The sequence below is a fragment of the Pseudomonas sp. GW821-FHT09C08 genome, from assembly GCF_059418125.1.
Genome location: NZ_JBWKPG010000004.1, coordinates 485,506 through 543,176 on the forward strand (window position 1 = coordinate 485,506; position 57,671 = coordinate 543,176).

General features: G+C 63.6%; 46 protein-coding genes (2 of these 46 only partly in view). 31 read left to right on the forward strand and 15 right to left on the reverse strand.

Features of this window, described 5'->3' with window-relative positions; translation table 11 throughout:
* The 20 genes from fliP to yegS all read left to right on the forward strand — a co-directional run.
* Positions 1 to 599, forward strand: partial view of a flagellar type III secretion system pore protein FliP gene (gene fliP / locus AC07OJ_RS16890; protein WP_016976565.1) — the 3' portion only. It extends 145 nt beyond the left edge of the window; 599 of the gene's 744 nt are visible here — the last part of the coding sequence; the start codon falls outside the window, past its left edge; it ends in the stop codon at positions 597 to 599.
* 4 nt (positions 600 to 603) lie between these two features.
* Positions 604 to 873 (forward strand): flagellar biosynthesis protein FliQ, encoded by a 270-nt coding sequence (gene fliQ / locus AC07OJ_RS16895; protein ID WP_003214552.1) that lies wholly within the window; start codon positions 604 to 606, stop codon positions 871 to 873.
* Positions 874 to 877: 4 nt separating this feature from the next.
* Positions 878 to 1,663, forward strand: a complete 786-nt coding sequence (gene fliR, locus AC07OJ_RS16900; protein ID WP_065909822.1) for a flagellar biosynthetic protein FliR — start codon at positions 878 to 880, stop codon at positions 1,661 to 1,663.
* Positions 1,664 to 1,666: 3 nt separating this feature from the next.
* Positions 1,667 to 2,803, forward strand: a complete 1,137-nt coding sequence (gene flhB / locus AC07OJ_RS16905; RefSeq protein WP_065909824.1) for a flagellar biosynthesis protein FlhB — start codon at positions 1,667 to 1,669, stop codon at positions 2,801 to 2,803.
* Between the two features lie 398 nt (positions 2,804 to 3,201).
* On the forward strand, positions 3,202 to 3,390 hold the full coding sequence (locus tag AC07OJ_RS16910) for a S1 domain-containing protein (protein WP_495006218.1): 189 nt from the start codon (positions 3,202 to 3,204) through the stop codon (positions 3,388 to 3,390).
* 271 nt (positions 3,391 to 3,661) lie between these two features.
* Positions 3,662 to 5,776, forward strand: a complete 2,115-nt coding sequence (gene flhA, locus AC07OJ_RS16915; protein ID WP_216864328.1) for a flagellar biosynthesis protein FlhA — start codon at positions 3,662 to 3,664, stop codon at positions 5,774 to 5,776.
* A 12-nt stretch (positions 5,777 to 5,788) separates the two neighbouring features.
* Positions 5,789 to 7,105 (forward strand): flagellar biosynthesis GTPase FlhF, encoded by a 1,317-nt coding sequence (flhF, locus tag AC07OJ_RS16920; protein WP_065909827.1) that lies wholly within the window; start codon positions 5,789 to 5,791, stop codon positions 7,103 to 7,105.
* A gap of 106 nt (positions 7,106 to 7,211) precedes the next feature.
* Positions 7,212 to 8,045, forward strand: a complete 834-nt coding sequence (gene fleN, locus AC07OJ_RS16925; protein WP_003192912.1) for a flagellar synthesis regulator FleN — start codon at positions 7,212 to 7,214, stop codon at positions 8,043 to 8,045.
* Positions 8,042 to 8,782, forward strand: coding sequence for an RNA polymerase sigma factor FliA (gene fliA, locus AC07OJ_RS16930; RefSeq protein ID WP_065909829.1), 741 nt, complete (start codon positions 8,042 to 8,044; stop codon positions 8,780 to 8,782). Before fleN ends, fliA begins: the two co-directional genes overlap by 4 nt.
* Positions 8,783 to 8,952: 170 nt before the next feature.
* Positions 8,953 to 9,327, forward strand: a complete 375-nt coding sequence (locus tag AC07OJ_RS16935; protein WP_015885173.1) for a chemotaxis response regulator CheY — start codon at positions 8,953 to 8,955, stop codon at positions 9,325 to 9,327.
* A gap of 18 nt (positions 9,328 to 9,345) precedes the next feature.
* Entirely contained in the window at positions 9,346 to 10,134 is a 789-nt protein-coding gene (locus tag AC07OJ_RS16940) for a protein phosphatase CheZ (RefSeq protein WP_065909831.1), read from the forward strand.
* 11 nt (positions 10,135 to 10,145) lie between these two features.
* Complete coding sequence (locus AC07OJ_RS16945; protein ID WP_315415410.1) at positions 10,146 to 12,353, forward strand: chemotaxis protein CheW; 2,208 nt, start codon at positions 10,146 to 10,148, stop codon at positions 12,351 to 12,353.
* 47 nt (positions 12,354 to 12,400) lie between these two features.
* Positions 12,401 to 13,537: a protein-glutamate methylesterase/protein-glutamine glutaminase gene (locus AC07OJ_RS16950; RefSeq protein WP_262135810.1), complete on the forward strand. Its 1,137-nt coding sequence runs from the start codon at positions 12,401 to 12,403 to the stop codon at positions 13,535 to 13,537.
* Positions 13,537 to 14,277, forward strand: coding sequence for a flagellar motor protein (locus AC07OJ_RS16955; RefSeq protein ID WP_010208778.1), 741 nt, complete (start codon positions 13,537 to 13,539; stop codon positions 14,275 to 14,277). Before AC07OJ_RS16950 ends, AC07OJ_RS16955 begins: the two co-directional genes overlap by 1 nt.
* Before the next feature lie 63 nt (positions 14,278 to 14,340).
* Positions 14,341 to 15,228: a flagellar motor protein MotD gene (gene motD, locus AC07OJ_RS16960; protein WP_065909838.1), complete on the forward strand. Its 888-nt coding sequence runs from the start codon at positions 14,341 to 14,343 to the stop codon at positions 15,226 to 15,228.
* Between the two features lie 51 nt (positions 15,229 to 15,279).
* Entirely contained in the window at positions 15,280 to 16,068 is a 789-nt protein-coding gene (locus AC07OJ_RS16965) for a ParA family protein (RefSeq protein WP_014719332.1), read from the forward strand.
* Positions 16,068 to 16,883: a CheW domain-containing protein gene (locus tag AC07OJ_RS16970; protein ID WP_120449323.1), complete on the forward strand. Its 816-nt coding sequence runs from the start codon at positions 16,068 to 16,070 to the stop codon at positions 16,881 to 16,883. The genes AC07OJ_RS16965 and AC07OJ_RS16970 overlap by 1 nt, the downstream gene beginning before the upstream one ends.
* 80 nt (positions 16,884 to 16,963) lie before the next feature.
* Entirely contained in the window at positions 16,964 to 17,446 is a 483-nt protein-coding gene (locus AC07OJ_RS16975) for a chemotaxis protein CheW (protein ID WP_010564003.1), read from the forward strand.
* The gene (locus AC07OJ_RS16980) at positions 17,447 to 17,839 is read left to right on the forward strand and encodes a DUF2802 domain-containing protein (RefSeq protein WP_495094840.1); all 393 of its coding nucleotides are present in this window, start codon (positions 17,447 to 17,449) and stop codon (positions 17,837 to 17,839) included.
* 884 nt (positions 17,840 to 18,723) lie between these two features.
* Complete coding sequence (gene yegS / locus AC07OJ_RS16985) at positions 18,724 to 19,644, forward strand: lipid kinase YegS (protein ID WP_495094841.1); 921 nt, start codon at positions 18,724 to 18,726, stop codon at positions 19,642 to 19,644.
* Here the strand turns inward: yegS and AC07OJ_RS16990 are convergent.
* The 3 genes from AC07OJ_RS16990 to AC07OJ_RS17000 form a co-directional block, all read right to left on the reverse strand.
* Positions 19,603 to 20,262 carry a response regulator transcription factor gene (locus AC07OJ_RS16990; RefSeq protein ID WP_106803042.1) on the reverse strand — a complete coding sequence of 220 codons (660 nt, stop codon included), beginning with the start codon at positions 20,260 to 20,262 and terminating at the stop codon, positions 19,603 to 19,605. The two genes, yegS and AC07OJ_RS16990, sit on opposite strands and share 42 nt — an antisense overlap.
* On the reverse strand, positions 20,259 to 21,152 hold the full coding sequence (locus tag AC07OJ_RS16995) for a sensor histidine kinase (RefSeq protein WP_282397375.1): 894 nt from the start codon (positions 21,150 to 21,152) through the stop codon (positions 20,259 to 20,261). The genes AC07OJ_RS16990 and AC07OJ_RS16995 overlap by 4 nt, the downstream gene beginning before the upstream one ends.
* A gap of 337 nt (positions 21,153 to 21,489) precedes the next feature.
* Positions 21,490 to 21,939 carry a hypothetical protein gene (locus AC07OJ_RS17000; protein WP_201145654.1) on the reverse strand — a complete coding sequence of 150 codons (450 nt, stop codon included), beginning with the start codon at positions 21,937 to 21,939 and terminating at the stop codon, positions 21,490 to 21,492.
* A 551-nt stretch (positions 21,940 to 22,490) separates the two neighbouring features.
* On the opposite strand from AC07OJ_RS17000, the gene AC07OJ_RS17005 reads away from it, so the two are divergent.
* Both AC07OJ_RS17005 and AC07OJ_RS17010 read left to right on the forward strand, forming a co-directional pair.
* Positions 22,491 to 23,426 carry a chemotaxis protein CheV gene (locus AC07OJ_RS17005; RefSeq protein WP_065903528.1) on the forward strand — a complete coding sequence of 312 codons (936 nt, stop codon included), beginning with the start codon at positions 22,491 to 22,493 and terminating at the stop codon, positions 23,424 to 23,426.
* 39 nt (positions 23,427 to 23,465) lie between these two features.
* Entirely contained in the window at positions 23,466 to 24,272 is an 807-nt protein-coding gene (locus AC07OJ_RS17010; protein ID WP_495094842.1) for an MOSC domain-containing protein, read from the forward strand.
* Between the two features lie 65 nt (positions 24,273 to 24,337).
* On the opposite strand, the gene ppnP is transcribed toward AC07OJ_RS17010, so the two are convergent.
* The 8 genes from ppnP to AC07OJ_RS17050 form a co-directional block, all read right to left on the reverse strand.
* Entirely contained in the window at positions 24,338 to 24,622 is a 285-nt protein-coding gene (gene ppnP / locus AC07OJ_RS17015) for a pyrimidine/purine nucleoside phosphorylase (protein WP_058424671.1), read from the reverse strand.
* Between the two features lie 152 nt (positions 24,623 to 24,774).
* Positions 24,775 to 25,317 (reverse strand): 3'-5' exonuclease, encoded by a 543-nt coding sequence (locus AC07OJ_RS17020; protein WP_065903525.1) that lies wholly within the window; start codon positions 25,315 to 25,317, stop codon positions 24,775 to 24,777.
* 74 nt (positions 25,318 to 25,391) lie between these two features.
* Positions 25,392 to 27,314, reverse strand: a complete 1,923-nt coding sequence (locus AC07OJ_RS17025; protein ID WP_495094843.1) for an acetyl/propionyl/methylcrotonyl-CoA carboxylase subunit alpha — start codon at positions 27,312 to 27,314, stop codon at positions 25,392 to 25,394.
* Positions 27,315 to 27,439: 125 nt separating this feature from the next.
* Positions 27,440 to 28,201, reverse strand: a complete 762-nt coding sequence (locus tag AC07OJ_RS17030; protein ID WP_495094844.1) for an enoyl-CoA hydratase/isomerase family protein — start codon at positions 28,199 to 28,201, stop codon at positions 27,440 to 27,442.
* Positions 28,198 to 29,355 carry a citronellyl-CoA dehydrogenase gene (gene atuD / locus AC07OJ_RS17035; RefSeq protein ID WP_495094845.1) on the reverse strand — a complete coding sequence of 386 codons (1,158 nt, stop codon included), beginning with the start codon at positions 29,353 to 29,355 and terminating at the stop codon, positions 28,198 to 28,200. Before atuD ends, AC07OJ_RS17030 begins: the two co-directional genes overlap by 4 nt.
* A 20-nt stretch (positions 29,356 to 29,375) precedes the next feature.
* Positions 29,376 to 30,992, reverse strand: coding sequence for a geranyl-CoA carboxylase subunit beta (gene atuC / locus AC07OJ_RS17040; RefSeq protein WP_495094846.1), 1,617 nt, complete (start codon positions 30,990 to 30,992; stop codon positions 29,376 to 29,378).
* Between the two features lie 3 nt (positions 30,993 to 30,995).
* On the reverse strand, positions 30,996 to 31,868 hold the full coding sequence (locus tag AC07OJ_RS17045) for an SDR family oxidoreductase (protein ID WP_065903510.1): 873 nt from the start codon (positions 31,866 to 31,868) through the stop codon (positions 30,996 to 30,998).
* Positions 31,869 to 31,880: 12 nt separating this feature from the next.
* The gene (locus AC07OJ_RS17050; protein ID WP_495094847.1) at positions 31,881 to 33,659 is read right to left on the reverse strand and encodes an acyclic terpene utilization AtuA family protein; all 1,779 of its coding nucleotides are present in this window, start codon (positions 33,657 to 33,659) and stop codon (positions 31,881 to 31,883) included.
* A 153-nt stretch (positions 33,660 to 33,812) separates the two neighbouring features.
* On the opposite strand from AC07OJ_RS17050, the gene AC07OJ_RS17055 reads away from it, so the two are divergent.
* From AC07OJ_RS17055 to AC07OJ_RS17065, 3 genes are all read left to right on the forward strand, one after another.
* Positions 33,813 to 34,436: a TetR/AcrR family transcriptional regulator gene (locus AC07OJ_RS17055; RefSeq protein ID WP_495094848.1), complete on the forward strand. Its 624-nt coding sequence runs from the start codon at positions 33,813 to 33,815 to the stop codon at positions 34,434 to 34,436.
* Positions 34,437 to 34,530: 94 nt separating this feature from the next.
* Positions 34,531 to 35,319, forward strand: coding sequence for a substrate-binding periplasmic protein (locus tag AC07OJ_RS17060; RefSeq protein WP_083221366.1), 789 nt, complete (start codon positions 34,531 to 34,533; stop codon positions 35,317 to 35,319).
* 68 nt (positions 35,320 to 35,387) lie between these two features.
* Positions 35,388 to 35,627 (forward strand): hypothetical protein, encoded by a 240-nt coding sequence (locus AC07OJ_RS17065; protein ID WP_213554066.1) that lies wholly within the window; start codon positions 35,388 to 35,390, stop codon positions 35,625 to 35,627.
* Here the strand turns inward: AC07OJ_RS17065 and AC07OJ_RS17070 are convergent.
* Positions 35,624 to 36,175: an RNA polymerase factor sigma-70 gene (locus tag AC07OJ_RS17070; RefSeq protein WP_106803049.1), complete on the reverse strand. Its 552-nt coding sequence runs from the start codon at positions 36,173 to 36,175 to the stop codon at positions 35,624 to 35,626. The two genes, AC07OJ_RS17065 and AC07OJ_RS17070, sit on opposite strands and share 4 nt — an antisense overlap.
* A gap of 302 nt (positions 36,176 to 36,477) precedes the next feature.
* Between AC07OJ_RS17070 and AC07OJ_RS17075 the strand changes: the two genes are divergently transcribed.
* Both AC07OJ_RS17075 and AC07OJ_RS17080 read left to right on the forward strand, forming a co-directional pair.
* On the forward strand, positions 36,478 to 37,230 hold the full coding sequence (locus tag AC07OJ_RS17075) for a thioesterase II family protein (protein WP_065903494.1): 753 nt from the start codon (positions 36,478 to 36,480) through the stop codon (positions 37,228 to 37,230).
* A 51-nt stretch (positions 37,231 to 37,281) separates the two neighbouring features.
* Entirely contained in the window at positions 37,282 to 50,178 is a 12,897-nt protein-coding gene (locus AC07OJ_RS17080) for a non-ribosomal peptide synthetase (RefSeq protein WP_495094849.1), read from the forward strand.
* A gap of 87 nt (positions 50,179 to 50,265) precedes the next feature.
* Here the strand turns inward: AC07OJ_RS17080 and dsbG are convergent, their stop codons facing one another.
* Genes dsbG through dsbD form a run of 3 tightly spaced genes read right to left on the reverse strand, consistent with a single transcriptional unit; the run spans position 50,266 to position 53,596 of the window.
* The gene (dsbG, locus tag AC07OJ_RS17085; protein ID WP_495094850.1) at positions 50,266 to 51,042 is read right to left on the reverse strand and encodes a thiol:disulfide interchange protein DsbG; all 777 of its coding nucleotides are present in this window, start codon (positions 51,040 to 51,042) and stop codon (positions 50,266 to 50,268) included.
* Positions 51,018 to 51,869, reverse strand: a complete 852-nt coding sequence (locus tag AC07OJ_RS17090) for a prolipoprotein diacylglyceryl transferase family protein (protein ID WP_065903485.1) — start codon at positions 51,867 to 51,869, stop codon at positions 51,018 to 51,020. Before AC07OJ_RS17090 ends, dsbG begins: the two co-directional genes overlap by 25 nt.
* Positions 51,869 to 53,596 (reverse strand): protein-disulfide reductase DsbD, encoded by a 1,728-nt coding sequence (dsbD, locus tag AC07OJ_RS17095; protein ID WP_495094851.1) that lies wholly within the window; start codon positions 53,594 to 53,596, stop codon positions 51,869 to 51,871. Before dsbD ends, AC07OJ_RS17090 begins: the two co-directional genes overlap by 1 nt.
* A gap of 176 nt (positions 53,597 to 53,772) precedes the next feature.
* Here dsbD and AC07OJ_RS17100 point away from each other — a divergent pair, with 176 nt between their 5' ends.
* The 4 genes from AC07OJ_RS17100 to AC07OJ_RS17115 all read left to right on the forward strand — a co-directional run.
* A complete protein-coding gene (locus AC07OJ_RS17100; protein WP_065903475.1) occupies positions 53,773 to 54,453 on the forward strand; it encodes a response regulator in 681 nt (226 codons plus the stop codon).
* Positions 54,450 to 55,772 (forward strand): ATP-binding protein, encoded by a 1,323-nt coding sequence (locus AC07OJ_RS17105; RefSeq protein WP_065903466.1) that lies wholly within the window; start codon positions 54,450 to 54,452, stop codon positions 55,770 to 55,772. The genes AC07OJ_RS17100 and AC07OJ_RS17105 overlap by 4 nt, the downstream gene beginning before the upstream one ends.
* Before the next feature lie 122 nt (positions 55,773 to 55,894).
* A complete protein-coding gene (locus AC07OJ_RS17110) occupies positions 55,895 to 56,662 on the forward strand; it encodes an N-acetylmuramoyl-L-alanine amidase (protein WP_106803053.1) in 768 nt (255 codons plus the stop codon).
* Between the two features lie 162 nt (positions 56,663 to 56,824).
* Positions 56,825 to 57,671: the 5' portion of an aspartate aminotransferase family protein gene (locus AC07OJ_RS17115; RefSeq protein ID WP_120449306.1), read on the forward strand. It continues 566 nt past the right edge of the window; the window shows 847 of its 1,413 coding nt (coding positions 1-847); it begins with the start codon at positions 56,825 to 56,827; its stop codon lies off the right edge, out of view.

Consider the following 57,671-nt stretch of genomic DNA (forward strand, 5'->3'; position numbering starts at 1 on the left):
TGACCGCGCTGAGCTTTATCCCGGCGTTCGTGATGCTGATGACCAGCTTCACGCGGATCATCATTGTGTTCTCGATCCTGCGCCAGGCCCTGGGCCTGCAGCAGACGCCGTCGAACCAGATCCTCACCGGCATGGCCTTGTTTCTGACGCTGTTCATCATGGCGCCGGTGTTCGACAAGGTGAACCAGCAAGCCCTGCAGCCTTACCTGGCGGAAAAAATGACCGCCCAGGACGCGATCGACAAGGCCCAGGGCCCGATCAAGGACTTCATGCTGTCGCAGACCCGCTCCAGCGACCTCGAGCTGTTCATGCGCCTGTCCAAGCGCACTGACATCGCCACCCCGGACCAGGCGCCGCTGACCATCCTGGTCCCGGCGTTTGTCACGTCGGAGTTGAAGACCGCGTTCCAGATCGGCTTCATGATCTTTATCCCGTTCCTGATCATCGACCTGGTGGTGGCGAGCGTGCTGATGGCCATGGGGATGATGATGCTGTCGCCGCTGATCATCTCGTTGCCGTTCAAGATCATGCTGTTTGTGCTGGTGGACGGCTGGGCGCTGATTATCGGCACCCTGGCCGGCAGTTTCGGCGGAGTGTAGGGCCATGACCCCAGAAGTTGCCGTCGACCTGTTCCGTGAAGCGCTGTGGCTGACCACCATGATGGTCGCCGTGCTGGTGGTGCCGAGCCTGTTGGTCGGCCTGCTGGTGGCGATGTTCCAGGCCGCGACCCAGATCAACGAACAGACCTTGAGCTTCCTCCCGCGCTTGCTGGTGATGCTGATCACCCTGATCGTTGCCGGCCCCTGGCTGGTGCAGACCTTCATGGAATACATCCTGCAGTTGTACGGCAGTATTCCGCAGTTGATCGGCTGACCCGATGCAGTCTTTGCTGGCATTGACCGACACCCAGATCAGCACCTGGGTGGCCTCCTTCATCCTGCCGCTGTTTCGTGTGACGGCGGTGCTGATGAGCATGCCGGTGTTCGGCACCACCCTGGTCCCGCGCCGCGTGCGCCTGTACTTTGCGGTGGCGATTACCGTGGTGATCACGCCGGGCTTGCCGGCCATGCCCCCGGTCAATGCGCTGGACCTCAGCGCGCTGATGCTGATCGCCGAGCAGATCCTGATCGGCGCGTTGCTGGGCTTTTCCCTGCAGCTGTTCTTCCAGGCATTCGTGATTGCCGGGCAAATCATCTCGATCCAGATGGGCATGGGCTTCGCGTCCATGGTCGACCCCACCAACGGCGTGTCGGCAGCGGTGATCGGGCAGTTCCTGACCATGCTGGTGACGTTGCTGTTCCTGGCCATGAACGGCCACCTGGTGGTGTTCGAGGTGCTAACCGAAAGCTTCACCACCTTGCCGGTGGGCTCGGGCCTGGTGGTCAATCATTTCTGGGAAGTGGTCGGGCGCCTCGGTTGGGTGCTGGGCGCCTCGCTGTTGCTGGTGCTGCCGGCAATCACCGCGTTGCTGGTGGTCAACATCGCGTTCGGCGTGATGACCCGCGCGGCGCCGCAACTGAACATCTTCTCGATCGGCTTCCCGTTGACCCTGGTGTTGGGCATGGGGATTTTCTGGGTCGGCCTGGCTGACATTCTCAATCAGTATCAACCGCTGGCGACCGACGCCCTGCAGTTCTTACGTGATCTGGCACGGGCGCGCTGAGCCATGGCCGAGAGCGAGAGTGGTCAGGACAAAACAGAAGACCCCACGGAGAAACGCAAAAAGGACTCCAGGGAAAAGGGCGAGATTGCGCGCTCCAAAGAGCTGAATACCGTTGCGACCATGATGGCCGGCGCGGGCGGCCTGCTGATTTACGGCGGCGGGCTGGCGTTGGACTTGCTGGAGTTGATGAAGCACAACTTCACCTTGCCACGCGAGGTGCTGCTCAATCCCGATTCGATGGGTCAATACCTGCTGCACTCGGGCAAAATCGCGATCCTGGCGGTGCAGCCGATTCTGATCACCTTGCTGCTGGCCGCCTTGATCGGCCCGGTCGCCCTGGGCGGCTGGTTGTTCGCCGCCGGCAGCATGGCGCCCAAGTTCAGCCGGATGAACCCGGCGGCCGGGCTCAAGCGCATGTTTTCCGCCAAGGCGCTGGTGGAGCTGCTCAAGGCGTTGGCCAAGTTCATCCTGATTCTATTCGTGGCCTTGACGGTGTTGTCCTCGGATATCGACGATTTGCTGCGCATCGCCCACGAACCGCTGGAGTCGGCAATCATCCACAGTGTGCAGGTGGTCGGCTGGAGTGCGCTGTGGATGGCGGCCGGGTTGATCATCATCGCGGCGGTGGATGCGCCGATCCAGCTGTGGGAAAGCCACAAGAAACTGCTGATGACCAAGCAGGAAGTCCGCGACGAGCACAAGGACCAAGAGGGTCGCCCCGAGGTCAAGCAGCGCATTCGCCAGCTGCAGCGGGAAATGTCGCAGCGCAAGATGATGGCCTCGGTGCCCGACGCCGATGTGGTCATCACCAACCCGACGCACTACGCCGTGGCCCTCAAGTACGACCCGGAGAAGGGCGGCGCGCCGATGCTGCTGGCCAAGGGCAGCGACTTCACCGCGCTTAAAATCCGCGAAATCGCCGTGGCCAACGACATCCTGCTGCTGGAGTCGCCGGAGCTGGCGCGATCGATCTTCTACTCCACCGACCTCGACCAGGAAATCCCCGCCGGGCTGTACCTGGCCGTGGCCCAGGTGTTGGCGTATGTCTATCAGATTCGCCAGTACCGCGCGGGCAAGGGCAAGCGGCCCGATCCGCTCAAGGACCTGCCCATTCCGCCGGAGCTGCGCCGCGATTCCTGACTGCTCGGCTGATGCGCGCTTTGTGGTGAGCGGGCTTGTTGTGGGTAGCGGGCTTTTTGTGGTGATAAGGCTTGTTGTGGCGAGCGGGCTTCTTGTGGTGAGCGGGCTTGCCCCGCGTTGGAGTGCGAAGCGCTCCCAATCCAGCCACCGCGGTCCAACAGTCAGACCGAGTCGCCAGGTTTCAGGGCTGCTTCGCAGCCCAACGCGGGGTAAGCCCGCTCACCACAGTGAGTGCGTTCGCATAACAAGCCTGCCCGCCTCATCCGCTACCACTCGTCGGCAACCCTCGTCTACCTGTCAACTTTGACAGTAGCCAGCGCCGTCCTCTCGCGCTTCCATGGCTCCCTACTGTGCACAGGTCATCCAGCGATGCAGAGGGCGTAGTGATGGAAGCGGTGATGGGAACGATCAAATCCTACAGCCGAAAAACCGGAAAAGGCCTGATTGCGCTGGATGGCGATGACGAGCCGGTGCATGTGGATCGCACCGGCTCAGCCGGCATCTGGCTCAAGAAAGGCTTGCGCGTGCAGTTCGTGAGGATCCATTGCCCTCAAGGGGTGTATGCGTTCCATATCAAACTTATCTAGCGGCATGCATGCCTGGCTGTTGGCGGTGTGTCCACCGACCAATAATGTGGGAGCTGGCTTGCCTGCGATGACTGAGTTCAGCCTGGCGCTTCAGGTGACCTACACACCGCCACCGCAGGCAAGCTCCTGCATTTGAAACGCGTTCCCCTCGACGATCGTCGCCCTGAAACCAAAGTTGGAAGGCTTCTTGCAATACCGCCTCCAGGACGCCTCCCGGCGTCAAAAGTTTGCTTCAAGGAAACGAGGAATACCGGTGGTGGATCGCTCTCAAATGCTCGGCACGGCCCGTACGACCCTGACTGACCTCTCGCGGGGCAATCTGGGTGTGCCGTTGTTGTTGCTGGTGATGCTGGCAATGATGATGTTGCCGATGCCGCCGTTCCTGCTGGACGTGTTCTTCACCTTCAACATTGCCCTGTCCGTGGTGGTGCTGCTGGTCTGCGTATACGCCCTGCGACCGCTGGATTTTGCGGTGTTCCCGACCATTCTGCTGGTGGCGACCCTGTTGCGCCTGGCGCTCAACGTGGCGTCGACGCGCGTGGTGATGCTCCACGGCCAGGACGGCCACGCCGCCGCCGGTAAGGTGATCCAGGCCTTCGGTGAGGTGGTGATCGGCGGCAACTACGTGGTGGGTATCGTGGTCTTCGCGATCCTGATGATCATCAACTTCGTGGTGGTGACCAAGGGCGCCGGGCGGATTTCCGAGGTGAGCGCGCGCTTTACCCTCGACGCCATGCCCGGCAAACAGATGGCCATCGACGCCGACCTCAACGCCGGCCTCATTGACCAGAACCAGGCCAAGTCGCGCCGTCTGGAAGTGGCCCAGGAAGCCGAGTTCTACGGTTCCATGGATGGTGCCAGCAAATTCGTGCGCGGTGACGCCATCGCCGGCCTGCTGATTCTGTTCATCAACCTGATCGGCGGCATGGCGGTCGGGATCTTCCAGCACGGCATGACCTTCGGCGATGCCGGCAAGGTTTACGCCTTGCTGACCATTGGTGACGGTTTAGTGGCGCAATTGCCATCACTGTTGTTATCCACAGCTGCCGCGATCATGGTGACCCGTGCTTCGGGCTCCGAAGACATGGGCAAGCAGATCAGTCGCCAGATGTTCGCCTCGCCCAAGGCCCTGGCCGTGGCGGCGGGCATCATGGCGATCATGGGCATCGTGCCGGGCATGCCCCACGTGTCGTTCCTGAGCATGGCGGCCATGGCGGCCGGCGGTGCCTACCTGTTCTGGAAGAAGCAGAACGCGGTCAAGGTCCAGGCCCAGCAGGAAATCGCGCGCCAGCAGGAATTGCTGCCGTCGCCGGCCCGGGCCCAGGAAACCAAGGAGTTGGGCTGGGACGACGTGACCCCGATCGACATGATCGGCCTGGAAGTCGGCTACCGCCTGATCCCGCTGGTCGACCGCAACCAGGGTGGCCAACTGCTCGCGCGGATCAAGGGGGTGCGCAAGAAGCTCTCGCAGGACCTGGGCTTCCTGATGCCCACCGTGCATATCCGCGACAACCTCGACCTGGCCCCCAGCGCCTACCGCCTGACCCTGATGGGGGTGATCCTGGCCGAAGCCGAGATCTACCCGGATCGCGAACTGGCGATCAACCCGGGGCAGGTATTCGGCAGTCTCAACGGCATTACCGCCAAAGATCCGGCTTTTGGCCTGGACGCGGTGTGGATCGAAATCAGCCAGCGCAGCCAGGCGCAGTCCCTGGGCTACACCGTGGTGGACGCCAGTACCGTGGTCGCCACCCACCTCAACCAGATTCTGTACAAGCACTCCCATGAGCTGATCGGCCACGAAGAAGTCCAGCAATTGATGGGTTTGCTCGGCAAAGCCTCGCCAAAACTCGCCGAAGAACTGGTGCCGGGCGTGCTGTCGCTGTCGCAACTGCTCAAGGTCCTGCAGGCGCTGCTGGCCGAGCAGGTGCCGGTGCGCGATATCCGCAGCATTGCCGAGGCTATCGCCAACAATGCCGCCAAGAGTCAAGATACTGCCGCCCTGGTGGCTGCAGTGCGCGTCGGATTGTCGCGCGCAATCGTCCAAAGCATTGTAGGGCTTGACTCTGAGCTGCCTGTGATCACCTTGGAACCAAGGTTGGAACAAATATTGCTCAATAGTATTCAGAAGGCAGGACAAGGCCAGGAAGAGGGCGTTCTGCTGGAGCCAAGCATGGCTGAGAAGCTGCAGCGTTCGTTGATCGATGCCGCGCAGCGCCAGGAAATGCAGGGCCAACCGGTGATCCTGCTGGTGGCCGGCCCCGTCCGGGCGATGTTGTCGCGGTTTGGGCGCCTGGCAGTACCGAATTTGCACGTTTTGGCTTATCAGGAAATTCCTGACAACAAGCAAGTGACTATCGTCGCGACAGTAGGGCCCAACGGCTGAGGGTAGTGGGTTATGCAAGTTAAGCGTTTTTTCGCCGCCGATATGCGTCAGGCCATGAAACTGGTTCGTGATGAGCTGGGCGCCGACGCCGCGATTATCGGTAACCGTCGTATTGCCGGCGGTGTCGAGCTGACGGCTGCCCTGGATTACACTCCCCAGGCCCTGGCCCCGCGCGTCCCGAACATGGAACTCGAAGACGAGCTGCGCAAGACGGCCTCGCGCATTGTCTCGGCCCAGGCCGAACTGAGCATGCGTGGCGACAGCGACGCCACCACCAACCGCCAGTTGTTCGCCGGCCTGCCGCTGACCGCTGCCGAGCCGCTGGTCGAGCCGACCTTCGTTGAACCCCCGCGTCCTGCAGCGCCGGCCCCGGCCGCCGCAGTCGACCAGCGCGTGTTCGACTCGATGCGCTTTGAACTCAATGGCCTGCGCGAGCTGCTGGAAGTGCAACTCGGCTCTCTCGCCTGGAACCAGCTGCAAGGCAGCAAGCCGCAACAGGCCAACCTGTGGCGTCGTCTGCAACGCATCGGCCTGTCCGGCCCGTTGTCGCGCGACCTGCTGGCCCTGACCACTGAAATCGAAGAACCTCGCCAGGCCTGGCGCATGTTGCTGGCCCACTTGGCGCGGATGATCGTCACGCCGGAAATCGAGCCGCTGGAAGAGGGCGGTGTGATCGCCATGGTCGGCCCTGCCGGCATGGGCAAGACCACCACCCTGGCCAAGCTGGCCGCCCGTTACGTGCTCAAGTACGGCGCGCAGAATATCGCGCTGGTGAGCATGGACAGCTACCGTATCGGTGCCCAGGAGCAGCTCAAGACCTTGGGTCGGATCCTCAATGTGTCGGTGACCCATGTCGACCCGGGCCAATCCCTGGCCAACGCCCTCGACCCGCTGCTGCGCAAGCGCGTGGTGTTGATCGATACCGCCGGCCTGCAAGCCAGCGACCCTGCGTTGCGCATGCAGCTGGAAAGCCTGGCCGGGCGCGGCATCAAGTCGAAAAATTACCTGGTGCTTGCAACCACCAGCCAGAAACAGGTTCTTACCGCTGCGTACCATAGCTACAAACGCTGCGGCCTGGCCGGCTGCATCCTCACCAAGCTCGACGAAACCGCGAGCCTGGGCGAGGTGTTGAGCCTGGCCATCAGTCATGAGTTGCCGGTCGCCTACCTGACCGACGGCCCGCGGATTCCGGATGATCTGCATCTGCCGCGCCGTCATCAGTTGGTCAGCCGTGCAGTCAGCGTGCAAATGCAAGAAGAGCCTAGCGAGGAAGCGATGGCCGATATGTTCGCCGACCTCTATCACAGCCCGGCAAAGCGGGTGGGTTGAGGGCAGGATGAACACCGTGAAATGTACCTACATCGATGGTCTGCAAGCGATTCACGCGGCCAAGCCATGTAGCCTGCGTCTAAGCAAGACAAGGTAAAGAAATAAAATGGGCAGCATGCATCCCGTACAGGTGATCGCGGTGACCGGCGGCAAAGGTGGCGTCGGGAAAACTAACGTGTCAGTGAATTTGTCCCTGGCCCTGGCAGAGCTTGGCCGTCGCGTCATGCTGCTGGATGCTGACCTGGGGCTGGCGAACGTCGACGTTCTGCTGGGGCTGACGCCCAAACACACGCTTGCCGATGTGATCGAAGGGCGCTGCGAGCTGCGCGACGTGCTGCTGCAGGGCCCTGGCGGTATCCGCATCGTGCCGGCCGCCTCCGGCACCCAGAGCATGGTGCACCTGAGCCCGGCGCAGCATGCCGGCCTGATCCAGGCGTTCAGCGATATCGGCGACAACCTCGACGTGCTGGTGATCGACACCGCCGCCGGGATCGGCGAGTCCGTGGTCAGCTTCGTGCGCGCTGCGCAGGAAGTCCTGTTGGTGGTCTGCGATGAACCCACCTCGATCACCGACGCCTATGCCCTGATCAAATTGCTTAACCGTGACTACGGCATGAACCGCTTCCGCGTGCTGGCCAACATGGCCCAGAGTCCACAGGAAGGGCGCAATCTGTTCGCCAAGTTGACCAAGGTCACGGATCGCTTCCTCGATGTCGCCTTACAATACGTCGGCGCAGTTCCCTACGACGAGTGTGTACGCAAGGCTGTGCAAAAGCAGCGTGCAGTCTACGAAGCGTTCCCTCGTTCCAAATGCGCCTTGGCGTTCAAGGCTATTGCCCAGAAGGTCGATACCTGGCCGTTGCCTGCCAACCCTCGGGGGCATCTGGAGTTTTTCGTCGAGCGATTGGTGCATCAGACGAGCGCAGGACCGGTGCTATGACATCCAGCGGCTACAACCTTTACAAGAAATCGGCACGTGACAGCCAGGGTGAATTGATCGAGCGCTATGCGCCGCTGGTCAAGCGCATCGCTTATCACTTGCTGGCACGCCTGCCCGCCAGCGTCCAGGTCGAAGACCTGATCCAGGCGGGCATGATCGGCCTGCTCGAAGTGTCGACCAAATACGACGCGAGCAAGGGCGCGAGTTTCGAGACGTATGCGGGTATCCGCATCCGTGGCGCGATGCTCGATGAAGTGCGTAAAGGTGACTGGGCGCCGCGTTCGGTGCATCGCAATACGCGCATGGTCAGTGACGCAATTCGCGCAATTGAAGCAAAAACCGGTCGCGACGCTAAAGATCACGAAGTTGCGGCCGAACTCCAATTGAGTCTCGACGATTACTACGGGATTTTGAACGATACCTTGGGCAGCCGCCTGTTCAGTTTCGACGACCTGTTGCAGGACGGCGAACACGAAGGGCTGCACGAGGACGGCGCGAGTGCTCATCTGGAGCCGTCGCGCGACCTGGAGGATGAACGCTTCCAGGGGGCGTTGGCGGACGCGATTGCCAATTTGCCGGAGCGTGAGCGACTGGTGTTGGCGCTGTACTACGACGAAGAGCTGAACCTCAAGGAAATCGGTGAGGTCCTGGGAGTCAGCGAATCGCGGGTCAGCCAGTTGCACAGCCAGTGCGCAGCCCGCTTGCGGGGGCGTTTGGGAGAGTGGCGAGCGCGCTGACAGGCAGTGTTGGGGAGCACTGCAAACCACACCGCGAGGGTGATTGACCCTCGCGGGATCGGCCCGTGGTGCCCCCTGCAGTCCTTTTTGTGTAATGCCTGTTGATTGAAATGGCGCGTCCAGGTGCTGGGCGCGTTTAAGACTGCTTGGAGGTCGAATTGGACAAGAACATGAAAATCCTCATCGTTGATGACTTCTCAACGATGCGGCGGATCATAAAAAACCTGTTGCGTGACCTTGGGTTCACTAACACGGTCGAGGCGGATGACGGCATTACGGCGATTCCGATCCTCAACAGCGGGAGCATCGACTTTCTGGTAACGGACTGGAACATGCCGGGCATGACCGGTATCGACTTGCTGCGCCATGTGCGCGCCGACGAAAAACTGCGCAGCCTTCCCGTGCTGATGGTGACCGCCGAAGCCAAGCGTGAACAGATCATCGAAGCCGCCCAAGCCGGGGTCAACGGTTATGTGGTCAAGCCATTCACTGCATTGGCCTTGAAAGAGAAGATCGAAAAAATCTTCGAACGCATCCACGGCTAATGCCATCGCGGGGGAGCTATGGAGCATAAAGAAACGTCACAGGGAGACTTTGAGTCGACCCTGAAAAAGCATGCTCACCAGTTGGTTGACAGCCTTGAAAAAGGCCAGTTCGGCGACGCGGTGCAGTTAATCCATGAGCTCAACCAGACCCGTGACCGCGGCCTGTATCAGGAAGTGGGCAAGCTCACACGCGAGCTGCACAGTGCGATTGTCAATTTCCAGATTGACCCGCACATGCCCCAGGCCGAAGAAATTTCGCAAATCACCGACGCGACCGAACGCCTGTCCTATGTGGTCAGGCTGACTGAAGCGGCGGCCAACCGCACCATGGACCTGGTGGAAAACGCCACGCCCCTGGTCAATGGCATGGCCACCGAAGCCCAGGCCCTGAGCCACGATTGGGGCCGCTTCATGCGCCGCGAGGTGGGGGCTGAGGAATTTCGGGAACTGGCGCGTCGGGTCGACGGATTCTTGTCACGCAGCGAGCAGGAAAACCGCACGGTTTCCAGCAACCTCAATGACATTCTGCTGGCCCAGGATTACCAGGACCTCACCGGCCAGGTGATCAAGCGTGTGACTCAGTTGGTCACCGAAGTGGAAAGCAACCTGCTCAAACTGGTGCTCATGGCCGGCCAGGTAGACCGTTTTGCCGGCATCGAACATGACCGTGAAGCGATCCTCTCGGAAAAAGATCCACAAAAACATCTCGCCAAGGGTGAAGGTCCGCAGATTCATGCCGATAAACGTGAAGACGTTGTGTCAGGTCAGGATGACGTAGATGACCTGTTATCCAGTTTAGGCTTCTAAGGAGCACCCACATGAGCTTCGGCGCCGATGAAGAAATCCTTCAGGATTTCCTTGTAGAGGCCGGCGAAATTTTAGAGCAACTGTCCGAGCAACTGGTCGAGCTGGAAAGCCGTCCGGATGATGCGAACCTGCTCAATGCAATTTTTCGCGGTTTTCACACTGTAAAAGGGGGCGCCGGCTTCCTCCAGCTCCATGAGCTGGTGGAGTGCTGCCACATCGCCGAGAACGTGTTCGACATCCTGCGCAAGGGTGAGCGTCACGTTGACTCGGAATTGATGGACGTGATTCTCGAAGCACTGGATGCGGTCAACGGCATGTTCAGCGAAGTCCGCGAACGTGCCCCGATCACTGCGGCCACCCCGGAACTGCTCGCCGCCCTGGCGCGCCTGGCAGAGCCGGCCGACACCTCGGCAGCGCCCGTGGCGCAAGCTGAGCCTGCGCCTGTGGCAGAGCCTGAAGCGGACGTGACGGACAGCGAGTTCGAGCAGTTGCTCAACTCCCTCAATGCGGTGAAAGCCGAGGCTGAAGCGCCTGCAGCCGCCGCGCCACAAGCGCCGACCAGCGAAGACATTACCGACGCAGAATTTGAATCCCTGCTCGACCAGTTGCACGGCAAAGGCCAGTTCGCGGCCGACGCCGTGGCGCCTGCCGCCGCTGTGGATGCGCCTGCCGCGTCGACCAGCACCGACATCACCGATGACGAATTCGAAGCACTGCTCGACCAACTGCATGGCAAAGGCACCTTCGCGGCCGACGCCTTGCCGGAAGTCGCCGCGACTGCCACTGCGCCGGCCGCTGCGGCAGAACCTGCGGGCGACGGTCTGATCAGCGACCACGAGTTCGAATCCCTGCTCGACGAATTGCACGGCAAGGGCAAGTTCAGCGAAGTGGCTCCGGCAGCTGCCGCGACCGCCACTCCGGTGGCGGCCAAACCGGCGCCGGCCAAGGCCGCTGCACCTGCTGCTGCCAAACCGGCCCCGGCACCTGCCGCCGCCCCGGCTGCTGCCCGCGCGCCGGCGGCTGCCGTGGCCGAGAAGCCGGCCAGTGAAGCCGAAACCACCGTGCGCGTCGATACCGCGCGCCTGGACGACATCATGAACATGGTCGGCGAACTGGTGCTGGTGCGTAACCGCCTGGTGCGCCTGGGCCTGAGCAGTGGCGATGAAGCCATGCAAAAGGCCGTGTCGAACCTCGACGTGGTCACCGCCGACCTGCAGACCGCCGTGATGAAGACGCGGATGCAGCCGATCAAGAAAGTCTTCGGGCGCTTCCCGCGCCTGGTTCGCGACCTGGCACGCCAGCTCAAGAAAGAGATCAACCTGGAACTGGTGGGCGAAGAGACCGACCTCGACAAGAACCTGGTCGAGGCCCTGGCCGATCCGCTGGTCCACTTGGTGCGCAACGCCGTCGACCACGGCGTCGAAACCCCGGAAGAGCGCGAAGCTTCGGGCAAGTCGCGCAACGGCAAAGTGATCCTGGCGGCCGAGCAGGAGGGTGACCACATCCTGCTGTCGATCACCGATGACGGCAAGGGCATGGACCCGACCATCCTGCGCAATATCGCTGTCAAGCGTGGCGTGATGGACAAGGACGCCGCCGACCGCCTGACCGACACCGAGTGCTACAACCTGATCTTCGCCCCGGGCTTCTCGACCAAGACCGAGATTTCCGACGTGTCCGGCCGTGGCGTCGGCATGGACGTGGTGAAGACCAAGATCAGCCAGCTCAACGGCTCGATCAACATCTACTCGACCAAGGGCCAGGGCTCGAAGATCGTCATCAAGGTGCCGTTGACCCTGGCGATCATGCCGACCCTGATGGTGATGCTGGGCAACCAGGCCTTCGCCTTCCCGCTGGTCAACGTCAACGAAATTTTCCACCTCGACCTGTCGCGCACCAACGTGGTGGACGGCCAGGAAGTGGTGATCGTGCGCGACAAGGCGTTGCCACTGTTCTACCTCAAGCGCTGGCTGGTGGCATCGGCCAAGCATGAAGAGCAGCGCGAAGGCCATGTGGTGATTCTCTCCGTGGGCACCCAGCGTATCGGCTTCGTGGTCGATCAACTGGTGGGCCAGGAAGAAGTGGTCATCAAGCCTTTGGGCAAAATGCTGCAGGGAACCCCGGGCATGTCGGGTGCGACCATCACCGGTGACGGTCGGATCGCGCTGATTCTGGATGTTCCGAGCATGCTCAAGCGTTACGCCGCTCGGCGTATTTGATTCTGGTGGGGCAGGGCGGTTTGCCCGCCCCGTCTAACGGAGTGTTTATGGTAGTCAAGGTCCTGGTGGTGGACGATTCGGGTTTCTTCCGCCGCCGCGTCTCGGAAATTCTTTCCGCCGATCCAACGATTCAAGTGATCGGCACGGCCACCAACGGCAAAGAGGCGATCGATCAGGCTATCGCGTTGAAGCCCGACGTGATCACCATGGACTACGAGATGCCGATGATGGATGGCATCACGGCTGTCCGTCACATCATGCAGCGCTGCCCGACCCCGGTGTTGATGTTCTCCTCGCTCACCCACGAAGGCGCCCGGGTCACCCTGGATGCGCTGGATGCCGGCGCGGTGGACTTCCTGCCGAAGAATTTCGAAGACATCTCGCGCAACCCCGAGAAGGTCAAGCAACTGCTGTGCGAGAAAGTCCACAGCATTTCCCGCAGTAACCGTCGCAGCCTGTTCAGCACGCCTGCACCTGCACCTGCACCTGCACCGGTTGCGGCGCCGGCCCCGGCCCCTGCGTTTGGTCGACCTGCGCCTGCGCCCGCCCCGGTGGCTCGGCCTGCCGTGGCCCCGGCCCGCGCTCCGGCGCCCAGTGCCCATTCGCCCGCGCCCAAACGCAAGGCCTACAAGCTGGTCGCCATCGGTACCTCCACCGGCGGCCCGGTGGCCTTGCAGCGCGTGTTGACGCAATTGCCGGCCAACTTCCCGGCGCCGATCGTGTTGATCCAGCACATGCCGGCGGCCTTCACCAAGGCCTTTGCCGAACGCCTGGACAAGCTCTGCCGCATCAGCGTCAAGGAAGCCGAGGATGGCGACATCCTGCGTCCAGGCCTGGCGCTGCTGGCGCCGGGTGGCAAGCAGATGATGGTCGACGGGCGTGGTGCGATCAAAATCCTGCCGGGCGACGAGCGCCTCAACTACAAGCCGTGCGTGGACATCACCTTCGGTTCGGCGGCCAAGTCCTACGGCGACAAAGTTCTGGCGGTGGTGCTCACCGGCATGGGCGCTGATGGCCGTGAAGGCGCACGCCTGCTCAAGCAGGGCGGCAGCGCGATCTGGGCCCAGGACGAAGCCAGTTGCGTGATCTATGGCATGCCCATGGCGATCGTCAAGGCTGACCTGGCCGACGCCGTCTACAGCCTGGACGAGATCGGCAAGCATCTGGTGGAGGCCTGCCTCTGATGGATGTATTGAGCCTGATCGGCATCATCATGGCGTTTGTCGCGATCATCGGCGGCAACTACCTCGAAGGCGGCCACCTCGGCGCCCTGGCCAACGGCCCGGCGGCCTTGATCGTGATCGGCGGCACGGTCGGCGCGGCCCTGTTGCAGTCGCCCTTGAGTTCGTTCAAGCGCGCCATGCAGATCCTGGTGTGGATTATTTTCCCGCCACGCGTGGACCTGCCCGGCGGCATCGACCGCGTGGTCAACTGGAGCCTCACCGCCCGCAAGGAAGGCCTGCTCGGCCTGGAAGGCGTGGCCGATGCCGAGCCCGACAGCTACGCGCGCAAAGGCCTGCAACTGCTGGTGGACGGCGCCGAGCCGGAAGCGATCCGCAGCATCCTGGAAGTGGATTTCTACACCCAGGAAAGCCGCGACATCAACGCTGCCAAAGTCTTTGAAAGCATGGGCGGCTACGCGCCGACCATCGGCATCATCGGTGCGGTGATGGGCCTGATCCACGTGATGGGCAACCTGGCCGACCCGTCGCAACTGGGCAGCGGCATTGCCGTGGCGTTCGTGGCCACCATCTACGGTGTCGCGAGTGCCAACCTGGTACTGCTGCCGGTGGCCAGCAAGCTCAAGTCCATCGCCATGCGCCAGTCGCGTTACCGCGAGATGTTGCTCGAAGGCATCCTGTCGATTGCCGAGGGTGAGAACCCGCGGTCGATCGAATTGAAGCTCCAGGGCTTCATGGATTGATGAACATGGCTATTGACTTGTGGCGAGCGGCCACATGATTTACGTACAGAGGGGTGTCAGCCTGTGAGCCGTCGCCGTCGCGAGCCTGAAGAGCACGTCAACCACGAACGCTGGCTGGTGTCCTACGCGGACTTCATCACCTTGCTGTTCGCGTTTTTCGTGGTGATGTACTCCATCTCGTCGATCAACGAAGGCAAGTACAAAGTCATTTCCCAGGCGCTGATCGGGGTGTTCAACGACGCCGACCGCGCCCTCAAGCCGATCCCCATTGGCGAGGAACGGCCCAAGACCGTGACCCCGGCCAAGCCGTTGGTCAATGACAGCGATGAAACCGCCGCCGGCGTAGGCGGCACCAGCGACCCGTTGAAAAGCATCGCCGACGACATCAGCGCCGCGTTCGGCGATCTGATCAGTTCCAACCAGATGACCGTGCGCGGCAATGAGTTGTGGGTGGAGATCGAACTCAACTCCAGCCTGTTGTTCGCCAGCGCCGATGCAATGCCCAGCGACCAGGCGTTCACCATCATCGACAAGGTGGCGGCGATCCTCAGGCCGTTCGAAAACCCGATCCACGTGGAAGGCTTTACCGACAATTTCCCGATCAGCACCGCGCAGTACCCGACCAACTGGGAGCTGTCGTCGGCGCGGGCCGCGAGCATCGTGCGCATGCTCGCGATGCAGGGCGTAAACCCCGGGCGCCTGGCCTCGGTGGGTTATGGCGAGTTCCAGCCGGTGGCCAACAACGCCACGGTGGAAGGCCGCGCGCGCAACCGCCGGGTGGTACTGGTGGTCTCGCGCAACCTGGATGTGCGCCGCAGCCTGACCGGTACCGGCACCGCCAATGCAACACCGGACGCGGCCTTGAAGCGGGCTGGCACACAAACTGCACCGGCCCCTGCAAAGCCGCCGGTGCGTCAGAGTGCCGTCAATTCTCCGTCGCCGGCTCAATAACCTTATGCAATGTCTCGGTCGCGCCTGTGCCTGCCGGGAGGAACCATCCGAATGAGAGTCTGGGCAGTTGCCAATCAAAAAGGTGGAGTCGGCAAGACCACCACCTCCATCGCCTTAGCCGGTTTGCTGGCCGAGGCGGGCAAGCGTGTGGTCGTAGTGGACCTGGACCCGCATGGCTCCATGACCAGCTATTTCGGCTACGACCCGGATGCGCTGGAGCACAGCTGCTACGACCTGTTCCTGCACAAGGGCAGCGTGCCGGCCGACCTGCCCGGGCAACTGCTGTTGCCCACCAGCAACGAGAGTATTTCCCTGCTGCCGTCGAGCACCGCGCTGGCCACCCTCGAGCGCCAGTCGCCGGGGCAGAGCGGCCTGGGCCTGGTGATCGCCAAGACCCTGGCGCAACTGTGGCAGGACTTCGACTACGCGATCATCGACAGCCCGCCGTTGCTCGGCGTACTGATGGTCAACGCCTTGGCGGCCAGCCAGCAACTGGTGATCCCGGTACAGACCGAGCACCTCGCGGTCAAAGGCCTGGAGCGCATGGTCAGTACCCTGGCGATGATCAACCGCTCGCGCAAGCAGGCGCTGCCGTTCAGCATCGTGCCGACCCTGTTCGACCGTCGCACCCAGGCGTCGCTGGGCACCTTGCGCGTGCTGCGCGATGCCTACCCGGACACCATCTGGAATGGCTACATCCCGGTGGACACGCGCCTGCGTGACGCCAGCCGCGCCGGCCTGACCCCGTCGCAGTTCGACGGTAAAAGCCGTGGCGTGCTGGCTTACCGCGCGTTGCTCAAGCACCTGCTGTCCCAGCAGCTTGTCGCGCAGGTGGCGTGATGAACCGTCCCATCGAACTCAAGACCCGGCCGCAACTGGCACTGGAATCCTACCTGGATGCCCTGCTGCAGGATGCGACCGAGGAAGAGCAGCCGATACTGGTATTGGAACCGGCCCTGGCGCCGGAAAGCACCCTGGATGAATTCCAGTTGGCGGTGCTGGAAGAGCAGGCCCGCGATGCGCAGGTCGTGACCGCGCCGGTGGTGGTGCCGATCGCCCCGGCAGTTGTCGTGCCCGTGGTGGTCGAGCCGGTGGTCGTTGCTCAGGTCGTGGTCGAGCCGGTGGTGGAAGTGCACCTGCCGCCCAGCATCACGCCGCCGCCAGTGGCCGGCGATGATCGCCCGGCCTGGGCCGCCGAGCCGTTCGAATGCCTGTTGTTCGACGTCGCCGGGTTGACCCTGGCGGTGCCGCTGGTGTGCCTGGGCTCGATCTATTCCCTGGAAGGCCAGGAACTGACGCCGCTGTTCGGGCAACCGGAATGGTTCCTCGGCATCCTGCCCAGCCAGGCCGGCAACCTCAAGGTGCTGGACACCGCGCGCTGGGTGATGCCCGACCGCTACCGCGATGATTTTCGCCAGGGCCTGCAATACGTGATCTCGGTGCAGGGCTACGAGTGGGGGCTGGCAGTGCATCAGGTCAGCCGCTCGTTGCGCCTGGACCCGAATGAAATCAAATGGCGCAGCCACCGGGGCCAACGGCCTTGGCTGGCGGGCACCGTGATCGAACACATGTGCGCGTTGCTCGACGTCGCCGAGCTGGCCGAGTTGATCGCCAGCGGCGCGGTCAAGACGCTGCCGGTGAATAAACGCAGTTGATTGAACAATAAGGGCCGCGCGGGTGCGCGGTCAGCGAAGCACACACGCCGTGTGAAGCGGCATTTGAAGGGGTCAGGGGTATGAATAAGTCAGCGTCCGCACAAGGTTTGGATGATCCGATCCTGCAATGGGTTACCTTCAAACTGGACAACGAGTCCTATGGCATTAACGTGATGCGCGTGCAGGAAGTGCTGCGCTACACCGAGATCGCGCCGGTCCCGGGTGCGCCAAGCTACGTGCTGGGTATCATCAACCTGCGCGGCAACGTGGTGACGGTGATCGACACCCGCCAGCGTTTCGGCCTGGTACCGACCGAAGTCAACGACAACACCCGTATCGTCATCATCGAAGCCGACAAGCAAGTGGTCGGGATCATGGTCGACAGCGTGGCCGAAGTGGTTTATCTGCGCCAATCGGAAGTGGAAACCGCGCCGAACGTGGGTAATGAAGAATCCGCCAAGTTCATCCAGGGCGTGTGCAACAAGAACGGCGAGCTGCTGATTCTGGTTGAGCTGGACAAGATGATGAGCGAAGAAGAATGGTCGGAACTGGAGAGCATCTGATTGTTCCTTGAGGCCGCAGTGATCGTCCTGGCCCTGTTGTGGGCCGGGACCTTGGCATTCCTGCTGCGCTATGTGCGCCAGCAGCGTGAGTCGGTGGTGCAGCAGGCCGAGCGGGATGCCGTGCGTGACCGGCGCATCCTGGAGCTGGTCAAGCGTGTCGACCATTTCCAGCAGAGTGCAGTGAAGGTGGGGGATGAGGTGCATGAACTGCGCGCGATCCTCGGGCCGTTGCCGGACAAGCTTGCGCAGCTGGAGCAGCGTGATCCGTCGAGCCTGTCGTTTGCCCAGGCTGCCAAGCTGGTGGGGATGGGGGCTACGGTGGATGAGTTGACGCAGTCGTGTGGGTTGACCCAGGCTGAGGCGCAGTTGATGAGTAAGTTGCACAAGGGCTGACCTCTTGGGGGGTATCCGGATTTGGGGTCGTGGCTGGAATGGGTTCCGCCCTTACGGCGGGTCACTTTTGGAAAGGAGCCCCAAAAGTAACCAAAAGGGCTCTTGCCCCAACACTCGGCACCTCGCCTAGGCTCGGTGTGCCCTCACTCCGGCTTGAATCCGTGGGCCGCCGCAATGGGCCATCCCTGGCCCAGTGCGGCTAACCCGGCGTCCTGCCGGGTTACCCACGGATTCAAACCTGCGTTCGGCCAGCGTGTTTAATGGGGCGCCTAGGATCAAGATCAAAAGCGGCTCGCTTCGCATCGTAGGTACGCTTTTTGATCTCCGTAGGAGCCGGCTTACCGACGAAAAACGCGCGTGCGCCGCGTACATTCTGATGTTTCCGCGTCATCGTTAACGACCATCGCAGGCAAGCCAGCTCCCACACGTATCCGCTTTTGATCTAACCACTCAGGTCGGCTTTAAGGCCGCCGTGCTTTTGATTTTGATCTTGATCTAGGCGCCCCATCAAACACGCTGGCCGGAATTCGATATTGATTTGGGGGGTAAACCGGCAGGGATGCCGGTTTAGCCGCCCCGCGCCATGGATGGCGCGTGGCGGCGGCCCCCCAAATCAATGTCGGATTACGGGCACACCGAGCGTGAGCGAGGTGCCGAGTGTTGGGGCAAGAGCCCTTTTGGTTACTTTTGGGGCTTTTCCAAAAGTGACCCGCTGTAAGAGCGGAACCATAAGTCGCCGTTACCGCAAAAACGGATATGCCCCCCGAACCCCCGACCCCCCCAGCCCCCAACCCCCCCCAAATTATTTCCACCCCCCACTGACTTTTTCCTCCCCACCAAAGGTCAACATCCTTCAAGCACCTTAGAACCCAGGAGACCCCCCCATGACCACCCACAAGGCACTGTTGATCCTCCACGGCAAGCAAGCCCTCAACGAGGACGTGCGCGCGGCCGTGCAGGCCCGGCGCGACCTGGGCTGGGAACTGGCGGTGCGGGTCACATGGGAAGGCGGCGACGCCCAGCGCCTGGTCAATGAAGCGCTGGACGGCGGCTACCCGCATATCATCGCCGGCGGCGGCGACGGCACCTTGCGCGATGTCGCCGAAGCCATGGCCCAGGCCAACACCGATGCCAGCCTGGTGCTGATGCCCCTGGGCACCGCCAACGACTTCGCCCGCGCCGCCGGGGTCCCGCTGGAACCTGCCCAGGCCCTGGCATTGCTGGACGTGCCGCCCAAGGCGATCGACCTCGGCCGGGTCGGCGGGCAAATCTTCCTCAATATGGCCACCGGCGGCTTCGGCAGCCAGGTCACCGCCAACACCTCCGAGGACCTGAAGAAAGTGCTCGGCGGTGCCGCCTACCTGTTCACCGGCTTGACCCGTTTCAGCGAGTTGAAGGCCGCCTATGGCGAGCTGGAAGGCCCGGATTTTCACTGGAAAGGCGAACTGCTCGCGCTCGGGATCGGCAACGGGCGCCAGGCCGGGGGAGGGCATGTGCTATGCCCGGAGGCATTGGCCGATGATGGCTTGCTGGACGTCAGCATCCTGCCGGCGCCCCAGGAGGTGGTCGGCACCCTGCGCGAGCTGATGACCAACGGCTGGGGCCTGGACACCATGTTCGTCCGCGCGCGCCTGCCGTGGGTCAATATCAAGGTTGCACAGGGCCTGTACATCAACCTCGACGGCGAGCCGCTGGAAGGCGACGACTTGCATTTCGAGGCCGTGCACAAGGCCTTGCGCGTGCACCTGCCGGTGAATTCGCCGTTAGTCGTCCAGGCTGATGATCTGCTCGCGCACCGCGAATAACACCAGGCCCGCCACGTCGAAAATCTGCAGGCGCTTCATGATTTGCGAACGGTGCGCTTCCACGGTCTTGATGCTCAGGCCCAGGCCGTGGGCGATTTCACGGGTGGACTTGCCGCGCACGATCAAGCGCAGGATCTCCAACTGCCGGGCAGTGAGGTTATGGCTGTGGCCGGCGGGCGTGGTGGCGCCCTGGCCGCGCACCAGCGCCTGGTTGATCACGGTGTGGGCGATCGCCGGGCTCAGGTAGCGCTCGTTGTTGCGCAAGGCCAGCAGCGCGTGTTCCAGCTCGTTGGCGGTAGTGTCCTTGAGCAGGTAGCCATGGGCGCCGGACTCCAGCGCGCACATGATCAGTTCCGGGTCGGTGTGCATCGACAGGATCAGCACTTTGCTCTTGGGGTAGCCGCGCTTGAGTTGCTGCAAGGCATCCAGGCCGCCGGTGTGCTTCATCGACAGGTCCAGCAGCACGATATCCGGCAACAGCGCGCTGAACTGCTCCAGCAGTTGTGCGCCATCGCTGGCTTCGCCGATCACCGTGTAGCCGGGTATGTCCTGGACCAGCGCGCGTACGCCGGCCCGGATCAGTGCATGGTCATCCACCAGGAGTAATTTGCAGGTCACTCGAGAACCTTAGGGGAACTGGCCCGTTCGAGGGCGCGGGGCGCCCAGGGGAAGAGCGCGTCGATCCGTGTCCCTTTGCCTGGCTGGCTGCTGACGGACAAGGTGCCCCCCAGCTGATCAATCCGCTCCGACATGCCGGCCATGCCCCGTTGACCTTCCAGGCCGGGGTTGATGGCAGGCGAAAAGCCCAGGCCGTCATCGCTGATAAACAGCGACAGGCCTTCGGGCAGGCGTTGCAGGCGTACCAGCAAATTGCGCGCCTGGGCGTGGCGTAGCATGTTGGTCACCGCTTCCTGGGTAATGCGAAAGGCCGCCACGGCCATTTCTTCCGGGATGCCGGTCAGCCGTTGCTGGCATTCCAGGCTCCAGTGAATCGGGGTGTTTTCCAGGGTCTTGAGCAGGTGCGCGCGCAGGCTCGCTTCCAGGCCCAGGCTGGCCAGCTGGCGCGGGTTGAGGATGGCGGAGACGTCACGCACCTTGGCCAGGGTTTCGTTGAGGGTGTTGCACAGCACCGTGCATTGGCTCTGCAGGTCTTCCGGCAGGCGGCGTTTGAGCCACTCGCTTTGCAGCTTGGCGGCGGTCAGTAGCTGGCCGATATCGTCATGCAGTTCGCGGCTGAGGCGGTGGCGCTCGTTTTCCTGCACCTGCAGCAGGCGGTCGGCAAGTTCCTGGGGCTGGAACTTGATGGACTTGCGTGAGCGCCACTGCTGCAGGCCAACCACCACCACGATCGCCAGGTTCAACAGCACCACCACCAGCGGCATCGGCTCGGCGTGGGCGTAGGTCCACAGGCTGAGCAGCAGCGAGACAAGGCACAAGGCAAGGACCAGGCGTCGAGCATGGCTGCGGGACACGGACCTGGCGAGGAGTGACTTGAAGTTGGCGTACATAGCGGATGGAGCCAATGAGGGTTCGCTGCGGGAAGACCGGTCACGGCGGCTGACAGGGCTTTGTGTGGAATGCGTGGCCGAATCGTTTTTATACATGATGAAGTTGAGTTACTTCGAGCGGGGCATAGTATCACCCCTGTAACCGTTGGTCGCCTGGCACTTTGCTTTTGCCGTGCCTATATCCAGGCAAATACCCGGGCGGTAACCACAGAGTTTGGAACAGTGGGAAGTTGTATTATCGAAGTTGGTTTGTATCGATATGTCCGTTAGTGGCTATTTGATATTTATTCCGGTCGTTTTTAGATAACTCAGGGTGCGAATACGACCTGTCATTGGTTCAGGACGTGTGATGCATTCGTTGTTGCGGTTTGCTGCTGAAGTCTTTTTGTGGGATCTGCAGGATGACCGTGGCAATCAAGGTCGTTTGCTCGGTTTCATCCAGGGTCAGTTGGCCGGTCTTGGCGTCGATGAGTTCCAGCTGCCAGGCCAGTAACGTCAGGCAATCATGCAGCGCATCCAGGGCCTGGTCATGCAAGTGCAGAGGGTTTTCGGCATTCGCGATCAGGTACTGGATGTGCCGCGAGAACTCGCTGATGGCCTGCAGCGCCAGGGCGTCGGCCTTTTCGGCCAGCTTGATCAGGCTGATTTTCATGCAGTCGATCGCGTCGCTGTCATTGCGGATCATATGCAGATGACTGAGGCACTCTTCGGACTTGGCCAGTAGCTTCTCGGCTTCATGCAGAAACTCGGGAAGTGCAAGTTGCCACTCGTTACCGTCGTTCATCATGCAAGTCTCCACAACTTAAGGTCGGGTGATGAGATGTCGCACCGGGTGAATGGCTTAAAACTAGCGCTGAAATATGACTGAAATCTGTAGGTCGCTTCTGAGATTTCAGTAGGACGCTTATTTGAATGATGGCGACGGCGGTGCGTGGCCCTCATGAGCGGGGTCCGTTGCACACCTTCAGTTACCCTCGCGTGGAGGTCTGGAAGGCCCGTGGGCCGAGGGCTTGGGATGGCAAACAAAAGCCTGACTCCATTCATGCATTGAGAATGGCGTCACATTAATGGCTATTAGATATTGCGAATATCAGGTTGGGCCCGATTGTGTCTAAGGGAATCCCTTAGATAGCGGAACCTTGCGTCGATTTGAATGTCGCGCAACGTGGCTGCACCGCCTCTGGAGCGGCGTTCGCAGTAAACCATGATGTCAGTGTGACATCAATGAATTTACATGGCATTTTACCAGGGTCAAGGTCTGGCGCTCGCCGCCGATAACCTCTCCATGCAATGCACTCACCCTCGCGCCACACTTTCAGCGCACACCAGGAGCTTTTAATGGCCGGCATTCTCGACACGGTAGACCAACGCACGCAACTGGTGGGTGAGAATCGCCTGGAAATCCTCATGTTTCGCCTGGCCGGGCGCCAGTTGTTCGCGATCAACGTGTTCAAGGTCCAGGAAGTCCTGCAACTGCCCAAGTTGACCTTGATGCCCCAGCGCCACCCGTTCGTGTGCGGCGTGGTCAACCTGCGTGGCCAGACGCTGCCGGTGATCGACCTGTCCCAGGCGATTGGCATGCGCCCCTTGGTGCCTGGGCCGAACAGCACGATTATCGTCACCGAGTACAACCGCTCGGTGCAGGCGTTCCTGGTGGGCGGCGTGGACCGCATCGTCAACATGAACTGGGAGGCTATCCTGCCGCCGCCGACCAGCGCCGGGCGCCAGCACTACCTCACCGCCATCAGCAAGGTCGATGACCAGTTGGTGGAGATCATCGACGTGGAAAAAGTCCTCGCCGAAATCGTGCCATACAACGCCAAGGTCTCCCGCGAAAAACTCGACGATCCGGTGCTCGAACGTGCGCGTGGTCGCGAAGTGCTGCTGGTCGACGACTCCAATGTGGCCTTGTCGCAACTGCGCGACACCCTCGGCCAGTTGGGCGTGAAGATGCACATCGCCAGTGACGGCCTCAAGGCGCTGAACATGCTCAAGGCCTGGGCCGACAGCGGCCAGGTAATGACCGACAAACTGCTGATGATCTTCACCGACGCCGAAATGCCCGAGATGGACGGTTACCGCCTCACCACCGAGATCCGCAACGACCCGCGCCTGCGTGGGCTGTATGTGGTGTTGCACACGTCGCTGTCGGGCAGCTTCAACGATTCGATGGTGAAGAAGGTCGGTTGCGACAACTTCCTGTCCAAATTCCAGCCCGACAAACTCGTCGATGTGGTGCGTCAGCGTCTGATGCTGGACGAAGTGCCGGCTTGACCTTAGGGTGACGGCTTTGCCCCTCAGGAATGCAGGCTCATGCTTCGTCTCAGCGCGTTGTACCGTTACCCCTTGAAGTCCGGCAAGGCCGAGAGCCTGCAACACATCGGCCTGGATAAGCTGGGGCTGGACGGGGATCGACGCTGGATGCTGGTGGACGAGGCCAGTGGGCGTTTCCTCACGCAGCGGGCCGTGGCGAAGATGAGCCAGTTGTCGGCGCTGTGGAGCAGCAGCGGTGGCCTGAGCTTGAGTTCGCCCGGGTATGCGCCGCTGGACGTGGCGTTGCCGGCCGGCGACGCCGCGTTGCGCGGTGTGACCATCTGGCGCGACACCCTGCGCGTGCCGGACGCAGGCGACGAAGCGGCGGCGTGGGTCAGTGACTTTATCGGCAAGCCGACCCGGCTGGTGCATATTCCCCTTGAACGTGCGCGTAACACCGAAGCGGGCTACGGGCGCGATGACGACCAGGTCGCGTTCGCCGATGGTTACCCGTTGCTGCTGATCGGCCAGGCCTCCCTGGACGACCTCTCGCAGCGCATCGGCCGGCCCATGGAAATGCTGCGCTTTCGCCCCAACCTTGTGATCGAAGGCAGCGACGCCTTTGCCGAAGACGGCTGGAAGCGCCTGCGCATTGGCGATGTCGAATTCCGCACGGTCAAGCCGTGCTCACGGTGCATCCTCACCACCATTGACCCGCACACTGGCGAACGCAGTGCCGACCGCGAGCCTTTCGCGACCCTCGAGGCATATCGCAAGACCGAAAACGGCGCGATTTTTGGCCAGAACCTGGTCAATGACGGCGTGGGCCGGCTTGAAGTCGGCATGCCGGTGACGCTGCTTGAATAGGGTGCCGCGCGCATAAAAAATGCCCGTCTCGCAGGAGACGGGCATTTTTTTGACCGGTCGACGGCTTAGCCGCGGTATTCGCACAGGTAAGCGGTGTCCACGGCGACCTTCAGCTGGAACTTGCTATTGGCCGGTACGTTGAACTGGCTGCCGGCGGCGAAGGTTTCCCAGTCGCTGGCGTCGGGCAGCTTGACGGTCAGGGCGCCGGACACCACGTGCATGATCTCACGCTGGGCGGTGCCGAATTCGTATTCACCCGGGGCCATGACGCCGATGGTCGCCGGCCCTTCAGCGGTGCCGAAAGCGATCGACTTGACGGTGCCGTCGAAGTACTCGTTGACTTTAAACATGGGCGATTCCTCGGAAAGTGGATTAAGGCTTCCTGCTTCCTGCAGGCGCCCGATGCAAGGCTTGAGGGCCTCATCGGCGGCAAGCCGGTGCCTGCAGGAAGAGCAGATTACGCAAAAAGGCTGGCCAGTATGCCCAAGCCTTCGGGAGCTGCCTAGACCGGCAAAATCAGCGGCAGCAGCCGGGCGGTGTTGCGCGCGTCTTCCAGGGCCCGATGTTGCTGCCCATGGAACTGCATTCCCGCCAATTGCAGGGCGGCGTTGAGCCCCAGCGGCTTGTCCAGGCGCCGCGCCTTGGCGAAGCGCTGCTTGAGGTTTACATGGGGCGTGTGGGCGAGTGCACTGGCCAGCTCATGGCGCTGCCATTCCAGTTCCAGTTGCACACGGTCGTAGTCACCCCAGCTGGCCCAGCCTTCCAGGCGTGCCTGGTGCTGGCCCAGCCAGCGCTCGAACAGCGACCACACCTCGATCATCGGCAACGCGCTGTCGATATTCGCCTGGGTGATGTGGGTCAGCTTGCGGCAAAAGGGCGTCAACAAGGGCCGACGCAGGGGCCGTACGAAGCGCTGGAAGTGGTCCAGCTCGCGGCCCTGGCGGTTCACCAGGCTCGCGCCGATCTCGATGACTTCCATCTCCGTCACGGGCCAGCCGCCGTCATCCGTCGTGGCTTCAAGGTCAATAATCAGCCAATGAGGCATTGTGCAGCTTCCCGTACTCATCCCTTACTGATGGGGATAGAGCGTAGCCCGGCCCTGTAGTTCCCGCCCAGCGCTTATTCGATCTCGAGCAAAACCTGGCGATTGCGCACCTGATCGCCGGCAGTCACCTGCACGCCTTTGACCACGCCGTCCCTGTCGGCCTTCAGCGGGTGCTCCATTTTCATCGCCTCCAGCACCAGCAACAGCTGGCCTTTGCTCACGGTGTCGCCGGCGCTGACCCGCACATCGACGATGGCACCATCCATCGGGGCCTTGACCCGGCCGCTGCCGGCGTCCGCCTGGCGCTCGACGACCTGCTGGGTGCGGTTGGTCACGGTGATGCCGGGCAGCCACAGCTGGTCGCCATCAAGGTGGTAGGCGATACGCCGGCGGATGCCATTGATGATCAGGCTGGCCCAGCGTCCGTCCGTGGCAAGGGGGTGGATGTCGAGGCCGTTGGCGTGCAGGCGCTCGTTCTCCAGCACGCTGACCGCGACTTCGCGGACCTCGTCGTGGACGGCCAGGCGGTAGGTCCACGCCAGCGTGGCGTTGTTGCGCCAGCCCGCCAACCCCTGGCGATGCTGGCCGGCGCTGTGTTGATAAAACAGCGCGGCGGCCACGGCGAGCTGTTCCTCGGTCGCCGCCAGGGCTGGCACCTCGCTGAAGTGTTCGGCAATAAACCCGGTACTGAAGTCAGCACTGACAAACCCCGGGTGCTTGAGCAGGTCGGCCAGCAGGTGTTGATTGCTCGCCACCCCCAACAGCACTGTGTCTTCCACTGCGCGCAGCAGCTTGCGCCGGGCCTCTTCGCGGGTGGCGCCGTGGGCGATGATTTTGCCCAGCATCGGGTCGTAGAACGGGCTGATGCGCTGGCCCTGCAGCACGCCATGGTCAACCCGCACGCCCGCCGCCGGTTGCCAATGCAGGACCTTGCCGGTTTGCGGCAGAAAGTCCTGCGCCGGGTCTTCGGCGTACAGGCGCACTTCCATGGCGTGGCCGCTGAGGGTCACGCCTGCCTGGTCCAGCGGCAGGGGGTGGCCGGCGGCGATCTGCAGTTGCCAGTCCACCAGGTCGAGGCCAGTGATCAATTCGGTGACCGGATGCTCCACCTGCAGGCGGGTGTTCATTTCCAGAAAGTAGAACTGGCCGTTGCGATCGAGCAGGAACTCGACGGTACCTGCGCCGACATAATTCACCGCGCGTCCCGCCCTGAGTGCGGCTTCGCCCATGGCCTGGCGCAGCGCGGGCGTCATCAGCGGACAGGGTGCTTCTTCGATGATTTTCTGATGGCGCCGCTGGATCGAGCAGTCACGCTCACCCAGGTAGATAAGGTGGCCGTGGCTGTCGCCAAACACCTGGATTTCGACGTGGCGCGGCTCGATCAACGCCTGTTCGAGGATCAGTTCGTCACTGCCGAAGGCGTTTTTCGCCTCCGAGCGGGCGGTGTGCAGGTTGTCCAACAGCGCCTCGGGCTGATGCACCAGGCGCATGCCTCGACCGCCGCCGCCGGCACTGGCCTTGATCATCAAGGGATAGCCGATGCGCTCGGCTTCTCGCTGCAGTGTGCTGTCGTCCTGGGCCGCGCCCTGGTAGCCAGCGATACACGGCACCCCGGCCTCGAGCATGGCGAGTTTGGACAGGCGCTTGCTGCCCATCAGCTCGATGGCCTCGGCGCTGGGGCCGATGAACGTCAGGCCGGCGTGTTGGCAGGCGCGGGCGAACGCGGGGTTTTCCGACAGAAAACCGTAGCCGGGATGCACCGCATCGGCGCCGGTGAGCCTGGCCGCGTGGATAATCGCCGGGATATTCAGGTAGGACTGCTGCACCGGCGCGGGCCCGATATTCACCGCCTCATCGGCCATCTGCACATGCAGCGCCTGCGCGTCGGCGTCGCTGTAGACCGCAACTGTGCGGTAGCCCAGGGCCTGGGCGGTGCGCTGGATACGGCAGGCGATTTCGCCGCGGTTGGCGATCAGGATCTTGGTGAAGTCGGGCATGGGCTTATCCCTTGACTGATGGGGGTGATGGTTCGGGCCTCATTGCGGGCAGGTCGGGTTGTCGCAGCGCCGCTCTCACCGTTGGAATGCATTTCCCTGTGGGAGCTGGCTTGCCTGCGAAGACGTCATTTGCACCAGCGCGGTTTGCGTTTCTGCACAAACGCCTGCGTCCCCTCAATCCCTTCTTCACTTCTCACCGCCTCGGCAAACCACTGCGCGCCGCGATCCAGCACCGCCTCAAGCGGCTCATCCACACTCGCCAGCAACAGGGATTTGGTCCGTCCATTCGCTCCCGGCGCGCAGCGCAGTACCTGCCCTAGCACCTCGTCGAGGCGCTCCGCCAATGCCTGCGGGTCGCGCTCGGTGAAGTGCACGACGCCCAACCGCTCGGCTTCAAGGCCGTCAAAGCGCGCCGCCGTCAGTGCCAGTCGGCGGGCCTGGGTCAGGCCGATACGCTTGACCACGAACGGCGCAATCTGCGCCGGCAGCAAGCCCAGGCTGGTTTCCGGCAAACCGAACTGCGCCTGGTGATCGGCAATCGCGATATCACTCACGCACGCCAGGCCAAAGCCGCCGCCCAGCACCGCGCCTTGCAGCACCACGATCACGACTTGGGGAACCGCCTCGACTTCTTGCAACAAGGTGCCAAACGCCCGGTTCAGCGCCTGGAGTTGATTGCCCGCCGTGACCAGGTCCTTCACATCGGCCCCGGCGCAGAAATGCCCGCCGGCGCCGCTGATCACCAAGGCGCGTACCTGGCCGTCGAGTTGCGCCAGCACCGCGCGCAGTTCATTGACCATTTCCAGGCTCATCGCATTACGGTTTTCAGGGCGATTGAGGGTGATGTGCAGCACGCCGTTATGCGGCTCCAGCAAGAGCGTGTTCATGCTTTTTTCCCCGGCAAGGTGCCCATCAGTTTGCAGATGATGCCCAGCATGATTTCGTCGGCGCCGCCGCCAATCGAGACCAGGCGCACATCGCGATAAGCCCGCGCCACCGGGTTGTCCCACATGAAGCCCATGCCGCCCCAGTATTGCAGGCAACTGTCGCTGACTTCACGGCCCAGGCGCCCGGCCTTGAGCTTGGCCATGGAGGCCAGGCGGGTTACGTCCTGGCCTTTGATGTATTGCTCGGTGGCCTGGTAGACCAGCGCGCGCAGGCATTCGATTTCGGTGGCCAGTTCGGCCAGGCGAAAGTGGATGACCTGGTTGTCGATCAGCGCCTTGCCGAAGGTCTGGCGCTCCTGGCAGTAGGCGATGGTGCTGTCGATGCAGTACTCCAGGCCCTTGATCATATTGGCCGCGCCAAACAGCCGTTCTTCCTGGAACTGCAGCATCTGCATCATGAAGCCTGCGCCTTCGTGGCCGATGCGGTTGCGCTGTGGCACGCGCACGTCATCGAAAAACACCTGGGCCGTTTCCGAACTGTGCATGCCGAGCTTTTCCAGGGGCGGGCTGACGCTGATCCCCGGGGTGTTCATCGGCACCATGATCAGCGACTTGTTGATGTGCGGCTTGTCATCGGAAGTGTTGGCCAGCAGGCAGATAAAATCGGCGCTGGGCGAGTTGGTGATCCACATTTTGCTGCCGTTGATCACGTAGTCGTCGCCGTCCTTGCGCGCGTGGGTTTTCAGCCCGGCCACGTCGGAACCGGCGCCGGTTTCCGACACGCCGATACAGCCCACCCGTTCGCCGCTGATGGCTGGGCGCAGGAATTCATCGCGCAGCTCATCGGAACCGAAGCGGGCGAGGGCGGGGGTGCACATGTCGGTCTGCACGCCGATGGACATGGGGATGCCACCGCAGCGGATGGTGCCGAACTCTTCGGCGGCGACGATCGAATAGCTGTAGTCCAGGCCCATGCCGCCGAACTGTTCCGGCTTGGAGATGCCCAGCAGGCCGAGGTCGCCGGCCTTGCGAAAAATCTCGTGGATGGGGAAGCGCCCGGCTTTTTCCCATTCATCCACATGGGGGTTGATCTCGCGGTCGACGAAGGCGCGGACGGTGCGGCGCAGTGCCTGGTGTTCCTGGGTGAAGATCATTGTTGTTGTTCTCCTGAGCGTTAGAAACGCGCGACACCAAAGCTGTTGGGCTGCAACTGCCGCACATCAGCCTCATGACAAATATCCAGCAGCAACCCCAGCAGCGTGCGGGTATCGCGGGGATCAATCAGCCCGTCATCCCACAGATTCGCACTGCCATACAGCGCAGTGGATTGGCTGTCGAGCTTCTGCGCCGTGACCTGCTCGAGCATGTCCAGCACCTTGGGATCCGGCACCAGGCCGTCCTTCAACTGCTTGGCCTCGGTGACAATCCGCAGCACCTTGCCCGCCTGCGCACCGCCCATGACCGCCGTGCGGCTGTTGGGCCAGGCGAAGATAAACCGCGGGTCCAGGCCACGCCCGCACATCGCATAGTTGCCGGCGCCGTACGAACCGCCGACCACCACCGTGAGTTTAGGCACCCGCGCGTTGGCCACCGCCTGGATCATCTTCGCACCGTGCTTGATCACGCCTTGTTGCTCCGACTCGGTGCCCACCATGAACCCGGTGGTGTTGTGCAGGAACAGCAGCGGCGTGCGGCTCTGGTCGCACAGTTGGATGAACTGGGCGGCCTTGCTCGCGCCCTTGGGCGTGATCGGGCCGTTGTTGCCGATCACGCCGACGGCGCGGCCCTGGATCTGCAGGTGGCCGCAGACCGTGTGGGCATCGAACTCGCCCTTGAACTCGAGGAACTGCGAGCCGTCCGCCAGCCGCGCGAGGATCTCGCGCACGTCATAGGGTTTCTTCGGGTCATCGGGGATCAACCCCAACAGCTCGTCGATGGGATACAGCGGCTCGGCATACGGCCGTCTGGACGCGGGCGGCAGGCGCTCATCCCACGGCAACAGGCTGACAATCTCGCGCACGATGCGCACGCCGTCGGCATCGTTTTCCGCCAGGTACTCGGCGGTGCCGGCGGTTTGCGCATGCATCTCGGCGCCGCCCAGTTCTTCATCCGTGGCGATTTCACCGGTGGCGGCCTTGAGCAGCGGCGGCCCGGCGAGGAACAGCTTGGCCTTGCCGCGCACCACCACCACGTAGTCCGACAACCCCGGCTGATACGCCCCACCTGCAGTGGCCGAGCCGTGCACCACGGTGATCTGCGGCAAGCCCATGGCCGACATGCGCGCCTGGTTGGCGAAGCTGCGCGCGCCTTCGACGAAAATCTCGGCGGCATAGTTGAGGTTGGCCCCGCCGCTTTCGGCCAGGGTCACCACCGGCAGTTTGTTCTCCATGGCGATCTGTTGCAGGCGCAGGGATTTCTTCAGGCCCGTGGGGGAAATGGTGCCGCCCTTGATTGCGCTGTTATTGGCCACCACCAGCATGCGCACGCCGCTGACGTAGCCGATGCCGGCGATCAAGCCGCCACCGGCGGCGCTGCCGTCCTTGTCATCATGCAGTTTGTAGCCGGCCAGGCTCGCCAGTTCGAGGAACGGTGCGCCGGGGTCCAGCAGCAAATTGAGGCGTTCGCGTGGCAGCAGTTGGCCGCGCTGGTCGAACTTCGGTTTGGCCGCCTGCGCCTTGGCGAGCAGCGCGTGTTCCAGCTGGCGCAGGTGTTGGATGCCTTCCAGCATGGCTTCGCGGTTCTGCGCAAACTGCGGGCTGTGGGCGTCGATCAGGCTTTCAATCACCGGCATGGTTCAGCGCTCCGCCTTGAGGACATCGGGCAGGTACGCGCGGTGAAAACCGTTGAACGGTTCACTCGGCGACGCGGCCTTGTGCAACGGCCAGGCGCGGCTGCCCAGGCTGGCGGCGCCGTCGATGCGCAGGGTGCTGCCGCTGACAAAGGCCGCGGCGGGGCTGAGCAGAAACACGATGGCCGCGCTGACTTCCGACTCGGTGCCGATACGCTTGAGCGGCACGTGTTCACGCAGGGTCGGGATCACCGCCTTGAACGCGCCCTCGTACGTGTCCATGCCACTGGAGGCGATCCAGCCCGGCGCCACGGCATTGACCCGCACCCCGGCATACCCCCATTCGAAGGCGGCGGTCTTGGTGAAGTTGTCCATGCCCGAGCGTGCCGCGCCGGAGTGGCCCATGCCGGGCATGCCGCCCCACATGTCGGCAAGCATGTTGACGATGGCACCGCCATGCTTGCTCATCGACTGGTTGAACACTTCCCGCGCCATCAGGAAACCGCCCACCAGGTTGGTGCGCAGCACGGTTTCGAAGCCCTTCTGGTTGATCGACGCGAGCGGCGACGGGTACTGGCCACCGGCGTTATTCACCAGGCCATGCACTGGGCCATGTGCTTGAATGATCTGCGTGACCAGCGCTTTCACCGCCTCTTCATCACGAATATCGCAGGCCTGCCAATGGGCAGTGCCGCCATCTTCGGCAATTTCCGCCGCGACCTTCTGCAGTTTTTCCGGCTTGCGTCCGACCAGGATCACGCGGGCGCCAAGGGCCGCCAGCTCGTGTGCGGTGCAGCGGCCAATCCCGCTGCCACCGCCGGTGACGATCACGGTATGTCCCTGGAACAGGTCGGCTTTGAAGATCGAATCGAAGGCCACGGCAACGCTCCTTTAAGTGAGTTGATCAGCGATGTGTTGCGGCACGGCGATGGGGATTTCCAGCAGTTGCTGGGCGAAGGCCTTGCCTTGCGGGTCGATGCGCAGGCTGGCGATGCCGCCACCGCCCAGGGCGTTTTCCAGCAGGAAGTTGAGGCTGTGGCTGCCGGGCAGGTACCAGCGCTCGACGCGGCCGTGCACGGGGTCGAGCACGTGACCCATCCAGTCGACGATGACTTCCGGGGTCAGCGCCTCGGCGATCCACGGCAGGTACTCCGGCGCGCGCGCGATCACGCCGATATTGCTGTGGTTGCCCTTGTCGCCGGAGCGCGCCACGGCCAGCTTCACCAACGGCACACTGGCGTCGGCGCGGCCTTGGGGTTTGGGCGGATCCACGGCAGCGGCCGGCAGGAGAGGGGCGTCGGCGGTCGGCAGCGTGCAGGCGTGTTTATCGCCCTGGAAGTCGATCACCACCTCACAAGCGGACTTGTCGATCAGGAATGAAAACAGGCGAATCAGCGGGTACACGGTCGGGCGTCCCCCGACAATGCCGGTCAGCCCCGGCGCCATGCCGGTAGCCGCCTGGGCGATCTCGCGGGCGAACAGCACCAAGGCCTGTTTGCTCGGGTGCCGCACCGCCATCTTCACCACCACCTCGCGGCAATCCTGGCGCTGGGCGTGGGCGCCGTAGGTGGCCTCGCTGCCGAGCAGCTCGATGTTCACGTCGGTGTAGGGCGCCCAGCCGCGCTGGCTGAAGAGTTCGGCGGTCTTGTTGATGATCGCCTGGCTGACGCGCTCGGCCTTGGCCACCGCGTCGATGCCGGCAATCAGGCAACTGGCGGTGCAGCGAAAGCCGTCCGGGTAAGTCGCACTGACCTTGTACTGGTCGGTCGGCGGCAAGCCCTTGGCACCGTGCAGGCGCACGCTGTGTTTGCCTTGCTGGTGCAATTTGACCTGGCTGAAATCGCAGATCACATCGGGCAAGAAGTAGGCGCGTGGGTCGCCGATCTCATACAGCAGTTGCTCGGCCACGCTGAGTTCGCTGATCAGGCCGCCCGTGCCATCGACTTTGTTCACGGTGAACTGGCCGTCGGCACTCACTTCGACGATGGGGAAGCCGATGTGCTCGTAGTCCGGCACCTCGCGCCAATCGGTAAAGTTGCCGCCGGTGCATTGCGCGCCGCACTCGATGATGTGCCCGGCCAGTGCCGCCTGGGCCAGGCGGTCATAGTCCTGCCAGGACCAGTCGAAGGCATGCACCAGCGCTGCGCTGACCACCGCGCTGTCGACCACGCGACCGGTGATCACGATATCCGCACCCAACTGCAGTGCCTGGACAATTCCGGGTGCGCCGAGGTAGGCATTGGCCGACACGCACAGGGGCGGCAGCGGCGCGCCGTTGAACATATCGGTGATGCCGTGCAGGTGCTTGAGTTGAGGGTGCAGGTCGTCGCCCAGCAACACGGCGATTTTCAGCGGGACCTGGGCCTTGTCGCAGGCCGCTTGCAGGGCGGCGGCGCAGGCCTGCGGGTGGATGCCGCCGGCGTTGCTGATCACGCGGATGCCCTGGCGCTGGATCTCGCCGAGCAGCGGCGTCAACACTTCGACAAAATCCGTGGCGTAGCCGGCCTGGGGATCTTTGATCCGCGCACCGGCGAGGATCGACAGGGTGACTTCCGCCAGGTAGTCGAACACCAGGTACTCCAGTGCGCCGCCGTGCACCAATTGGGCGGCGGCCGTGCACGTGTCGCCCCAGAAGGCGCTGGCGCAGCCGATACGAACCGTCTTGCTCATGAGAAATCCTTCCTCGAATGGCTGGCAATGAGATTACCAAGCAAGCGCTTGGTTTGTAAACTCCAGACACAAGTTTTGCCCAAGCGCTTGCTTGGGTGGCGGCCACGGCCTAAATTGCCGGCCAAGACGTCCGTAGAAGTAGAGGAGAGCAGCATGGATGAGCAAAAAGCCCTGCGGGTGATGCGCACCATGGTCGACGGTGGCCAATTGACTGACCCCGACAGTGCCCGGGGCAAGTTGCTGCAGACCGCGGCTCACCTGTTTCGCAACAAGGGATTTGAACGCACCACGGTGCGCGACCTGGCCGGCGCCGTGGGCATCCAGTCCGGCAGCATCTTTCATCACTTCAAGAGCAAGGACGAGATCCTGCGGGCGGTGATGGAGGAAACCATTCATTACAACACGGCGATGATGCGCGCCTCGCTCGAAGAAGCGACCACCGTGCGCGAACGCGTGCTGGCGCTGATCCGTTGCGAGCTGCAGTCGATCATGGGCGGCAGTGGCGAAGCCATGGCGGTGTTGGTCTATGAATGGCGTTCGCTGTCGGTCGAGGGCCAGGCCCAGGTACTGGCCCTGCGCGATGTATATGAACAGATCTGGCTGCAGGTGCTGGGTGAGGCCAAGGCGGCGGGCTACATTAAGGGCGATGTGTTTATCACCCGGCGTTTCCTCACCGGTGCGCTGTCCTGGACCACCACCTGGTTTCGCGCCGAGGGCAGCCTGACGCTGGAAGAGTTGGCTGAAGAAGCCCTGCTGATGGTGTTGAAGCCCGACTGAGGCGCAAGCTATTCATTTGACGGTGAAAAAGTTGTCTCGCCAGACAAAAACGCCTAGCTTATCGCCATTAACGTAGTGAACGGTGTGTGCCTTGATGTTTTCGCCATGGCGGCTGGCTGCAGGACTTACTTTTTGGGCACTGGGCACCGCGTGGTGGATGCCGGCTTCGGCTGCGCAATTGGTACGGATCGGCGCCGCGCACTTTCCACCCTACACCGTGCGCCCCGAGCAGGGCGCCGACACCGGGCTGCTGCCGCAGTTGGTCGAAGCGCTCAATGCTTCACAGGCCGACTACCAGTTCGTACTGGTGCCCACCTCCATCCCGCGACGTTTTCGTGATTTCGAACAGGGCCGTATCGACATGGCCATTTTCGAAAACCCCGACTGGGGCTGGCAGAAAATTCCTCACACCAGCGTGGACATGGGCCTGGAAGACGCGGAAATCTTCGTCGCCCAGCGGCAGCTTGATCGCGGCCAGGACTATTTCACCGACCTCACCGGCAAACGCCTGGCGGTGTTCAGCGGCTATCACTACGCCTTCGCGCATTTCAACCCTGACCCCAAATACCTGGCCGAGCAGTTCAACGCCACGTTGACGTATTCCCATGACAGCAACCTCCTGATGGTGGTGCGCGGGCGTGCGGATATTGCGCTGGTCACGCGTTCCTACCTGAGTGATTTCCTGGTGCGCAATGCGGACATGGCCGGGCAGTTCCTGGTTTCGGAGCGCATCGACCAGGTCTACCACCACTACGCCTTGCTGCGCCCCAAGGCGCCGATCACCGGCGCGGCTTTTTCCGCCTTGCTCAAGCGCCTGCGTGACAGCGGCGAGCTGCTGAAGATTTTCGAACCCTATCGCATTGACGTCATGCCGACGCCCTGACGGCTAAATTTCCTAGCGCTGCTCACGTCATCTCAACCAACGGTTGACGATGTTTGCGAGTGCCCTTCATGTCACATCCCACTGATCTTTGCGGCCTTTCCCACGGTGAAGTCCTGCGGCGTTTCGATGCGCGGTTGGCGGCGATGGTGCATTACTTCTACCTGGATGCGCAGTGTGCAGAAGGGGCGGCAGGCACCGCGCAGAATCGTTGCCCCCATTGCCAGCGAGAATTCGACTTCGCCCATAAACGCGCGGCGCTGCTGATTCTTGGCGCGCAACGGCTCGGCCCTTTGCGCATCAACGTTTAGACCCGGCGTGCAAACGTATCGCTGTGGCTGCCCGAGACCTTGCGGCAATGCACCAACGCGTCGCGGATCATGAAGTTCACCAGGGTCGGCGAGACGCCGAGTTCCTTGGCGATGTCCTTTTGCGGAACGCCGTGCAGGCGGTACATCTCGAACGCGTAGCGGGTGCGCTGCGGCAGCTCCGTCAGGGCGTCGGCGATGTTTTCCAGGGTATTGAAGTTGATGTGCGAGGTTTCCGGTGAAGCGCCGTGAATAACCACATTCAAGCCTTCCTCTTCCGTCCCGGAGTATTTGAGCTCCAGGGCCTGCTTGCGGTAGTGATCGATCGCCAGGTTGCGCACGATCTGGAACAGATAGCTCAACTGGGCCTTGAACGACGAGGTGATCGTCGGCGCGGATTGCAGCCGGAAGTAGGCGTCCTGCACTACGTCTTCGGCCCGCGAGCGGCAGCCGGTAATGCGTGCCGCGATCTTCACCAATATCAGTCGATTGTCGACGAAAGCCTGGAGAAGTGGTGAGTCGCACCTGCCTGTGGTTACTGGTTCCGTCATGGAAATCACCTTGTCGCAAAAGAGGTTAGGGGAGGGCGTCCTTGCTGAGGCCTCCTACACATCGGGCAACAAATTATGCTTAATGATAATGATTGTCAAATGAGAAGACGAACTAATCTTATGCTTTCTTGTTAGATGTGAACCACGTCGCGCTCGCCCCCGGCGACTAATTATTTGCCGGTGCCGTCCGTTCTTCTGGGTGACAGGTCCGTTAGTAAAACGGCCAAGGATCAGCCCCCGCAGGAGGACGAAATGGGTTTCTATCGTGCATACAGCGTGTTTCAGTTTGGAGTCGTCGGCCGATGACTGCGCCGACGCGACTGCGCCTGTTTTGCCTGCCCTATTCGGGTGCCAGCGCCATGGTCTACGCGCGTTGGCGCCGAGCCCTGCCGGAATGGCTGCACGTGTGCCCGCTGGAATTGCCCGGGCGTGGCATGCGCATGGACGAGCCCCTGCAGCGCGATATCAAGGCCCTGGCGGCGCAGCTCGCGGAAGAGATCAGCCGCGACTTGAGCGGCCCCTACGCCTTGTTCGGCCACAGCCTCGGCGGCCTGCTGGCGTTCGAACTGGCGCACGCCTTGAAGGCCCGCGGTGTACCCGCGCCGCTTGCGTTGTTTGCCTCCGGCACCGCCGGGCCGGCGCGCCGGGATGTCAGCGAATACGCCATCGAGAAAACCGATGAGCAACTGATCGCCCGCCTGCGCGAGCTGCAAGGCACCGCCGAAGAAGCCCTGGCCAACCCCGAGTTGATGCAGTTGATGCTGCCGATCCTGCGCGCCGATTTCCTGCTGTGCGGCAGCTTCATCTATGGCCAGCGCACGCCGCTGGACATGCCGATCCATGTGTTCGGCGGCAAGCAGGACAGCGTGCGCGCCGACCAGTTGCTCGACTGGCAACTCGATGCCGCCAGCGGCTTTTCCCTCGACATGTTCGACGGTCACCACTTCTTCCTTGTGCAGCACGAAAGCGCCGTATTGCGCTGCGTGCGCCGTTACGCCGATGAACACCTGGCCCGCTGGCGCAATGGCGCGGCGCGGCAACTGGCCGCCGGCTGACAGCTCCCCACTTCCCGAATTTCCCGTAAGCCGATTTCAGGCAGGAACCCCATGATGGACGCCTTCGAACTTCCCCGTAACCTGGTCGAGTCCCTTCAACGTCGTGCTGCGCAGACCCCGGACCAGGTGGCCCTGCGCTTCCTCGCCGAGTCGGCCGAGCACAGCGTGGTACTCAGTTACCGTGACCTGGACCAGCGCGCCCGGACCATCGCCGCCGCCTTGCAGGCCAAGGCGACGCTGGGCGATCGCGCAGTGTTGCTGTTCCCCAGCGGCCCGGACTACGTCGCAGCGTTCTTTGGGTGCCTGTACGCCGGGGTGATCGCGGTGCCGGCCTATCCGCCGGAGTCCACGCGCCGTCACCATCAGGAGCGCCTGCTGTCGATCATCGCCGATGCCGAACCGCGCCTGCTGCTGACCGTCGCCAGCCTCGGCGATGGCCTGGCCCAGATCGACAACGCGCCGCCGGTGCTGAGTGTCGACACCCTCGATGCCGGCATCGCCGAGCGTTGGCTGGCCCCTGAGCTGCAGCCCGACGACATTGCCTTCCTGCAATACACTTCCGGCTCCACGGCGTTGCCCAAGGGCGTGCAAGTCAGCCACGGCAACCTGGTGGCCAACGAAGTGCTGATCCGCCGTGGCTTCGGTATCGACCTGAACCCCGACGACGTGATCGTCAGCTGGCTGCCGCTGTACCACGACATGGGCCTGATCGGTGGCCTGTTGCAACCGATCTTCAGTGGCGTACCGTGCGTATTGATGGCGCCGGCATACTTCCTCGGCCGGCCGTTGCGCTGGCTGGAAGCGATCAGCGAATACGGCGGCACCATCAGCGGCGGACCGGACTTCGCCTACCGCCTGTGCAGCGAGCGGGTTAGTGAATCCGCGCTGGAACGCCTGGACTTGAGCCGCTGGCGCGTGGCCTATTCCGGCTCCGAGCCGATTCGCCTCGACACCCTGGAACGCTTCGCCGAGAAATTCGCGAGCTGCGGTTTCACCCCGAACAATTTCTTCGCCTCCTACGGGCTGGCCGAGGCGACCCTGTTTGTCGCCGGTGGTCGCCGTGGCCAGGGCATCCCGGCGCTGCGTGTCGACGAGCAGGCCCTGGCCGCCAATCGCGCCGAGCCTGGGCAGGGCAGTGCAATCATGAGTTGCGGCACCAGCCAGCCGGAACACGCGGTGCTGATCGCCGACCCACAGACCTTGAGTGAACTGGCCGACAACTGCGTCGGCGAACTCTGGGCCACCGGGCCGAGCATCGCCCATGGCTACTGGCGCAACCCCGAGGCCACTGCGAGGACTTTCGTGCAACACGCCGGGCGTACGTGGCTGCGCACCGGTGACCTGGGCTTTATCCGAGACGGCGAGGTGTACATCACCGGGCGCCTCAAAGACCTGCTGATCGTGCGTGGCCACAACCTGTATCCCCAGGATATCGAGCAGACCATCGAGCGCGAAGTCGAGGTGGTGCGCAAGGGCCGCGTTGCGGCGTTCGCGGTGAATGACCAGGGCCTGGAAGGGATCGGCATCGCCGCGGAAATCAGCCGCAGCGTGCAGAAAATCCTGCCGCCCGACGCGCTGATCAAGGCGATCCGCCAAGCGGTGGCCGAGGCCTGTCAGCAAGCGCCGAGCGTGGTGGTGTTGCTCAACCCCGGCGCCTTGCCCAAGACCTCCAGCGGCAAAGTGCAGCGTGCCGCGTGTGCGTTGCGTCACGCCGATGGCAGCCTCGACAGCTATGCGCAGTTCCCCGACCTGCACGTGCAGGCAAGCGATGCGGCGTTGGAATCCGAGCTGCAAAGCCGGATCGCAGCGATCTGGTGTGAGCAATTGCAGGTGCCGAGCGTGGCCGCCGATGACCATTTCTTCCTGCTCGGCGGCAACTCCATCACCGCCACCCAGGTGGTCGCGCGGCTGCGCGAAACCCTTGGCCTGGAACTGAACCTGCGCCTGCTGTTCGAAGCGCCGACGCTGTCGGCGTTCGCCGCGAGTGTGGCGCAACTGCAGCAGGACGGTGGCCTGGCCCAAGGCGCGATTGCTGCCTTGTCGCGCCAGGACGAACTGCCGCAATCGCTGGCACAGAACCGCCTGTGGATCACCTGGCAACTGGACCCGCAGAGCAGCGCCTACACCATCCCCGGTGGCTTGCGCCTGCGGGGCGAGTTGGACGCAGACGCGGTGCGCGTGAGCTTCCAGCAACTGATCCAGCGCCATGAGGCCTTGCGCACGCGTTTCTACGAACGCGATGGCCAGGCTTTCCAGCGCGTGGCTGCTCACGCCGATTTCGAGCTGCAAGTCATCGACCTCAGTGACCTGCCTGCCGCCGAGCGTGAGGCTCGCGCGCAACAGATCCGCGAGGACGAAGCTCGCACCCAGTTCGACCTGGAAAAAGGCCCGTTGCTGTGGGTAACCCTGGTGCGCCTGGACGATGAAGATCACCAACTGCTGGTCACCCTTCACCACATCATCGCCGACGGTTGGTCGCTGAATATTCTGCTCGATGAGTTCTCGCGCCTGTACGCCGCCGCCAGCCAGGGCCAGGCCCTGACTTTGCCGCCACTGACCCTGCAGTACGCCGACTACGGCAGCTGGCAGCGCCAATGGCTGGCCCAGGGCGAAGGCCAGCGGCAACTGGCGTACTGGAAAGCGCAACTGGGCGAGGAGCATCCGCCCCTGAGCCTGGCCACCGATCGCCCACGCTCGGCGCAGCAACGCTACAGCGCCTCGCGCCACAGTGTGCGCTTGAGTGCCGGCCTCAGCGCAGCGATTCGCCAGACCGCCCAGGCCAATCAATCCACGCCGTTCATGGTGTTGCTCGCGGCGTTCCAGAGCCTGCTCTACCGCTACAGCGGCCAGCGCGATATCCGCATTGGCGTGCCGAATGCCAACCGTCCGCGCCAGGAAACCCAAGGCCTGATCGGCTTCTTCATCAACACCCTGGTGCTGCGCGCCGAGTTGGACGGGCGCCTGCCCTTCAGCCAACTGCTGGCCTCGACTCGCGAGACGGTATTAGGCGCGCAAGCGCATCAGGACTTGCCATTCGAGCAACTGCTGGAAGCCTTTCCGCAGGCGCGCGAACAAGGTCTGTTCCAGGTCATGTTCAACCATCAGCAACGCGACTTGAGCGCCTTGCGCCGCTTGCCCGGCATGCTCGCCGAGGAGCTGCCGTGGCACAGCCGCGAAGCCAAGTTCGACCTGCAACTGCACAGTGAAGAAGACCGTAACGGGCGCTTGAGCCTGTCCTTCGATTACGCCGATGAACTGTTCGAACACGCGACCCTCCAGCGCCTGGCCGAGCACTTTATCCAGCTGCTGCAAGCGGTCTGCGAGCAGCCGCAGCAAACCCTCGGCGACCTGCCGTTGAGGCTGCAGGACGAACAGCCGGCGTGGAGCACGGCACCGTGTGCGCCGGCCCGGCAGTGGCTGCCCGAGTTGCTCAACCAGCAGGCCTCGGACCGCACCGCGCTGGTCTGGCAGGACGGTAGCCTGACCTTCGCCCAGTTGCACACCCAGGCCAACCGCCTGGCCCACTACCTGCGCGACAAAGGCGTCGGCCCCGATGTGTGCGTGGCCATCGCCGCCGAGCGTTCGCCGCAGCTGTTGATCGGCCTGCTGGCGATCACCAAGGCTGGCGGTGCCTATGTGCCGCTGGACCCGGACTACCCCGCCGACCGCCTGGCCTACATGCTCAAGGACAGCGGCGTACACCTGCTGCTGACCCAGACTGCATTGCTGGACCGCGTGCCGGCTGCGCCCGGCGTGTGCGTGATTGCCATGGACAGCCTGCACCTGGACAGCTGGCCGACCCAGCCACCGGGCCTGCACCTGGAGGGCGATAACCTCGCCTACGTGATCTACACCTCCGGCTCCACCGGCCAGCCCAAGGGCGTGGGCAATACCCATGCGGCCCTGGCCGAGCGCTTGCAGTGGATGCAGGCGACTTATCAACTCAATGACACCGATGTGCTGATGCAGAAGGCGCCGATCAGTTTCGACGTGTCGGTGTGGGAGTGCTTCTGGCCGCTGATCACCGGGTGCCGCCTGGTACTGGCCGGCCCCGGTGAGCATCGCGACCCGCATCGCATTGCGCAATTGGTGCAGGAGCACGGCGTAACCACGTTGCACTTTGTGCCGCCGCTGTTGCAGCTGTTTATCGATGAGCCGCTGGCGGTCGAATGCACCAGCCTGCGTCGCCTGTTTTCCGGCGGCGAAGCCTTGCCCGCCGAGTTGCGCAACCGTGTGTTGGCACAGTTGCCGGCAGTACAGCTGCACAACCGCTATGGCCCGACCGAGACCGCGATCAACGTCACCCACTGGCAGTGCACGGCCGCAGACGGCGAGCGCTCGCCGATTGGCCGGCCGCTGGGCAATGTGATCTGCCGCGTGCTGGACGAGCAGCTCAATCCGTTGCCGGCCGGTGTGCCGGGTGAGCTGTGCATCGGCGGCATCGGCCTGGCACGCGGGTATCTCGGACGTGCCGGGTTGACCGCTGAACGGTTTGTCGCCGATCCATTGGGCGAGGGCGGCGCACGCCTGTATCGCACCGGTGACCGCGCGCGCTGGAGCGCCGACGGCGTGCTCGAATACCTGGGCCGCCTTGATCAGCAGGTCAAGCTGCGCGGCTTCCGTGTGGAGCCCGAAGAGATCGAAGCGCGCCTGCTGGCCCTGGACGGTATCGCCCAGGCCGTGGTACTGGTGCGCGATGCGCAGTTGATCGGTTACTACACCGCCAGCACCGCGCTGGATGAACAGGACGTCAAGGCCGCGCTGGCCGCCGAACTGCCGGAGTACATGGTGCCCGCGCTGTTGATGCGCCTGGACGCCATGCCCCTGAGCCCCAGCGGCAAGCTCGACCGCCGTGCCTTGCCGGCACCGGTGTGGCAAACCCGCGACCATATCGAGCCCGAAACCGCGCTGCAGCAACAGATCGCGGCGATCTGGCGCGAGGTGCTCGGCGTGCCACGCCTGGGTCTGCGCGATGACTTTTTCGCCCTCGGCGGCCATTCGTTGCTGGCCACGCAAATCATCTCCCGCACCCGCCAGGCCTGCGACGTCGAGTTGCCGTTGCGCACGTTGTTCGAAGCCAGCGAGTTGGGCGTTTTTGCCGAGCAAGTGGCGCTCATCCAGGCCTCCGGCCAGCGCAACCAGCAGACGGCAATTGCCCAGGTCGACCGCAGCCAGAAGGTGCCGCTGTCCTATTCCCAGCAGCGCATGTGGTTCCTGTGGCAGATGGAACCGGACAGCCCGGCCTATAACGTCGGCGGCATGGCACGCCTGCGTGGTGTGCTGGATGTGGGGCGATTCGAGGCGGCGTTGCAGGCCTTGGTCATGCGCCATGAAACCCTGCGCACGACCTTCCCGAGTGTCGATGGCGTGGCCTATCAGAAAGTCTCGGCGCAGACCGGCCTGCGCATGGACTGGCAGGATCTCTCGGCGCTGGACGCAACCGAGCGCCAGCAGCGCCTGCAGCAACGTGCCGATCAGGAGGCCCACACCCCGTTCAACCTGGAGACCGGGCCGTTGCTGCGTGCGTGCCTGGTCAAGGCGGGCGATCAGGAGCACTACCTGGTGCTGACCCTGCACCACATCGTCACCGAAGGCTGGGCCATGGACATCTTTGCCCGTGAACTCAGCGCCCTGTACGAAGCGTTTATCGATGAACGCCTGTCGCCGCTGCCGCCGTTGCCGGTGCAGTACCTGGACTACAGCGTGTGGCAACGCCAGTGGCTGGAAAGCGGCGAACGCCAGCGCCAACTGGACTACTGGACGGCGCAGCTGGGCAGCGAACACCCGCTGCTGGAACTGCCCGGTGATCGTCCGCGGCCACCGGTGCAAAGTCATCAGGGCGAGCTGTACCGCTTCGACCTGAGCGACGACTTGGCCGCCCGCGTGCGCGCGTTCAACGCCGAGCGCGGCCTGACGCTGTTCATGACCATGACCGCGACCCTGGCCGTGTTGCTCTACCGCTACAGCGGCCAGACCGACCTGCGCATCGGCGCGCCGGTGGCCAACCGGATTCGCCCGGAAAGCGAAGGCCTGATCGGTGCGTTCCTCAACACCCAGGTGCTGCGCTGCCAGCTGAATGGGCAGATGAATGTCGCTGAGCTGTTCGAGCAGGTGCGCCACACCGTGATCGAAGGCCAGTCCCACCAGGACCTGCCGTTCGATCATCTGGTCGAAGCCCTGCAACCGCCCCGCAGCGCAGCCTACAACCCGCTGTTCCAGGTGATGTGCAACGTGCAGCGCTGGGAGTTCCAGCAGAGCCGCCAACTCGCCGGCATGACTGTCGAGTACCTGGCCAACGATGCCCGCGCGACCAAGTTCGACCTCAACCTGGAAGTCACCGACCTCGACCATCGCCTGGGTTGCTGCCTGACCTACAGCACCGACCTGTTCGATGAACCGCGCATTGCGCGCATGGCCGAACATTGGCGCAACCTGCTTGAAGCCCTGATCGCAAATCCCGCGCAGCGCCTCAGCGAGCTGCCGTTGCTGACCGCGGTTGAGCAACGAGCCTTGCAGGACAGCCTGGGCGTCGAGGCCGGTGAACATCGCCTCGACCAGTGCATTCATCAACTGTTCAGCCTACAGGCGGCCAAGCGTGCGGATGCCCCGGCGCTGACCTTTGCCGGCGTGACCCTCACCTATGCCGAACTCGACGCCCGCGCCAATCGCCTGGCCTGGATGCTGCGCGAGCGCGGCGTCGGCCCGCAGGTGCGGGTCGGCCTGGCGTTGCCGCGTTCGCTGGAAATGGTCATCGGCCTGCTGGCAATCCTCAAGGCGGGCGGCGCCTATGTGCCGCTCGATCCGGAATACCCGCTCGACCGCCTGCACTACATGATCGAAGACAGTGGCATCGGCCTGCTGCTCAGCGATGCGGCGATGTTCGCAGCGCTCGGCGAATTGCCGGCCAACGTGGCCTGCTGGTGCCTGGAAGATGACTTGCTGGTGCTGGCGAATTACCCGGCCGGCGCGCTGCCGTTCATTAGCCTGGCGCAGCACCAGGCGTACCTGATCTACACCTCCGGCTCCACCGGCAAGCCGAAAGGCGTGGTGGTCTCCCACGGTGAAATCGCCATGCACTGCCAGGCGGTGATCGAGCGCTTCGGCATGCGCCCGGATGACTGCGAGCTGCACTTCTATTCGATCAACTTCGACGCCGCCACCGAGCGCCTGCTGGTGCCTCTGCTCAGCGGCGCGCAGGTGGTGTTGCGTGCCCAGGGCCAGTGGGATGCGGAGGAAATCTGCGCGCTGATCCGCACCCATCGCATCAACATCCTTGGTTTCACCCCGAGTTATGGCAGCCAGTTGGCGCAATGGCTGGCGACCCAACACCAGACGCTGCCGGTGCGCATGTGCATCACCGGTGGCGAGGCCCTCACCGGCGAGCACCTGCAGCGCATCCGCGCAGCGTTCCAGCCCGACGTGTTTTTCAACGCCTATGGCCCGACCGAAACCGTGGTGATGCCGCTCGCCAGCCTGGCGCCGCAGCACGTGGAGGAGGGCGCGGCCAGCGTGCCGATCGGCAGCATTATCGGTGACCGCGTGGCCTACATTCTCGACGCCGACCTGGCGTTGGTGCCACAGGGTGCGACCGGCGAGTTGTACGTCGGCGGTGCGGGCCTGGCCCAGGGGTATCACGAGCGTCCAGGCATGACCGCCGAGCGGTTTGTCGCGGATCCATTCGCGGCCAACGGTGGGCGTCTGTATCGCACCGGCGACCTGGTTCGGCAACGCGCCGATGGCCTGGTGGAGTACCTCGGGCGCATCGACCATCAAGTGAAGATTCGTGGTTTCCGTATCGAGCTGGGCGAGATCGAAACCCGCCTGCTGGAGCATGAAGCCGTGCGCGAAGCGGTGGTGCTGGCGCTGGATTCGCCGAGCGGCAAGCAACTGGTGGCGTACCTGGTCAGCGACGCCGACCACGGCATCTTGCGTGACGCGCTGAAGGCGCACCTCAAGGCGCAGTTGCCGGACTACATGGTGCCCGCGCACCTGATCGTGCTGGACAGCATGCCGCTGACCGCCAATGGCAAACTCGACCGCCGCGCCTTGCCGCAACCCGACCCCGAGGCCAACCGCCAACAGTACGTGGCGCCGCGCAACGAGCTGGAACAGACCCTGGCCGCCATCTGGTGCGCGGTGTTGAACGTGCAACAGGTGGGCCTGGACGATAACTTCTTTGAACTGGGCGGCGACTCGATCCTGTCAATCCAGGTGGTCAGCCGCGCGCGGCAGGCCGGGATTCACTTCAGCCCGCGTGACCTGTTCCAGCACCAGACCGTGCAAACCCTGGCCGCCGTCGCCACGCGCTCCGAGCAGGTCATCGCCGAGCAGGGCGTGCTCACGGGGCCCTCGGGCCTGACACCGATCCAGCACTGGTTCTTCGATACGGACATTCCCAACCGGCAGCACTGGAACCAGGCCTTGCTGCTCAAACCGCTGCAACTGCTGGAACCCCATCGCCTCGAGCAGGCGCTGCTGGCGGTGCTCGAACACCACGACGCCCTGCGCCTGAGTTTTACCCCGCGCGATGCGCAGTGGCACGCCGAACACCTGGCCGTGCCCGAAGGCGGCGTGCTGATGCAAGCGAAAGTGCGTGATATGGCGCAGTGCACCGCGCTGTTCACCGACACCCAACGCAGCCTCGACCTCGAACACGGGCCGCTGCTGCGGGCCTTGTTGGTGGATGGCCCGCAAGGCCAGCAACGCCTTTTGCTCGCGATCCATCACTTGGTGGTGGACGGCGTGTCGTGGCGCGTATTGCTGGAGGATTTGCAGACCGTTTACCGGCAACTGAGCGACGGCCAATCCGTCAACCTGCCGGCCAAGACCAGTGCCTTGCGTGACTGGGCCGCGCGCCTGCAGGCGTATGCCGGCAGCGAGTCGCTGCGCGAAGAGTTGAGCGTGTGGCAGGACCAGTTGGCGGGCCCAGCGGTGGCGTTGCCGGTCGCTCGCCCGCAAGGGCCGCTGCGCCACCGCGATGCCGACACCGTCAGCGTGCGCCTGGATGCCGAACGCACCCGCCAACTGCTGCAACAAGCGCCGAGCGCCTACCGCACCCAGGTCAACGACCTGCTGCTGACGGCCCTCGCCCGCGTGGTGTGCCGCTGGAGTGGCCACGCTTCGGCGCTGATCCAACTCGAAGGGCATGGTCGCGAAGCGCTGTTCGACGACATCGACCTGACCCGCAGCGTCGGCTGGTTCACCAGTGCCTATCCATTGCGCCTGACCCCACAAGCCGGGCAGGGTGACTCGATAAAGGCGATCAAGGAGCAACTGCGCGGCGTGCCGCACAAGGGCCTCGGCTATGGCGTGCTGCGCTACCTGGCGGATGATCTGTGCAAGCGCAGCCTGGCCGCGTTGCCGAGTGCCGCGATCACCTTCAACTACCTCGGCCAGTTCGACCAGAGCTTCGGCGCCGATGCGCTGTTCCATCCGCTGGACGAGTCCGCCGGCCTGGCCCATGACCCGGACGCGCCGCTGCCCAATGAGCTGAGCGTGGACAGCCAGGTCTACGGCGGTGAACTGGTGCTGCGCTGGACCTTCAGCCGTGAACGCCACGACCCGCAGACCCTCCAGGCGCTGGCCGATGCCTACCTGGCCGAACTGCAAAGCCTGGTTGCGCATTGCCTTGAGGACAGCGTGGGCGGGCTGACCCCGTCCGATTTCCCGCTGGCCCACCTGACCCAGTCGCAACTGGACGCGTTGCCCGTGCCGGCCAGTGCCATCGAAGACGTCTACCCGCTGACCCCGATGCAGGAGGGCCTGCTGCTGCACACGCTGCTGGAACCGGGCACCGGCCTCTACTACATGCAGGACCGCTACCGCATCAACAGCGCGCTCGACCCCGAGCGTTTCGCCCAGGCCTGGCAGGCGGTGATTGCCCGTCACGAAGCGTTGCGCGCGTCATTCTGCTGGAATGTCGGCGAAGACATGCTGCAAGTGATCCACAAACCCGGCAGCACGCCAATCGAGTATCTGGACTGGAGCGCCGACCCGGAGAGCGAGCAGGAGCCGCGTCTGCAGGCGTTGCTCAAGCAGGAGCGCGAAGCCGGTTTCGATCTGCTCAACCAGGCGCCGTTCCACCTGCGCCTGATCCGTGTCGGCGAAGCGCGCTACTGGTTCATGATGAGCAACCACCACATCCTCATCGATGCCTGGTGCCGCTCGCTGCTGATGAATGACTTCTTTGAGCTCTACACGGCGCTCGGAGAAGGCCGTGAGGCGCAACTGGCCACGCCGCCGCGTTATCGCGACTACATCGCCTGGCTGCAACGCCAGAACCTGAACGCAGCGCGCCAGTGGTGGCAGCAGAACCTGCAGGGGTTCGAGCGCACCACGCCGATCCCGAGCGACCGGCCGTTCCTGCGTGAACATGCCGGTCACAGTGGCGGCATGGTGGTGGGTGACTGCTACACCCGCCTCGATGCCCGCGACGGCGCGCAGTTGCGCGAATTGGCCCAGGCCCATCAGCTCACCGTCAACACCTTTGCCCAGGCAGCCTGGGCGTTGGTGCTGCGGCGCCTGAGCGGCGACCGCGACGTGCTGTTCGGCGTCACCGTGGCCGGGCGCCCGGTGGAAATGCCCGAGATGCAACGCACCGTCGGCCTGTTTATCAACAGCATCGCGCTGCGTGTGAAGCTGCCCGAGGACGACCAGCGTTGCAGCGTGCGCGAGTGGTTGAGCGGCCTGCTCGACAGCAATATGCAGCTGCGCGAGTACGAATACCTGCCGCTGGTGACTATTCAGGAACACAGCGAACTGCCCAAGGGCCAACCGCTGTTCGACAGCCTGTTCGTGTTCGAAAACGCTCCGGTGGAAGTCTCGGTGCTGGACCGTGCACAAAGCTTGAATGCCACCTCGGACTCCGGCCGCACCCACACCAACTTTCCGCTGACGGCGGTGTGTTATCCGGGAGATGACCTTGGTTTGCACCTGTCCTACGACCAGCGTTATTTCGACGAAACCACCGTGCAAGGCATGCTTGGCGAATTCAAGCGCCTGCTGCTGGCGCTGGTGCAGGGCTTCCATGGCGACATGGCCGACTTGCCGCTGATCGGCGAGCAGGAGCGCGAGTTCCTGGTAGACGGCTGCAACCAGAGCGAACACGCCTATCCACTGGAGAGCAGCTACATCGAGTTGTTCGAGGCGCAGGTGGCCGCGCATCCGCAGCGGATTGCCGCCAGCTGCCTCGACCAGCAGTGGACCTATGACGAGTTGAACCGGCGCAGTAACGGCCTCGGCCACGCGTTGATCGCGGCGGGTGTGGGCCTGGATCAACCGGTGGCGTTGCTGGCTGAGCGCAACCTGGACCTGCTGGGCATGATCATCGGCAGCTTCAAGGCCGGCGCCGGTTACCTGCCGCTGGACCCGGGGCTGCCCAGCCAGCGCCTGAGCCGCATCATCGACCTGAGCCGCACGCCGTTGCTGGTGTGCACCGAGGCGTGCCGCGAGCAGGCCATCGAACTGCTGGAGGGCTTTGATTGCCAACTGCTGGTGTGGGAAGAAGTGCCTGGCCGTGGTGCCAATCCCGGCATCTACAGTGCAGCGGACAACCTCGCCTACGTGATCTACACCTCGGGCTCCACCGGCCTGCCCAAAGGCGTGATGGTCGAACAGCGCGGCATGCTCAACAACCAGTTGAGCAAGGTGCCGTACCTGGACCTCGGGCCGGCGGATGTGATCGCCCAGACTGCCTCGCAAAGCTTCGATATTTCCGTGTGGCAGTTCCTTGCCGCGCCGCTGTTCGGCGCGCGGGTGGACATCGTGCCGAACACCATTGCCCACGATCCGCAAGGCTTGCTGGCGCATGTACAGGCCCAGGGCATTACCGTGCTGGAAAGCGTGCCGTCGCTGATCCAGGGCATGCTGGCCCAGGAGCGCATGAGCCTGGACGGCCTGCGCTGGATGCTGCCGACCGGCGAAGCGATGCCGCCGGAACTGGCGCACCAGTGGCTGCAGCGATACCCGCAGATTGGCCTGGTGAACGCCTACGGGCCGGCGGAATGCTCGGACGATGTGGCGTTCTTCCGCGTCGATGTGGCGTCAACCCGTGGCACTTACCTGCCGATCGGTACACCGACCGACAACAACCGCCTGTACCTGCTCGATGGCGCGCTGGAGTTGGTGCCGCAAGGTGCAGTCGGCGAGCTGTGCGTGGCCGGTACCGGTGTGGGCCGCGGTTATGTCAGCGATCCGCTGCGCACCGCCCAGGTGTTTGTGCCGAACCCGTTCGGCGCGCCGGGCGAGCGCCTGTACCGCACCGGCGACCTCGCGCGTCGGCGCAGTGATGGCGTGCTGGAATACGTCGGGCGTATCGACCATCAGGTGAAGATTCGCGGTTACCGCATCGAACTGGGTGAAATCGAAGCGCGCCTGCACGAGCAGCCGTACGTGCGTGATGCCGCCGTGGGCGTGCAGGAAGGCGTCAACGGCAAGCATCTGGTCGGCTATCTGGTGGCGGCCGATGAAGCGCTGAGTTCAAGCGAACGCCTGGACCGCATCAAGCAACGCCTGCGCGCCGAACTGCCGGAATACATGGTGCCGTTGCACTGGTTATGGCTCGAGCGCCTGCCGCTCAACGCCAACGGCAAGCTCGACCGCAAGGCCCTGCCGGCACTCGAAATCGGCCAGTTGCACAGCCAGGACTACCTGGCGCCACGCAACGCACTGGAGACCACCCTGGCCGCCATCTGGGCCGAGGTACTGAAAGTCGAGCGGGTGGGCGTGCAGGACAACTTCTTCGAGCTGGGCGGGCACTCGTTGCTGGCCACGCAGATTGCCTCGCGCGTGCAGAAGTCCCTGCAACGCGATGTACCACTGCGAGCCATGTTCGAGTGCAGCACGGTGGCGGAGCTGGCCGAGTACATTGATGGGCTGGCGGCGAACGAGATCAGCGCGGAGAAAGTGGATCGGTTGAGTGATTTGATGGCGGAGCTGGAGGGGCTTTGATCGTTGTGGTCTGCCAGGGCCTCAGCGCCGGCAAGCCGGCTCCTACGGGAGTTGGCTTGCCGGCGATGAGGTCAGGCCAGGCGTTGCTTACTTAGGCCCAAGAATCTTCACCAACTTCTCCGGCGACGGCGCCCCTTGCTGTTGCTGCAATTGGCCCTTGTCATCCAGGTAGAAAATCGCCGGCGTTGCCGACAGTTCCAGCTCATCCATCAACTTCATGTTGGCATCGAGCTTGGCTTCGATAGTCGCCGGGATCTTGGTCAGCGCCTGCAACTTGCTGGCTTTGCCGGCGGCCTCGTGTTCTTCCAGGGCTTTTTGCGGGTCCTTGGCGGCGAACAGTGCGGCGGATTTGCCTGGGCTGTCTTCGCGGATGATGCCGACCATGATGTGGCGCAACTGCACCTTGCCGGCTTTCACCCATGGCCGCGCCTGTTCCCAGAACATGTTGCAGTACGGACAGTTGGGGTCGCTGAACAGGTAGACGGTGCGCGGCGCGTTTTTGTCGCCGTCCTGGATCCAGCTGCTGTTTTCCATCTTGGCCCAGACTGCCTTGGCCATCGGCGCGTACACCAGTTTTTCCAGGGGCGCGCTGCTCAAGTCATTGCCTTGGGCGTCGTACAGGTTGCCGGCGATTACGCTCTTGCCGTCGGCGGTCAGGTACAGCGCCATGCCGCGATTCTGGTATTGCGCGGCGTAGCCGGTGAGGCCACTGGGCGCATCGAACTTGCCGAGGATCTTGGCGCCCTTGGCCTCGATCTGCTTGATCGGTGCCGGCCAGTCTTCGGCCTGGGCCAGGGTGGCTGTCGCGCTGAGTGACAGGAAGGTCAGCGGCAGCAGGGTCAGCAGGTGGCGGAGGCGGGGCATGTCGGTTTCCTTATGGCGGCAGGTTCGGTGTCGAAGGGTTCCATGGCACGGGCCAGGCTGGCCTGGGACAACTCGCCCAGGTGGCTGTTGATCAGGCGCCCGTCGGCCCGGTAGAACAACGTGGTCGGCAGGGCCATGGAGCCCACGGCCTGGCCGAGGCGGCCGCTGGCGTCGAAGAGTACGTTGTCGAGGGTCAGGCCCTGGGTAGCGAGGAAGGTGCTGACGCTCTGCATGCTTTCAGCCTGGTTGACGAACAGGAAGGTCACGTCCGGGCGTTGGTGTTGCGCGCGTTCCAGCACCGGCATTTCCCGCCGGCACGGTGGGCACCAGGTGGCCCACAGGTTGATCACCAGCGGGCCGCCCTTGTAGTCGGCCAGTTGCACCACCTCGCCGTTCGCATTGCGCAGGGTGATGTCCGGCAGTTGCGTGCCTTTGTCGTACAGGCTCAGGGACAGGGTGGCCATGCCCCAGAACAGCAGGCCGGTGATCACCCCGGCGCTCAGCGGCTTGCGCAGGGCCGGGCGACGCCAGCCGTAGGCCAGTGCGCCGAGCACCAGTGCGACCACGCCAGGCCAGGCGAGGAAACCGCCGTCGCGCAGGTCGACCATCTGCAGCCAGTCGTTGCTGTAGTCACTCCAGTACATCAGCACAAAGCTGATGCGGGCCACCAGCATGCCCAGCAGGAACAGGCTGAACAGCACCGATTCCGGGTTTTCACCGCCACGCTTGGCCACGCGCCAACCCACCAGGGTGGCGAGAATCAGCGCGCCGATCAACAGGATGTGATTCAGGGCGATGGCGAAGGTGCCGATGGTCAGGGTCAGCATCAGAGGGCGTCCCGGGTCTGGGTCCAGCGTTGCAGGAAAGCGGCGGCGTCCACTTCGCCAGTGATGCGTTGGGCACGGCGCTCCTCACCGTCGGGGCCGATCCAGACAAAGCTCGGCGGCCCCGGCACCTTGTAGCGGCCGAGCAGCGCACGGCTGGCGGCGTTGTCGGCAGTGACGTCCAGGCGCAGCAGGCGGACATCCTTCAGGGCGGCCATGACCTCGGGTTTGCCGAACACCTGTTTTTCCATGACTTTGCACGACACGCACCAGTCGGCGTAGTAGTCCACCAGCACCCATTGGCCCTGGGCCTTGGCGCTGTCGAGCTGGCTTTGCAGCACGGCTGGATCCTTGATGGTCATGAAGGCGTCGTGGGCGTCCGTTGCGGTGGCGACTCGCGAACCGCTGTAGACCTTCAATGGCTGGAACAGGTCATCGCTGCCACCGGCTGCGCCCACCACCAGCACCGCGCCCCACAGGCCGAGCACCAGCGAACCGGCACCGAACACCTTGGCGGCCAGGCCGTACTCACGGGCCAGGGTCCAGCCGCAGTAAGCCATCACCAAGGCCAATGCGCCCCACAGGCCGATCCACAGGCTGTCGTCGACCACCGGGCGAATCATCAGCACCGCGGTGCCCAGGAACAGGAAGCCGAAGACGCCCTTGAGCACGTTCATCCAGGTACCCGGCTTGGGCAGGAAGCGGTTGCCCACGGTCACCAGCAGCAATAGCGGAATGCCGATGCCGATGCCCATGGCGAACAGGATCAAGCCCCCGTGCACGGCATTGCCGCTCTGGGCGATGTACAGCAGGGCGCCGGCCAGGGGCGCGGTCATGCAGGGCCCCACCAATAGGCCCGACAGCGCGCCGAGAACCCCGGCGCCCAGCAGGCTGCCACCGCTTTGCTGGCGGCTGACGTTGTCGAGGCGGTCACGCAGGAAGGCCGGCAGTTGCAGCTCGAAGAAGCCGAACATCGGCAGCGCGAGGATCACGAACAGCGCGGCGAAACTGCCGAGGATCCACGGTGTTTGCAGCAGTGCGGCAAGGTTGGCGCCGAGCAGGGCGGCCAACACGCCGAGCGCGGCATACACCAGGGCCATGCACACCACATAGCTGCTGGCCAGGGCAAAGCCGCGACGCGGGCTGGCGCCACTGCCCACCACCAGGCCGGCGAGGATCGGCAGCATCGGTAACGAACAGGGGGCAAACGCGAGCAGCAGCCCGAGGCCAAAGAACACCAGCAGGCTCCAACCCAGGCTGCGTTGTTGCAGGCCGCTGGCCAGGCTCTGGTCCTGCGCCTCGGAGGTAGCGGCAACGGCGGGGTTGCCGCCCAGGTCTACAGTGATCGATTGCGGTGGGTAGCACAGGCCGGCATCGGCGCAGCCTTGCCAGCCGAGCTTTACCTGGCCGGTGGCGCCGGCGGGGATCTTCACTTCCAGGCCCTGGCGATAGACCTCCTGCTCGCCGAAGAACTCATCGCTATGGGCCTCGCCCTGCGGCAGCACTGGCTGTTCGGCCAGGCCATCGAATTTCATGCGCTGCTTGTACAGGTAGTACCCGTCGGCAATCTGCCAGTAAAGCTGGGTCTCACCGGATTCCAGGCGCTCGGAGGTAAAGGTGAACGCCTTGCCCACCGGTAGGAAGTCGGGTTTGGTCTCGAACGGGTTGCCCGGCGCGGCCTGGGCGAATCCCGCGAACAACACCAGCAGAAAGGTAAACAGATGCCGCATGGTCAAGCCTTAGTTCGATGCAAGTAGGCACACAATGTGTGGCGTTGATTAACCGATGATTAACCGGGCGCTATTCTAAAGTGAAGGAGATGACTGAGCGCGCCTCTTTTCACGGCATAATCGGCGCTTAATCCGCGACACCTTTAATCCTCCCCATCTTTCATGAAGGGTTCACCATGCACGTACTGGTCTGTGAAGACGACAAGCTGATCGCCAGCGGCATCGTCGCCGGCCTTGGCGCCCAGGGCTTTACCGTCGAGCACGTGGCCACGGCGGCGGCGGCGCGGGCGATGCTCAAGGCGGCCACGTTCGACATCATGGTGCTCGACCTCGGCCTCCCCGACGAAGATGGCCTCAAGCTGTTGCAGCAGCAGCGCAGCCAGGGGCTGGAGATCCCGGTGCTGATCCTCACCGCGCGAGATTCGGTGACCAATCGTGTCGACGGCCTGCAAGCCGGGGCCGACGACTATTTGCTCAAGCCATTCGACCTGCGTGAACTCGCCGCCCGCCTGCAGACCCTGCTGCGGCGCGTGGCGGGGCGCAGCGTCAACCTGATCGAGCACGGCCGCCTGGCCTACGACCCCAGCAGCCGCGAGACTTTCCTCGGCGGCCAGCCGGTCGACCTGTCGCGCCGCGAGCAGGCGCTGCTGCAGGCCCTGTTGCATAACAAGGGCCGGGTGCTGTCCAGCGAACAGCTCAAGGACAGCGTCTACGGCTTCAACGACGAACTGGAAAGCAACGCCCTCAACGTGCATATCCACCACCTGCGGCGCAAATTGGGCAATGGCATCGTCGAAACCGTGCGTGGCCTGGGCTACCGCCTCGGGCCGGCGGACGGGGGAGAGGACGTGTCGTGAAAAGCCTGCGCCTGCGCCTGACCTTCAAGTTGGGCGCCGCTTTTGTGCTGATCTGGGCCCTGGCAGCGGCCTGGATGCTCAACGACCTGCGCAACCAGATGATGTTTTCCCTCGACCAGCGCCTGGTGGCGTCCGCGCGCATGGTGGCCGGGCTGACCGAGCAAATGCCGGGGCTGGCGAGTGTCAGCGGCGGCGCGCATTTCAGCGCCGAACAACTGCACGTGCCGGGCGGCATGGCCTGCCAGGTCAGCTCCTTGCGCGGCGAAATCCTCGCGCGCAGCCATACCACCCCGGAAGAGGGCCTGGAGTCGCGCAAGAGCGGCTTCCGCGACCAGGTGGTCGACGGTGTGGGCTGGCGCAGTTTTACCCTGTCGCGTGGCGACCTGCTGATCACCACCGCCGACCGCCAGGTGGAGCGCGAGGCGCTGAACCTGTCGATCCTGCTGGCTGCCTCGGTGCCGGTCGGCGTGGCGATGCTGGGTTGCCTGTGCCTATTGTGGCTGGGCATCGGCCAGAGCCTGTTGCCGCTCAATCGCATGCGTGACGCGCTGATGCGCCGCAGCGCCGATTCCCTCGAGCCGCTGCAGATTCACCCGTTGCCCAGCGAGCTCAAGCCGCTGCTCGATACGCAGAACCAACTGCTGCAGCGCATCGCCAAGACCATCGAGCGCGAACGCCGCCTGACCGGTGATGCGGCCCACGAGTTGCGTAGCCCGCTGACCGCGATCAAGACCCACCTGCAAGTCGCGCGCATGACCGAGGGCGCGGCGCGCGACCAGTCGCTGGCCCACGCCGAGGAAGGCGCCGACCGCCTGCACCGGACCCTGGAGCAATTGCTGCTACTGGCGCGGGTGGAGGGCAGCCTGTCATTCGACGATGGCTTGCAGTCCAGCGCCGAGGAAGTCGCGCGGCTGGCGATCGAGGATGCGAACGCCGGCGACAACCAGCGCATCGACCTGGTCCTGGCAGACACCCTCACCAGCGCTCCGGTGGAAATGCCGGTGGGCCTGGCCGTCGCGGCCCTGCGCAACCTGCTGGACAACGCCTTGCGCCACACCCCGGCCGACACCCGGGTAGAGCTGAATGTGTTCAACGCTGGCGATCAGGTGGTGTTCCGCGTGCGTGACCACGGCACGCAGATTTCCGCCGAGGACCTGCAGTACCTTACCCAACGCTTCTGGCGCAATGGCAACAGCGAAGGCTGTGGCCTGGGCCTGGCGATCGTGCAGGCCATCGTGCAGCGGTGTTCCTGCTCATTGACATTCGACAGCCAGGCAGATGGCCTGCGTGTCGACCTGGGCATGCCGTTGCGACGCTGATCCGTTTTCTCATGTGCCAAATAGTTACCGCCCTGCTGAAGATCAACCCTTCAGGATGGCGGTAATTTTTTTGCGCTTGAACGGGCCGAAAGACTCGGCCTGTACTGAAAAGGACAGTTCTTATGTTGGTCATCGATACCAGTTTCCCTGCCCGGGACTTCAACGAACGCAGCGGCGAGCCCGTGCGCCAGGTGGTCCTGCACTACACCGCGGCGCCTTTCGCCTCATCCTTGCGGACCCTGACGCAGAACGGGGTCAGCGCTCACTATCTGCTGCCCGATCCCGATGAGCCCGGCTACCGCGCCGCCGGGTATGAAGAGTTGCGCGTCTTTCGCCTGGTGGGCGAGGACCTGCGTGCGTGGCATGCCGGGGCCAGCCATTGGGGCGGGCGTGACAACCTCAACAGCCGGGCGATCGGCATCGAGATCGTCAACCTGGCGCGCGACGATGGCGGGGTGTTTACCTTTCCCGCGTACGGCCAGGCGCAGGTGGAGGTGCTCATCGCCCTGATGCGCGACATCCTGGGGCGCCATCCGCAGATCGGCCCGGCCGACGTGCTGGGGCACTCGGACGTGGCCTACTGGCGCAAGAGTGACCCGGGGCCGCGCCTGCCGTGGCGCACGTTGTTCGAGGCGGGAGTGGGCGCGTGGTTTGACGAGTCGACGCGGGCCATGTACCAGCGCCGGTTTCGCCTGGGGTTGCCGCCTGAAGTGGAGGTGGAGCGGGCGTTCCAGCGCTATGGCTATAAACCGGCGCAGAATCGCCAGATGTTCGAGCGGCGCACGCGCGCCTTCCAGATGCACTTTCGCCCGCGGGATTACGGCGGATGCCTGGACGCGGAGACCTGCGCGATTTTGTATGCGCTGAACGAAAAATACCTCGGGTTGTGACGCCGGGCGCGAGGCTCATCCATCCGTTAACCGTCACTGTCCCCTAAATCCTCTTCTCGCTGGTGCGTTTCCAGAACAGGAAATCCGTGCGCATGCCCTTGGGCCAGACGCCAACGGATCGGCAGTTTGGTCACCATCATCAGCGTATTGAGGGATCGAGAGATGTCAGTCGCTATCAGCCGTATCGAAGATGCCCCGGTGCATGCCAGCCCGGCGCCCGCGGAAACGCTCTACCAGTTCGACGAAACCCCGCTGCTGGCTCGACAGCGCCAGCAGGAATCCAACGCGCGCAGCTACCCGCGGCGCATTCCCCTGGCGCTCAAGCGCGCCAAGGGTATCTACGTGGAAGACGTGGAAGGCCGCAGCTTCATCGACTGCCTGGCCGGCGCCGGCACCCTGGCGCTGGGGCATAACCACCCGGTGGTGATCGAAGCCATCCAGCAGGTGCTCAGTGACGAACTGCCCCTGCACACCCTGGACCTGACCACGCCGGTCAAGGACCAGTTCGTGCAGGACCTGTTCGGCCTGTTGCCGACTGCGCTGGCGCGCGAAGCCAAGATCCAGTTCTGCGGCCCGACCGGCACCGACGCGGTGGAAGCCGCGTTGAAGCTGGTGCGCACCGCCACCGGGCGCAGCACGGTGTTGTCGTTCCAGGGCGGCTACCACGGCATGAGCCAGGGCGCGTTGAGCCTGATGGGCAGCCTGGGGCCGAAGAAACCCTTGGGCGCCTTGCTCGGCAATGGCGTGCAATTCCTGCCGTATCCCTACGACTACCGTTGCCCGTTCGGGCTCGGCGGCGCCGAGGGTGTGCGGGTCAACCTGCATTATCTGGAGAACCTGCTCAATGACCCGGAAGCCGGGGTGTTGCTGCCGGCGGCGGTGATCGTCGAGGTGGTGCAGGGCGAGGGCGGCGTGATCCCGGCCGATCTCGACTGGCTGCGCGGTTTGCGACGGATCACCGAGCAGGCCGGCGTGGCGTTGATCGTAGATGAAATCCAGAGCGGTTTTG

Bases quoted from the DNA above. Each gene is read 5' to 3' on its own strand.
- fleN (WP_003192912.1), top strand. From the start codon at position 7,212: ATGGGCAGCATGCATCCCGTACAGGTGATCGCGGTGACCGGCGGCAAA.
- AC07OJ_RS17110 (WP_106803053.1), top strand. From the start codon at position 55,895: ATGTTGGTCATCGATACCAGTTTCCCTGCCCGGGACTTCAACGAACGC.
- ppnP (WP_058424671.1), bottom strand. From the start codon at position 24,622: ATGTTTAAAGTCAACGAGTACTTCGACGGCACCGTCAAGTCGATCGCT.
- AC07OJ_RS17050 (WP_495094847.1), bottom strand. From the start codon at position 33,659: ATGAGCAAGACGGTTCGTATCGGCTGCGCCAGCGCCTTCTGGGGCGAC.
- AC07OJ_RS16940 (WP_065909831.1), top strand. From the start codon at position 9,346: ATGGAGCATAAAGAAACGTCACAGGGAGACTTTGAGTCGACCCTGAAA.
- dsbD (WP_495094851.1), bottom strand. From the start codon at position 53,596: ATGCGGCATCTGTTTACCTTTCTGCTGGTGTTGTTCGCGGGATTCGCC.
- flhF (WP_065909827.1), top strand. From the start codon at position 5,789: ATGCAAGTTAAGCGTTTTTTCGCCGCCGATATGCGTCAGGCCATGAAA.
- fliQ (WP_003214552.1), top strand. From the start codon at position 604: ATGACCCCAGAAGTTGCCGTCGACCTGTTCCGTGAAGCGCTGTGGCTG.
- AC07OJ_RS17060 (WP_083221366.1), top strand. From the start codon at position 34,531: ATGTTTTCGCCATGGCGGCTGGCTGCAGGACTTACTTTTTGGGCACTG.
- AC07OJ_RS17075 (WP_065903494.1), top strand. From the start codon at position 36,478: ATGACTGCGCCGACGCGACTGCGCCTGTTTTGCCTGCCCTATTCGGGT.
- fliR (WP_065909822.1), top strand. From the start codon at position 878: ATGCAGTCTTTGCTGGCATTGACCGACACCCAGATCAGCACCTGGGTG.
- AC07OJ_RS17080 (WP_495094849.1), top strand. From the start codon at position 37,282: ATGATGGACGCCTTCGAACTTCCCCGTAACCTGGTCGAGTCCCTTCAA.
- AC07OJ_RS16935 (WP_015885173.1), top strand. From the start codon at position 8,953: ATGAAAATCCTCATCGTTGATGACTTCTCAACGATGCGGCGGATCATA.
- AC07OJ_RS17010 (WP_495094842.1), top strand. From the start codon at position 23,466: ATGCTTCGTCTCAGCGCGTTGTACCGTTACCCCTTGAAGTCCGGCAAG.
- flhA (WP_216864328.1), top strand. From the start codon at position 3,662: ATGCTCGGCACGGCCCGTACGACCCTGACTGACCTCTCGCGGGGCAAT.
- AC07OJ_RS16950 (WP_262135810.1), top strand. From the start codon at position 12,401: ATGGTAGTCAAGGTCCTGGTGGTGGACGATTCGGGTTTCTTCCGCCGC.
- AC07OJ_RS16910 (WP_495006218.1), top strand. From the start codon at position 3,202: ATGGGAACGATCAAATCCTACAGCCGAAAAACCGGAAAAGGCCTGATT.
- AC07OJ_RS17025 (WP_495094843.1), bottom strand. From the start codon at position 27,314: ATGCCCGACTTCACCAAGATCCTGATCGCCAACCGCGGCGAAATCGCC.
- AC07OJ_RS17090 (WP_065903485.1), bottom strand. From the start codon at position 51,869: ATGCTGACCCTGACCATCGGCACCTTCGCCATCGCCCTGAATCACATC.
- AC07OJ_RS17100 (WP_065903475.1), top strand. From the start codon at position 53,773: ATGCACGTACTGGTCTGTGAAGACGACAAGCTGATCGCCAGCGGCATC.
- AC07OJ_RS16975 (WP_010564003.1), top strand. From the start codon at position 16,964: ATGAATAAGTCAGCGTCCGCACAAGGTTTGGATGATCCGATCCTGCAA.
- AC07OJ_RS17005 (WP_065903528.1), top strand. From the start codon at position 22,491: ATGGCCGGCATTCTCGACACGGTAGACCAACGCACGCAACTGGTGGGT.
- yegS (WP_495094841.1), top strand. From the start codon at position 18,724: ATGACCACCCACAAGGCACTGTTGATCCTCCACGGCAAGCAAGCCCTC.
- atuD (WP_495094845.1), bottom strand. From the start codon at position 29,355: ATGATCTTCACCCAGGAACACCAGGCACTGCGCCGCACCGTCCGCGCC.
- AC07OJ_RS16965 (WP_014719332.1), top strand. From the start codon at position 15,280: ATGAGAGTCTGGGCAGTTGCCAATCAAAAAGGTGGAGTCGGCAAGACC.
- AC07OJ_RS17020 (WP_065903525.1), bottom strand. From the start codon at position 25,317: ATGCCTCATTGGCTGATTATTGACCTTGAAGCCACGACGGATGACGGC.
- atuC (WP_495094846.1), bottom strand. From the start codon at position 30,992: ATGCCGGTGATTGAAAGCCTGATCGACGCCCACAGCCCGCAGTTTGCG.
- AC07OJ_RS17070 (WP_106803049.1), bottom strand. From the start codon at position 36,175: ATGACGGAACCAGTAACCACAGGCAGGTGCGACTCACCACTTCTCCAG.
- AC07OJ_RS16995 (WP_282397375.1), bottom strand. From the start codon at position 21,152: ATGTACGCCAACTTCAAGTCACTCCTCGCCAGGTCCGTGTCCCGCAGC.
- AC07OJ_RS16970 (WP_120449323.1), top strand. From the start codon at position 16,068: ATGAACCGTCCCATCGAACTCAAGACCCGGCCGCAACTGGCACTGGAA.
- AC07OJ_RS17055 (WP_495094848.1), top strand. From the start codon at position 33,813: ATGGATGAGCAAAAAGCCCTGCGGGTGATGCGCACCATGGTCGACGGT.
- dsbG (WP_495094850.1), bottom strand. From the start codon at position 51,042: ATGCCCCGCCTCCGCCACCTGCTGACCCTGCTGCCGCTGACCTTCCTG.
- AC07OJ_RS16945 (WP_315415410.1), top strand. From the start codon at position 10,146: ATGAGCTTCGGCGCCGATGAAGAAATCCTTCAGGATTTCCTTGTAGAG.
- AC07OJ_RS17065 (WP_213554066.1), top strand. From the start codon at position 35,388: ATGTCACATCCCACTGATCTTTGCGGCCTTTCCCACGGTGAAGTCCTG.
- AC07OJ_RS16955 (WP_010208778.1), top strand. From the start codon at position 13,537: ATGGATGTATTGAGCCTGATCGGCATCATCATGGCGTTTGTCGCGATC.
- AC07OJ_RS17000 (WP_201145654.1), bottom strand. From the start codon at position 21,939: ATGATGAACGACGGTAACGAGTGGCAACTTGCACTTCCCGAGTTTCTG.
- fliA (WP_065909829.1), top strand. From the start codon at position 8,042: ATGACATCCAGCGGCTACAACCTTTACAAGAAATCGGCACGTGACAGC.
- flhB (WP_065909824.1), top strand. From the start codon at position 1,667: ATGGCCGAGAGCGAGAGTGGTCAGGACAAAACAGAAGACCCCACGGAG.
- AC07OJ_RS17030 (WP_495094844.1), bottom strand. From the start codon at position 28,201: ATGAACACGCTCTTGCTGGAGCCGCATAACGGCGTGCTGCACATCACC.